This window comes from Streptosporangium sp. NPDC006930 (assembly GCF_040635605.1).
In the GTDB taxonomy this organism is placed as follows: Bacteria; Actinomycetota; Actinomycetes; order Streptosporangiales; family Streptosporangiaceae; genus Streptosporangium.
This window is the reverse complement of sequence record NZ_JBEYID010000011.1, coordinates 57,672-115,342: the sequence shown is the minus strand read 5'-3', so window position 1 is coordinate 115,342 and position 57,671 is coordinate 57,672. Positions and strand designations below refer to the sequence as shown.

48 protein-coding genes and 1 pseudogene (2 of these 49 cut by a window edge) are annotated in these 57,671 nt (G+C 70.7%); 29 read left to right on the top strand and 20 right to left on the bottom strand.

What is annotated here, in order from left to right:
* On the bottom strand, positions 1 to 961 hold the 5' portion of the coding sequence (locus ABZ664_RS20695) for a hypothetical protein (RefSeq protein WP_362511946.1). It extends 83 nt beyond the left edge of the window; the window shows 961 of its 1,044 coding nt (coding positions 1–961); its start codon is at positions 959 to 961; its stop codon lies off the left edge, out of view.
* Positions 962 to 1,102: 141 nt separating this feature from the next.
* Here ABZ664_RS20695 and ABZ664_RS20690 point away from each other — a divergent pair, with 141 nt between their 5' ends.
* Positions 1,103 to 1,726, top strand: a complete 624-nt coding sequence (locus ABZ664_RS20690; protein ID WP_362511943.1) for a TetR/AcrR family transcriptional regulator — start codon at positions 1,103 to 1,105, stop codon at positions 1,724 to 1,726.
* Positions 1,727 to 1,798: 72 nt separating this feature from the next.
* Here ABZ664_RS20690 and ABZ664_RS20685 read toward each other — a convergent pair whose 3' ends face one another.
* From ABZ664_RS20685 to ABZ664_RS20670, 4 genes are all read right to left on the bottom strand, one after another.
* A complete protein-coding gene (locus ABZ664_RS20685) occupies positions 1,799 to 2,710 on the bottom strand; it encodes an oxidoreductase (protein ID WP_362511940.1) in 912 nt (303 codons plus the stop codon).
* A 145-nt stretch (positions 2,711 to 2,855) separates the two neighbouring features.
* Positions 2,856 to 4,295 carry a carboxylesterase family protein gene (locus ABZ664_RS20680; RefSeq protein WP_362511937.1) on the bottom strand — a complete coding sequence of 480 codons (1,440 nt, stop codon included), beginning with the start codon at positions 4,293 to 4,295 and terminating at the stop codon, positions 2,856 to 2,858.
* A gap of 65 nt (positions 4,296 to 4,360) precedes the next feature.
* The gene (locus ABZ664_RS20675) at positions 4,361 to 4,846 is read right to left on the bottom strand and encodes a MarR family winged helix-turn-helix transcriptional regulator (protein WP_362511934.1); all 486 of its coding nucleotides are present in this window, start codon (positions 4,844 to 4,846) and stop codon (positions 4,361 to 4,363) included.
* Between the two features lie 51 nt (positions 4,847 to 4,897).
* Complete coding sequence (locus ABZ664_RS20670) at positions 4,898 to 5,266, bottom strand: MerR family transcriptional regulator (protein ID WP_362512323.1); 369 nt, start codon at positions 5,264 to 5,266, stop codon at positions 4,898 to 4,900.
* Positions 5,267 to 5,392: 126 nt separating this feature from the next.
* Between ABZ664_RS20670 and ABZ664_RS20665 the strand changes: the two genes are divergently transcribed.
* From ABZ664_RS20665 to ABZ664_RS20640, 6 genes are all read left to right on the top strand, one after another.
* Complete coding sequence (locus ABZ664_RS20665) at positions 5,393 to 6,466, top strand: alkene reductase (protein WP_362511930.1); 1,074 nt, start codon at positions 5,393 to 5,395, stop codon at positions 6,464 to 6,466.
* Positions 6,467 to 6,840: 374 nt separating this feature from the next.
* A complete protein-coding gene (locus ABZ664_RS20660) occupies positions 6,841 to 7,371 on the top strand; it encodes an EF-hand domain-containing protein (RefSeq protein WP_362511927.1) in 531 nt (176 codons plus the stop codon).
* 337 nt (positions 7,372 to 7,708) lie between these two features.
* The gene (gene iscB / locus ABZ664_RS20655) at positions 7,709 to 9,112 is read left to right on the top strand and encodes an RNA-guided endonuclease IscB (protein ID WP_362511924.1); all 1,404 of its coding nucleotides are present in this window, start codon (positions 7,709 to 7,711) and stop codon (positions 9,110 to 9,112) included.
* A 27-nt stretch (positions 9,113 to 9,139) separates the two neighbouring features.
* On the top strand, positions 9,140 to 10,210 hold the full coding sequence (locus ABZ664_RS20650; protein WP_362511921.1) for an isocitrate/isopropylmalate family dehydrogenase: 1,071 nt from the start codon (positions 9,140 to 9,142) through the stop codon (positions 10,208 to 10,210).
* On the top strand, positions 10,207 to 10,830 hold the full coding sequence (locus ABZ664_RS20645; RefSeq protein WP_362511918.1) for a cysteine hydrolase: 624 nt from the start codon (positions 10,207 to 10,209) through the stop codon (positions 10,828 to 10,830). The genes ABZ664_RS20650 and ABZ664_RS20645 overlap by 4 nt, the downstream gene beginning before the upstream one ends.
* Entirely contained in the window at positions 10,800 to 11,675 is an 876-nt protein-coding gene (locus tag ABZ664_RS20640; RefSeq protein ID WP_362511915.1) for a class I SAM-dependent methyltransferase, read from the top strand. Before ABZ664_RS20645 ends, ABZ664_RS20640 begins: the two co-directional genes overlap by 31 nt.
* On the opposite strand, the gene ABZ664_RS20635 is transcribed toward ABZ664_RS20640, so the two are convergent.
* A complete protein-coding gene (locus ABZ664_RS20635; protein WP_362511912.1) occupies positions 11,610 to 14,036 on the bottom strand; it encodes an AAA family ATPase in 2,427 nt (808 codons plus the stop codon). The two genes, ABZ664_RS20640 and ABZ664_RS20635, sit on opposite strands and share 66 nt — an antisense overlap.
* Positions 14,037 to 14,968: 932 nt before the next feature.
* On the opposite strand from ABZ664_RS20635, the gene ABZ664_RS20630 reads away from it, so the two are divergent.
* From ABZ664_RS20630 to ABZ664_RS20610, 5 genes are all read left to right on the top strand, one after another.
* Positions 14,969 to 15,811 carry a sugar ABC transporter permease gene (locus ABZ664_RS20630; RefSeq protein WP_362511909.1) on the top strand — a complete coding sequence of 281 codons (843 nt, stop codon included), beginning with the start codon at positions 14,969 to 14,971 and terminating at the stop codon, positions 15,809 to 15,811.
* Entirely contained in the window at positions 15,808 to 16,668 is an 861-nt protein-coding gene (locus ABZ664_RS20625) for a carbohydrate ABC transporter permease (protein ID WP_362511907.1), read from the top strand. The genes ABZ664_RS20630 and ABZ664_RS20625 overlap by 4 nt, the downstream gene beginning before the upstream one ends.
* A 55-nt stretch (positions 16,669 to 16,723) precedes the next feature.
* Positions 16,724 to 18,118, top strand: coding sequence for an extracellular solute-binding protein (locus ABZ664_RS20620; protein ID WP_362511904.1), 1,395 nt, complete (start codon positions 16,724 to 16,726; stop codon positions 18,116 to 18,118).
* Between the two features lie 49 nt (positions 18,119 to 18,167).
* The gene (locus ABZ664_RS20615) at positions 18,168 to 19,364 is read left to right on the top strand and encodes a glycoside hydrolase family 43 protein (protein WP_362511901.1); all 1,197 of its coding nucleotides are present in this window, start codon (positions 18,168 to 18,170) and stop codon (positions 19,362 to 19,364) included.
* A gap of 125 nt (positions 19,365 to 19,489) precedes the next feature.
* Entirely contained in the window at positions 19,490 to 21,517 is a 2,028-nt protein-coding gene (locus tag ABZ664_RS20610; protein ID WP_362511898.1) for a beta-galactosidase, read from the top strand.
* A gap of 43 nt (positions 21,518 to 21,560) precedes the next feature.
* Here the strand turns inward: ABZ664_RS20610 and ABZ664_RS20605 are convergent, their stop codons facing one another.
* Genes ABZ664_RS20605 through rhaI form a run of 3 tightly spaced genes read right to left on the bottom strand, consistent with a single transcriptional unit; the run spans position 21,561 to position 26,267 of the window.
* Positions 21,561 to 23,027 carry a rhamnulokinase family protein gene (locus tag ABZ664_RS20605; RefSeq protein ID WP_362512320.1) on the bottom strand — a complete coding sequence of 489 codons (1,467 nt, stop codon included), beginning with the start codon at positions 23,025 to 23,027 and terminating at the stop codon, positions 21,561 to 21,563.
* Between the two features lie 8 nt (positions 23,028 to 23,035).
* The gene (locus tag ABZ664_RS20600; RefSeq protein ID WP_362511895.1) at positions 23,036 to 25,084 is read right to left on the bottom strand and encodes a bifunctional aldolase/short-chain dehydrogenase; all 2,049 of its coding nucleotides are present in this window, start codon (positions 25,082 to 25,084) and stop codon (positions 23,036 to 23,038) included.
* Position 25,085: 1 nt separating this feature from the next.
* Complete coding sequence (rhaI, locus tag ABZ664_RS20595) at positions 25,086 to 26,267, bottom strand: L-rhamnose isomerase (RefSeq protein ID WP_362511892.1); 1,182 nt, start codon at positions 26,265 to 26,267, stop codon at positions 25,086 to 25,088.
* Between the two features lie 448 nt (positions 26,268 to 26,715).
* Between rhaI and ABZ664_RS20590 the strand changes: the two genes are divergently transcribed.
* The 4 genes from ABZ664_RS20590 (at position 26,716) to ABZ664_RS20575 (ending at position 30,796) form a co-directional block, all read left to right on the top strand.
* Positions 26,716 to 27,747 (top strand): LacI family DNA-binding transcriptional regulator, encoded by a 1,032-nt coding sequence (locus ABZ664_RS20590; RefSeq protein ID WP_362511889.1) that lies wholly within the window; start codon positions 26,716 to 26,718, stop codon positions 27,745 to 27,747.
* A 517-nt stretch (positions 27,748 to 28,264) separates the two neighbouring features.
* Positions 28,265 to 28,834: a GNAT family N-acetyltransferase gene (locus ABZ664_RS20585; protein ID WP_362511886.1), complete on the top strand. Its 570-nt coding sequence runs from the start codon at positions 28,265 to 28,267 to the stop codon at positions 28,832 to 28,834.
* 378 nt (positions 28,835 to 29,212) lie between these two features.
* The gene (locus tag ABZ664_RS20580; RefSeq protein WP_362511883.1) at positions 29,213 to 29,761 is read left to right on the top strand and encodes a hypothetical protein; all 549 of its coding nucleotides are present in this window, start codon (positions 29,213 to 29,215) and stop codon (positions 29,759 to 29,761) included.
* 114 nt (positions 29,762 to 29,875) lie between these two features.
* Positions 29,876 to 30,796, top strand: a complete 921-nt coding sequence (locus tag ABZ664_RS20575) for an endonuclease/exonuclease/phosphatase family protein (protein ID WP_362511880.1) — start codon at positions 29,876 to 29,878, stop codon at positions 30,794 to 30,796.
* Positions 30,797 to 30,961: 165 nt separating this feature from the next.
* Here the strand turns inward: ABZ664_RS20575 and ABZ664_RS20570 are convergent, their stop codons facing one another.
* Positions 30,962 to 31,144 (bottom strand): hypothetical protein, encoded by a 183-nt coding sequence (locus ABZ664_RS20570; RefSeq protein WP_362511877.1) that lies wholly within the window; start codon positions 31,142 to 31,144, stop codon positions 30,962 to 30,964.
* Positions 31,145 to 31,186: 42 nt separating this feature from the next.
* A complete protein-coding gene (locus tag ABZ664_RS20565; RefSeq protein ID WP_362511874.1) occupies positions 31,187 to 31,819 on the bottom strand; it encodes a hypothetical protein in 633 nt (210 codons plus the stop codon).
* Between ABZ664_RS20565 and ABZ664_RS20560 the strand changes: the two genes are divergently transcribed.
* On the top strand, positions 31,794 to 32,399 hold the full coding sequence (locus ABZ664_RS20560; RefSeq protein WP_362511871.1) for a helix-turn-helix domain-containing protein: 606 nt from the start codon (positions 31,794 to 31,796) through the stop codon (positions 32,397 to 32,399). The two genes, ABZ664_RS20565 and ABZ664_RS20560, sit on opposite strands and share 26 nt — an antisense overlap.
* Positions 32,400 to 32,406: 7 nt before the next feature.
* On the opposite strand, the gene ABZ664_RS20555 is transcribed toward ABZ664_RS20560, so the two are convergent.
* From ABZ664_RS20555 to ABZ664_RS20545, 3 genes are all read right to left on the bottom strand, one after another.
* Positions 32,407 to 33,084, bottom strand: coding sequence for a response regulator transcription factor (locus ABZ664_RS20555; RefSeq protein ID WP_350944124.1), 678 nt, complete (start codon positions 33,082 to 33,084; stop codon positions 32,407 to 32,409).
* Positions 33,085 to 33,501: 417 nt separating this feature from the next.
* Positions 33,502 to 33,885 carry a hypothetical protein gene (locus ABZ664_RS20550; protein ID WP_362511867.1) on the bottom strand — a complete coding sequence of 128 codons (384 nt, stop codon included), beginning with the start codon at positions 33,883 to 33,885 and terminating at the stop codon, positions 33,502 to 33,504.
* 174 nt (positions 33,886 to 34,059) lie between these two features.
* Complete coding sequence (locus ABZ664_RS20545) at positions 34,060 to 34,914, bottom strand: helix-turn-helix transcriptional regulator (RefSeq protein ID WP_362511864.1); 855 nt, start codon at positions 34,912 to 34,914, stop codon at positions 34,060 to 34,062.
* Between the two features lie 549 nt (positions 34,915 to 35,463).
* On the opposite strand from ABZ664_RS20545, the gene ABZ664_RS20540 reads away from it, so the two are divergent.
* The 5 genes from ABZ664_RS20540 (at position 35,464) to ABZ664_RS20520 (ending at position 43,713) form a co-directional block, all read left to right on the top strand.
* Entirely contained in the window at positions 35,464 to 35,805 is a 342-nt protein-coding gene (locus ABZ664_RS20540; RefSeq protein ID WP_362511861.1) for a metalloregulator ArsR/SmtB family transcription factor, read from the top strand.
* 68 nt (positions 35,806 to 35,873) lie between these two features.
* Positions 35,874 to 37,499 carry a SulP family inorganic anion transporter gene (locus ABZ664_RS20535; protein WP_362512318.1) on the top strand — a complete coding sequence of 542 codons (1,626 nt, stop codon included), beginning with the start codon at positions 35,874 to 35,876 and terminating at the stop codon, positions 37,497 to 37,499.
* Positions 37,500 to 37,648: 149 nt separating this feature from the next.
* Complete coding sequence (locus ABZ664_RS20530; RefSeq protein WP_362511858.1) at positions 37,649 to 38,866, top strand: hypothetical protein; 1,218 nt, start codon at positions 37,649 to 37,651, stop codon at positions 38,864 to 38,866.
* Complete coding sequence (locus tag ABZ664_RS20525) at positions 38,856 to 40,196, top strand: hypothetical protein (protein WP_362511855.1); 1,341 nt, start codon at positions 38,856 to 38,858, stop codon at positions 40,194 to 40,196. Before ABZ664_RS20530 ends, ABZ664_RS20525 begins: the two co-directional genes overlap by 11 nt.
* 154 nt (positions 40,197 to 40,350) lie before the next feature.
* Positions 40,351 to 43,713 carry a chromosome partitioning protein ParA gene (locus ABZ664_RS20520; protein ID WP_362511852.1) on the top strand — a complete coding sequence of 1,121 codons (3,363 nt, stop codon included), beginning with the start codon at positions 40,351 to 40,353 and terminating at the stop codon, positions 43,711 to 43,713.
* A gap of 122 nt (positions 43,714 to 43,835) precedes the next feature.
* Here the strand turns inward: ABZ664_RS20520 and ABZ664_RS20515 are convergent, their stop codons facing one another.
* Positions 43,836 to 44,762 carry an NmrA family NAD(P)-binding protein gene (locus ABZ664_RS20515; RefSeq protein ID WP_362511849.1) on the bottom strand — a complete coding sequence of 309 codons (927 nt, stop codon included), beginning with the start codon at positions 44,760 to 44,762 and terminating at the stop codon, positions 43,836 to 43,838.
* 104 nt (positions 44,763 to 44,866) lie between these two features.
* On the opposite strand from ABZ664_RS20515, the gene ABZ664_RS20510 reads away from it, so the two are divergent.
* The 5 genes from ABZ664_RS20510 (at position 44,867) to ABZ664_RS20490 (ending at position 48,502) form a co-directional block, all read left to right on the top strand.
* Complete coding sequence (locus ABZ664_RS20510; RefSeq protein ID WP_362511846.1) at positions 44,867 to 45,436, top strand: TetR/AcrR family transcriptional regulator; 570 nt, start codon at positions 44,867 to 44,869, stop codon at positions 45,434 to 45,436.
* Between the two features lie 271 nt (positions 45,437 to 45,707).
* A complete protein-coding gene (locus ABZ664_RS20505; protein ID WP_362511843.1) occupies positions 45,708 to 46,499 on the top strand; it encodes a carboxypeptidase regulatory-like domain-containing protein in 792 nt (263 codons plus the stop codon).
* Entirely contained in the window at positions 46,496 to 46,663 is a 168-nt protein-coding gene (locus ABZ664_RS20500; RefSeq protein WP_362511840.1) for a hypothetical protein, read from the top strand. Before ABZ664_RS20505 ends, ABZ664_RS20500 begins: the two co-directional genes overlap by 4 nt.
* Positions 46,664 to 46,790: 127 nt before the next feature.
* Complete coding sequence (locus ABZ664_RS20495; RefSeq protein ID WP_362511837.1) at positions 46,791 to 47,954, top strand: cytochrome P450; 1,164 nt, start codon at positions 46,791 to 46,793, stop codon at positions 47,952 to 47,954.
* A gap of 203 nt (positions 47,955 to 48,157) precedes the next feature.
* Positions 48,158 to 48,502 (top strand): VOC family protein, encoded by a 345-nt coding sequence (locus tag ABZ664_RS20490; protein WP_362511834.1) that lies wholly within the window; start codon positions 48,158 to 48,160, stop codon positions 48,500 to 48,502.
* Positions 48,503 to 48,655: 153 nt separating this feature from the next.
* Here the strand turns inward: ABZ664_RS20490 and ABZ664_RS20485 are convergent, their stop codons facing one another.
* The 3 genes from ABZ664_RS20485 to ABZ664_RS20475 form a co-directional block, all read right to left on the bottom strand.
* Positions 48,656 to 50,161, bottom strand: a complete 1,506-nt coding sequence (locus ABZ664_RS20485) for a serine/threonine-protein kinase (RefSeq protein WP_362511831.1) — start codon at positions 50,159 to 50,161, stop codon at positions 48,656 to 48,658.
* A gap of 104 nt (positions 50,162 to 50,265) precedes the next feature.
* The gene (locus tag ABZ664_RS20480; RefSeq protein WP_362511828.1) at positions 50,266 to 50,913 is read right to left on the bottom strand and encodes a response regulator transcription factor; all 648 of its coding nucleotides are present in this window, start codon (positions 50,911 to 50,913) and stop codon (positions 50,266 to 50,268) included.
* A 115-nt stretch (positions 50,914 to 51,028) separates the two neighbouring features.
* Complete coding sequence (locus ABZ664_RS20475) at positions 51,029 to 51,793, bottom strand: histidine kinase dimerization/phosphoacceptor domain-containing protein (protein ID WP_362511825.1); 765 nt, start codon at positions 51,791 to 51,793, stop codon at positions 51,029 to 51,031.
* Positions 51,794 to 51,904: 111 nt separating this feature from the next.
* Here ABZ664_RS20475 and ABZ664_RS20470 point away from each other — a divergent pair, with 111 nt between their 5' ends.
* Complete coding sequence (locus tag ABZ664_RS20470; protein ID WP_362511823.1) at positions 51,905 to 52,966, top strand: DUF418 domain-containing protein; 1,062 nt, start codon at positions 51,905 to 51,907, stop codon at positions 52,964 to 52,966.
* A 93-nt stretch (positions 52,967 to 53,059) separates the two neighbouring features.
* On the opposite strand, the pseudogene ABZ664_RS20465 reads toward ABZ664_RS20470, so the two are convergent.
* Positions 53,060 to 53,839, bottom strand: a pseudogene (locus tag ABZ664_RS20465) (EamA family transporter); the annotation flags it as partial.
* A gap of 75 nt (positions 53,840 to 53,914) precedes the next feature.
* On the opposite strand from ABZ664_RS20465, the gene ABZ664_RS20460 reads away from it, so the two are divergent.
* Positions 53,915 to 54,430, top strand: a complete 516-nt coding sequence (locus ABZ664_RS20460) for a MarR family transcriptional regulator (protein ID WP_362511820.1) — start codon at positions 53,915 to 53,917, stop codon at positions 54,428 to 54,430.
* 146 nt (positions 54,431 to 54,576) lie between these two features.
* Here the strand turns inward: ABZ664_RS20460 and ABZ664_RS20455 are convergent, their stop codons facing one another.
* Positions 54,577 to 57,671: the 3' portion of an AAA family ATPase gene (locus tag ABZ664_RS20455; protein WP_362511817.1), read on the bottom strand. 1,132 nt of this gene lie beyond the right edge of the window; only the last 3,095 of its 4,227 coding nucleotides appear in the window; the start codon falls outside the window, past its right edge; its stop codon occupies positions 54,577 to 54,579.

Below are 57,671 nucleotides of genomic sequence, written 5' to 3'. Positions count from 1 at the left end.
CTTCGAGCACCTTGACCAGGCCGTAGCTCGCCATGTCGAAGTCCTCGCGAGGGTCGTCGCGGTGCGGCAGGTTGTAGGACGCGAAGGTGCACCAGAACGCGGTGTCGACACCCTCGGCGGCGAAGACCTCCAGTGACTCCCTCAGGTATGTGACCTGCTCGGCCTCATCACGGATGTAGTCGCCCTTCAGGCCGATCGCCTTCGCGCCGTCCCATTCGACCATGAACATGCCACGCGCGCCCAGGTCGGCCGCGCCCCGGTGGGTCGTGCACCCGAACTCGGTGATCGCGACGGGCTTCCCCCGCGCGACGAGGGAACGGATCGCCTCGGCATACTGATCGGCCACCTCGATCGACGTGTAGGCGTCGACCGAGACGATGTCGAAGGGCGTCCAGTCGATCTGCTCGGACGGCAGCGCGGCGTAGGTGACCTTTCCTGCGAACCGGTCGCGGACCACGCTCACCGTCTTGGCGAGGAAGTCGTTGAGGAGGGCGGGGACCGGCGCCATCACCTCGCGCAGGCGATGCGGCTCGGCCAGCAGGGTGAGCCGGTCGGCGAGGGTGTCGCCGGGCAGGAACCCCTTGGTGAACAGGGTGAGTTCGGCGCCGGTGACGAGGACGACCTCGGCTCCCCGCCCGCGTAGCCGCTCGGCGCGTTCGGCGCAGTCGGCGAGGAAGGTGAGCAGTTCGTCGGTGGTCAGGTCGCAGGTGAACGGCGAGAACCAAACCTCCAGTCCGGCGTCGGCGGCGTGGACGGCGGCGATCTCCAGCCGGTCCGGGTCACCGCCGGTGATCCGGACCGCGTTGCAGTGCAGGTCCTCGCGGATGACCCACATCTCCCGCTTCACGACGTCGGGGTCGAACGGTTCGCGGGTGCTCGGTCCCGCGTCGGCGAGACCGGTGTCGATGAAGCCGGTGTCGTAGGTGATGCCCTTGCCTCGCATGACTCGTACCCTTCTCAATGCCGATTGGATACCGCCGCACGTCAGAGCACGGACTCTCCAACGGGGAGGTATTTACGGTACTCATCGTACCTTAATCGAATGTCAGCGCCGTGTTTCACGAAAAAACAAGGTACGCAGAGTACCTACCAAGGAGGGAAGATGGCCGAGGACCCCGCGGAGCGACAGGTCGCCGCCCCGACCAGGCGGCGCGGCACCGCACTGGAGCAGGCGATACTCCGTGCCGCGGTCGACGAACTCCTCGAATCCGGATATTCGGGTCTAAATATGGATAAAGTCGCCGCCCGGGCCGGTACCAACAAGAACGCGATCTACCGCCGCTGGCCGAACCGGGCCGCGCTCAGCATCGCCGCCTACCGGCAGCTGAGCGCGGCCTCCGCGCCACTGCCCGACACCGGCGAACTGCGCGGCGACGTGCTTGAGCTGCTGCGTGGCGCGAACCGCCACTGGTCCTCGCCCACCGGCGACATCCTGCGCAGCCTGCTGTCGGGCGTCGCCGACGATCCGGAGCTACTCGCGCAACTCCACGAACAGTCCGGCGACGCCGGGTCCGGCATGTGGCTGACGATTCTCGGGCGTGCGGTGGCCCGCGGCGAGGCTCCGCCCGAGGTCCTCCACCCCCGGGTGGCCACCGTCGCCGTCGTCCTGCTGCGCAACGAGTTCGTCACGCGCGGAGTCCCCACCGTGCCCGACAGCGTCCTCGTCGAGATCGTCGACGAGGTGTACCTGCCCCTGATACGCGGACATCGCCGGCCCCCGGACTGACCCTTCGTCACCTCACCCCCCGTCGCGGGGCCGTACCGGATCCAGGCCGTCGCGGACCCCGGCGAGGGTGCTTCAACGTCCACTCCTCTGGACAGAGTCGAGACGGGTCATCTCCTCCGCCGAGAGCCGCAGGGCGCCGGCGGCCACGTTCTCGGCCAGGTGGTCGGGGTTGCCGGTGCCGGGGATGGCCAGCACGTGCGGCCCGCGCTGCAACGTCCAGGCCAGCCGGACCTGCGCGGCCGTCACGCCGTGCGCGCGTGCGACGGCGAGCACCTCCTCGCTCTCGGCGACACTCGCCCCGGCCTCGCGCCCGGTCCCGGCGATCGCGAAGAAGGGGACGAACGCGATGCCCTGTTCCCCGCAGGAGCGCAGGAACTCGTGGTCCTCGGGCCGTGCGCCGATGCCGTAGGCGTTCTGCACGCAGACCACCGGCGCGATGGCCTGGGCCTCGGCGAGGTGCGCGGGCGTGACGTTGGAGACGCCCAGATGCCGGATCATCCCGGCGTCGCGCAGGTCGGCCAGCGCACCGAAATGCCCGGCGATCGAGCTGGACGCCATGTTCTGCGGGATGCGCAGGTTCACCACGTCGAGGTGGTCCCGGCCGAGCTGGCGCAGGTTCTCCTCGACCTGGCCGCGCAGCTGCTCCGGCCTGGCCCACAGCCACTCACCCGACGGATCCCGGCCAAATCCGACCTTGGTGACGATGACCAGGTCATCGGGGTAGGGCGCGAGCGCGCTGTTGATCAGCTCGTTCGCCGAGCGCAGCGCGGAGAAGTAGAAGGCCGCGGTGTCGATGTGGTTCACCCCGAGCTCGACCGCGCGGCGCAGCACGCCGATCGCCCGGCCCCGGTCACTCGGGACGCCGTTCCCGAACGCCGCGCCGCTCTGCGTCAGGCGCATCGTGCCGAACCCGATCCGGTTGACCGGCAGGTCGCCGAGCTCGAAAACGCCCGCGGCCGAAGCGGTGATCGTCTTTGTGGTCATCGAATCTCCTCGCGTGTGAAGACCCCGCCTTCGAGTGTGAAGGAGGTGGGGTCGAAGTCCGCCGGTTCCATGGCGACGGTACGGAACTTCAATGATCTACCCCAGGCTCGATGAGCCGGCTGGCGAGAAGGTCCTCTTCGCCCCCTCACCTCGACGGTGCGGGAGACGACTGTGTCCGGCTCCAGATGCGGTGGGAGTCCGGCACGGGATAAGAGGTGGTGGTGGGGGTGATGTCCCAGACGCGGGTGGAGCCGAGCCGGGTGTCGAAGGCCGACCAGCCGGGGTTGCCGGTGGCGGCGAAGGAGGTCCACGCGGTGCGGACCTGATGGGACAGGGCGGCGAAGTCGGCGGGAGGCGGGGAGCCGAGGAAACGGGCGGCGTAGCGGGTGTGCGGCAGGCCGAAAACGAACGGAACGTCGATGCCGTGAGCGGCGCCGAGCGGCCCGCGCCAGGCGAAGTCGTACAGCCAGGTGCGCCCACCCGTCCTGGCGTGCGCTTCGGCGGTGAAGGTGGTCGGCATGCGCACCAGGGCGTCGGACATCAGCGTGGTGAACAGTTCGGTGACGGTGCTGTCGGGGTAGGCAGCCCGGTAGGCCGTATCGGCGTCGGGGGCGAGGCCGAAGCGGGTGGCAACGACCGCCAGATCGATCCGCTCCGGATCCGCCTGAGGTGGGAAGCCGCGGTATTCCTCGTGAGTGAAACCGCAGAGCAGGTCGATGTGGCGAGCACACCCGTCGGCGAGAGCCTGCCAGGGAGGTGCGGTGACCAGGTCGCCGTCGATGACGGGAGCGAACGCGCCACCGGGACGCCCACCGGTCAGCCGGGCGTCCGGCACCTCCAGGAGCGCTTGAGCGGGCAGCGCGGCCAGACCGTCCCAGGTAGGGGCGGTGCCGACGGCTGCCGCAAGCCGTTCGGTGACCCGCTGGGCCTCGGGGACTTCGAGATGGCCCGCGGGGAGGCTCTGGACGACGCACCGCCGAAACAGGCTGGCGGCCGACGGTGCCGCGGCGAGCAGGGCTGCGGACGCACCGCCGGCGGACTGGCCGAAAACGGTGACGTTTCCGGGGTCACCGCCGAAAGCGGCGATGTTGTCCTGCACCCAGGCGAGCGCGGCGAGCTGATCCAGCAGGCCGCGGTTGTCCGGTATACCGGGCAGGTGACCGAAGCCCTCGAAGCCGGTGCGATAGTCGAAGGTCACGACGACCACTCCGGAGCCGGCCAGGACCGAGCCGTCGTAGTGCGGCATCGACGCGGCGCCGTGAGTCCACCGGCCACCGTAGATCCACACCATCACCGGCAGGCGCGTACCCCCGGGGGCGGGGGTCCAGACGTTCACTTTCAGGCAGTCCAGGCCGTCGCCGGGCTGCCACACCGCCGGAACCCCTGGCGCCGGCGGTCGTTGCGGCGGCGCGCCACCGAAAGCGTCGGCCTCCCGCACCCCGTTCCAGGACGCCGCCGGTCGCGGCGGCAGGAAACGCCGCGCGCCATCGGGTGCGGCGGCGTACGGGATGCCCTTGAACGAGACGACGCCCTCGCGGGTACGGCCGCGGACCAGACCCTGTTGGGTCCGCACCGTGTCGTGCATGTGTTCCTCCTGACGAAATCCCAGGCGTCGATCGGCTCTGAGGGGTCGGTATCGAGATGCTTTTGTCAGCGCGGGGACTGCCAGGCATCGGCGGGGCCGTCCTTGGCGAGCTTGGCGAGCAGGCCGTGCAGAGTCTGTTGCTCCTCGAAGGTGAGCGGGCCGAAGAACTCCGCCGAGGCCTGCTCGCTGAGCCGCTCGACCTCCCTGACCTTGTCCAGGCCCGCGGAGAGGATGTGTACCTCCGTCGCGCGGCGATCGCCGATGTGCGGCCGCCGCTCCGCCAGATGCATCGCCTCCAGCTCGTTCACCAGGGTGACCATGACGGGCTTGAACACCTTCAGCCGATCGCTCAGCCGAGCCTGGATCATCGGACCGTGCTGAATCTGGATGAGGACCCCCAGATGCTGTGGTTTCAGCCCGACCTGCGCCACGACCTGCTCATAAGCCTCGCGGGCATGGGCTGCGACCCAGTTCAGCAGGAAGCCGGTCCACTTGGTCATAGCTTCGGGCGGCCCGTCCGCGGCTTCACCCATGGATTCGTTAACGTTCATAACGTTAACGACTTTAACGGTTTTGCCGAGGGGAGGAAAACCACACCGAGGTCAGCGAGTCGTCAGTCGATCGCGGTGCGCTCGATTGGCGTCGATGAGCCGGTCGAGGGCGTCGCGGGCACTGAGGATCTCCTTGATGTGCTGGTCGATCCGGCCTCGCTCGTGCACCAGCCGCTCGAACGCCTCCTCGGAGTTCTGCTCGCTGGGCGAGTCGACGCACGGCAGCAACTCGACGATCGTACGGCTGGAGAGCCCGGCGGCGTACAGGCGCTGGATGAACACCACCCGCTCGACCTCGTTGTCGGTGTAGTGGCGCTGGCCGCTGGAACTGCGCGTGCTGGTGAGCAGGCCCTGCTCCTCGTAGTAGCGCAGAGAACGGACGCTCACCCCGGCCTTCGACGCCAACTCGCCGATCCGCATCGCGCCTCCCATCGAAAATCCTCGGCCGAACACTTGCCTCTGACGTCAGTGTCAGGTTCTAGCGTAATGGTCGCGTCCAGCCGACGGACGCGACCATTCGCAGGAACCTCGGAAAGGCGTACGCAGATGACGACCCTGTTCGACCGCTACCGGTTCGGTGCGCTGACCCTGCCCAACCGCGTGGTGATGGCCCCGATGACGCGGGTCCGCGCGGGTGCGGGCGGCCTGGCGACACCCTCGATGGCGACCTACTACGCCCAGCGCGCCACCGCCGGGCTCATCGTGACCGAAGGAGTGCAGCCGAGCCTGGTCGGGCAGTCCAATCCGGGCACCCCAGGGCTGTACACCGACGCGCAGGTCGCGGCCTGGCTACCGGTCACCGACGCGGTCCACACCAACGGCGGGCGCATCTTCGCCCAGATCATGCACGGCGGCCGGGTCTCCCACCCCGACACCACGGGGACGCGGCCGGTGGGACCCTCGGCCGTTCCCGCCACCGGGGGGGTGTTCACCCCGACAGGCCCCAAACCGGCGCCCGTGCCGCGGGCGCTGGAGACCGCCGAGGTGTCCGAGCACGCCCGGTCCTACGCCGAAGCCGCCCTCCGGGCCGTCGACGCCGGCTTCGACGGCGTGGAACTGCACGGCGCGAACGGCTACCTCATCGCCCAGTTCCTCTCCAGCAACGCCAACCTGCGCACCGACGCCTACGGCGGACCGATCGCCAACCGGATCCGATTCGCCGTGGAGGCGGTGTCCGCGACCGTCGACGCGGTCGGAGCGCACCGGACGGGCATCCGGCTCTCCCCCGGCGCGGGTTTCTGGGGCGTGCAGGACACCGACGTCCCCGCCCTGTACGGCGCGCTGCTCGCCGAACTCGCCGCCCTGGATCTGGCGTACGTCCACCTCGAGGCCAGCACCGACGAGGACGTGCTCGTCGGGCTGCGCAAGGCCTGGCCCGCCACGCTCATCGTCAACCCGGTCTTCCCGCTGGGCCCCCGGCAGACGGACAGGGCCGCCGCCGACCACTGGCTCGGCCTCGGCGCCGACCTGATCAGCTTCGGCCGCGCCTTCATCGGCAACCCCGACCTGGTGGAACGGTTGCGCCAGGGGCTCCCGATCGCGCCGCACGACGAGTCCACCTGGTACCAGGGCGGCGATGCCGGCTACCTCACCTACCCCGCCTACCGGCACACGGCCTGAACCGAGCCGCCTCAGTCCTGCGCGAACAGCCACGCCCGCAGCGCACGCGGCACGGCCTGCGTTCGGCCACCTCGTCCAGCAGCGGCACATCGGCGGGAGACCAGTCGCCGCCGGACAGCACTTCTTGCCCGCGCCCGCACCGCCACCACGCGAGGCCGAACAGCGGGCGGCCAACCAGAACGACCCAAAAAAATGACTGAAACAATTAGGCTATTTAATGCCTTGGCGGCATTCGTTCCATTATTAACATTTGACTTCTTTTGGTCGCAAATCACGACATAAAAGCGCGAGTCACGGCCCCACATAATCGTGTACAGTCGGGGCCACGATTTCATCCTCCGTTTCGAGTGGCGACCAAAGAAAGGTCATGGAATATGCAGAAAGCAGCCATTGATCGAGTAGGTCTCATCTTCGCCCTGCTCGACGCCGACGGCACCGGCTTCCTGGAGGCCGACGACTTCGAGCTCATGGCGAACCGGGTCATCGCGGCGGCCTCCGACTCCGACGACGCGGCCAAAGCCGCCATGCTGGCCGCCTTCCGGGGCTACTGGGCGGCCCTGTCCTCCGAACTGGACGCCAACGACGACGGCCGCATCAGCTTCGAGGAGTACGCCGCGTGCGTCCTCTCCCCGGAGCGTTTCGACGCGGCGATCAGCGACTTCGCCGAGGCGCTGGCCGAGCTGGGCGATCCGGACGGCGACGGGCTCATCGAACGGCACGTCTTCATGGCGCTCATGACGGCCATCGGCTTCGAGCGCGCGAACATCGACGCGCTCTTCGACGCGTTCGGGCCCTCGGAGACCGACCAGATCACGGTCTCGGTCTGGGCCGCCGGCATCAAGGATTACTACCGCCCGGAGAAGGCCGGAATTCCGGGCGACCATCTGGTCGGAGGACTGATCTGATCGAGACAACGGCAGCCTGACACCTCTGGCCTTCGGTCAACGACCCCCTCCTGAAGGAGGGGGCTTGAGGTGCCGCCTGGTGCCTTGAGCCCGTATTGACCAGCCCCAGCCATCACGAACAGGAGGTGCATCCTCGATGGCTACGTTCACCGCAAGACAGCAGACCCACCAGCCCGTGCTTCCTCAGCGGGCTGCTCTGGAATCCGTGGGAGCAGACAACCCGGGTCAGGACGAAACGGCTCACGGACGCGGCTTCGCCGCACCTGGCGGTGGACATGGGCGAGGGGAGACCGTACGGCACGCACCGGCCGTTCGGCGTCACCCCCAGGACACCGCGGTGTCCGAGGGAGCGAACCGTGAGGTTCACCCGGCCGTGTTCGTCCTGGACGCTCACGGCCACCCGCTCGACCCGTGCCACCCCGCCCGTGCCCGCCGCCTGCTGGCGGCCGGTCGGGCGGTGGTGGTGCGCCGCACACCGTTCGTTATCCGCCTCAAAGACCGGCTCGTCGCCGACTCCACCGTAAAAGGCGTGCACGTCGGTATCGACCCCGGCTCCCAGCACACCGGCATCAGTGTGTTCGCCGACCATGACGGGAGCCGCACCGGCCTGTTCGGCATTCAGCTCGACCATCGGGGCGGGCGGATCCGCGACAGGCTCAGCACGCGGGCCGCGTTGCGCCGTGGCCGCAGGTCGCGGAACCTGCGCTACCGCGTCCCCCGCTTCAACAACCGCACGAAACCTCAAGGGTGGCTGGCGCCGTCGCTGCGCCACCGCGTGGACACGACGATGTCGCAGGTGGCGCGGCTGGCCCGGTGGGCGCCCATCACCGCCGTCCACGTGGAGAAGGTCTCCTTCGACACCCACGCCCTGTCGGCCGGGAGGCCGCTCGAAGGAGCCGAATACCAGCGGGGCACCCTCGCCGGGTACGAGGTCCGCGAATACCTGCTCGCCAAGTGGGGGCGCACCTGCGCCTACTGCGGCGCGAGCGGTGTGCCGCTGAACCTCGACCACATCCATCCCCGCAGCCGGGGCGGCTCCGACCGCGTCAGCAACCTCACCCTGGCCTGCATCCCGTGTAACCAGGCCAAGAACGCCACCCCGATCGAAGAGTTCCTCCAGGCCAAGCCCGCACTCCTGGCGAAGATCCTCAAGCAGGCGAAAGCGCCGCTGCGCGACGCCGCCGCCGTCAACGCCACCCGCTGGGCGCTGTGGCGGGCACTGCAGGCGACCGGCCTGCCGGTCGCGACGGCCTCGGGCGGGCGCACCAGGTGGAACCGGTCGCGTACCGGCGCCGCCAAGTCGCACACGTTGGACGCCCTGCACGTCGGCCACCTGGAGACCGTGACCGCCTGGCCGTCCACGATCCTGGTGGTCACGGCGACCGGGCGCGGCACCTACGCCCGCACCACCCCCGACCGCTACGGCTTCCCCCGCCTGGTGCGGCCACGAATCAAACGCCACCACGGCTTCCAAACCGGCGACCTGGTCCGCGCGGCCGTCCCGACGGGCAAGAAGGCCGGAGCTCACACCGGGCGAGTCCTGGTCCGCTCTTCCGGCTCGTTCGACATCACCACCCGGCACGGCCGCATCACCGGGATCAACCACCGCCATGTCCGCCATCTTCAACGCGCGGACGGCTACGGCTACACGACCAAGAAAGAAGCCGATCTCAATGACCGACCGATCAGGACACGCTCGGGCCTCGGCGGCACTCCCGCCCCCGATTCCTCCCCAGCCTGAAGGCCGGAGCATCCCCGGGAGGTTCTGGTGAAACTCGTTGTCGGACTTTCCGTCGGCCGGGGAACGGGCCCCGAGCTCGCGACCGTCTTCGAGCGGGTGCTGGCCGGAATCGCCGATGCGTATTCGGTTGGAATCGGTGTCACCCGGTCACAAAGGCTCTACCACTCCTACTCATCACTGAGGGCCGGTGCCGACATCGAGCGGGTCCGTGAACTCACCGGGGAGGACGCCGATCACTACACGGACTTCTGCCGCACGCTGGCCGCTCTCGGCGTTCCCGCCGTCTTCCGCACGGCTGTCAACGCCCAGTCGCTCTACCTGGTCCGCCGACGCCTGCAGGCGGTGAAGGTCGACGTCATGACTACCCCGGACGCGTCACTGCTGCTGGTCCGGGACGAGGCCCAGGGCTTCTACACCGGGGAGAACACCCACGTCCCGGGCGCGCTGATCCGCACCATGGCGTTCAGCCGGGAGATCACCGAGAAGGTCATCGCCTTCGCCGTGCGGCGTGCGCGGCAGGAGTGGCCGGACGGCGGAATCGGCCAGATCGTCATGGCGTACAAGTTCCACCTGCTCGACGGGGCCCTCGACGAGTGGGTCGCCGAGAGCGCCGCGCGGCACGGCGTCGAGATCCGTCTGTTCCAGCCGGACACGGTGAACCGCAACCTGATCGAGCACGGCCCGCACCCCCGCACGCTGATCATCGCGAGCAACGAATGGGCCGACATCATGCACGTGGTCCTGCTGGACCGCTTCGGCTCCGAACGCCAGGAGAACCGCTGCACCGAGAACGTCTATCTACATCCCGACGCGGCCGGACTGGTCGAGTACCAGACCGTGCACGGCTCCGCCGACGACCTGGCCGGAACGGACACGGTCAACCCGGTGGCGACCGTACGCGCCGCGGCGGCGATCGCCGAGCGGCACGCGGGCTGCGCCGGGGCGGTTCAGCTGGTAGAACGCGGTCTCGAATCACTCGGCCGCCGAGGCATCGGCACCCCCGACCTCGGCGGACGGCACTCGACCACCGCCATGGTGGACGCACTGCTCGACGCGTTGGAGCCCGCGGGGCGGCCGACCGTGGCGGTGGACTCATGACCACCGCGCTGGTCGTCGTAGACCTGCAGAACGACTTCTGCGTCGGGCCGACCGCTCACGCCCGATACTCCGGCGACCCCGCGACCCTGGAGGCCGTCGCGACGAACACCGCGCTGGCCGTCGACCGGGCCCGTGCCCGCGACATGGAGGTGATCTTCGTCCGGTTCGTCGGCGATGCCGAACATCAGGGTCCGAGCTGGCGGCGCCGGGATCGCACGCAGAACAAGCCGCTCAAGTGTCTGGAAGGTTCGTGGGGCGCGGAGTTCCACCGGGTGTCACCCCTGCCGGGAGAGCGTGTCTTCACCAAGCGAGCGTGCTTCGACGCCTTTCTCAGCACCGGGTTCGAGCAGCACCTCGTCCACCGGGGCTTCGAACGGCTTGTGTTCGCGGGCCTGTACACCGACGTCTGCGTGGACTCCACCGCCCGGACCGCGTTCCAGAAGGGCTTCCACATCACGGTGCTGACCAACTGCACCACCGGCCGGCACCTACCGGACGCGGACGTCCTGCGCTTCATGGCCCGTCTCTATGGCGCTCACCTCAGTACCCACGACCATCCGTGGGTGCCCCCAACCGGAGGGGAGGACGCGTGCCGGGTGTCGAAGACGGCGTCGGCCTGACCGCCCTCATGGTCGCCGCCGCGCGGGCGATCGAGACCCACCGGCCCGATGCTCTGGCCGCCGACACCTACGCCGAGCACTTCGTACGCGCCGCCGAGGCGTCCGCGGCCTGGCCGGTCCGCCCGGCACAGGTTCCGGACGGGGACGCCAACCCCCTGTGGGGCAGGCTGGGGCGCTACTTCGGCCTGCGCACCCGAGTCCTCGACGACTTCCTCATCCGCTCGGTCCGCGAGGGCGCCCGGCAGGTCGTGCTGCTCGGCGCGGGCCTCGACACGCGGGCCTTCCGGTTCGGCTGGCCACCGGGCCGAGTCGTCTACGAGATCGACCGCGACGGCGTCCTGGCGTTCAAACACCACGTGCTCGACGACCTCGCCGCCGTCCCGGCGACCACCCGCCGACCGATCGCGGCCGACCTGCGCGAGGACTGGGCCCGGTCGCTGCTGAACACCGGCTTCGACCCGGCCGTGCCGACCGCGTGGCTGGCCGAGGGCCTGCTGCTCTATCTCCCATCGGCCGCCGAGCGGCGTCTCATCGACACCGTGGACCGCCTGAGCGCCGGGGGAAGCACGCTGGGCTTCGAGGTCAAGCTCTGGACGGAGTCTCCGCAGGTCCGTGCCGGCCCCGTCTACGTCGCGACCAGGCAACAGATCGGCGTGGACCTGCTCGCCCTGTTCGACGGGGAGCCGCGCCCCGACTCCGTCGGCCGCCTGCGGGAGCTGGGCTGGTCCACCGCGATCCACACGCCCTTCGACTTCACCCGCCACCACGGTCGCGGCCCGCTACCCGAACCGAACGACGCCCTGGCGAGCAACCGCTGGGTGTTCGCCGACAAACCCGGCGCGTAGGTCTGACGCGAACAGCCACGCCCGCAGCGCACGCGGCACGGGCCGCGACGGCGTGTGCAACACGCCCAGCCGTTGGGTGGCGCGGGTCAGGGCGACGTAGAGGTTGTTGAGCCCGCGCGGCGACTCGGCCACGATCAGGCCGGGCTCGACCACCAGCACCTCGTCGAACTCCAGGCCCTTGGCCTGCCTCACGTTCAACACGACGACGGGCCGGGGCGCATCGGGGTTCTCGCCGACCGACGCCTCCGGCACGCTCGCCGCGATCGCGAGGCCGAGCGGCTCCAGCAGCGAGTCCGGCGTGATGACCGCGAGCCGCCGGTCGGTCAGCCCGGCGGCCTCGGCCGCGACGACCTCGACCAGCCGGTCGGTGAGTTCCTCCGGCGACACGCGAAGTGCCCACGGCTCCACCCCGCTCTCCCTTACCGAGACGGGTGCCTCAAGGTCGGCGTCGATCTCCGTCAGCACCTCGGCGGCGACGGCCATGATCTCCGCCGGCACCCGGTAGTTCCTGGTGAGGTTCGCAAGCCGCCAGCGCCCCTTGACGTAGGGGTCGAGCACCCGCCCCCACGACAGGGTGCTGCCCGGCTCGCCACTCTGCGCCGTGTCCCCGACGACGGTCATCGACCTGGCGGGGCATCTGCGCATCAGCAGCCGCCAGGCCATCTCCGACAACTCCTGCGCCTCGTCGACGATCACGTGCCCGAACGTCCAGGTCCGGTCGGCCGCCGCGCGCTCGGCCGAGGTGCGGTGGTCCTCCTCCTCGTGCCGCCCGGCGAGCGTGTCCGCGTCGATCAGGTCGTTGACCGTGAGTATCTCGGCCTCCTGGTCGTCCTCCAGGTCGGTGGCCCGCGACCCCATCGCGACGTCCAGCACTCCCTGGGCGTAGCGGACCCGCTCACGCCGTTCGCGCTCCTGCCGGATCCGCTCCGCCCTGGTGTCCTCCCCGAGCAGTTCGGCCGCCTCGTCCAGCAGCGGCACATCGGCGGGCGACCAGCCTCCGCCGGGCTCCCGCAGCAACACCGCCCGATCCTCGGGGGTGAACCCCGGCGTCGCCGAGGCGATGCGCTCCGGCGAGCCGAACAGATCCGTGAGCAGTCGCTGTGGCGTCAGGTCGGGCCAGAGCTCGTCGAGTGCCGCGAGGACCGCCCCGTCGGTGAGCATCTCCCTGCGGATGCCCTCCACCTGGTCGTCGTCCAGCAGGAGCTCACCGTCGAACGGATCGGTGCCGACGCGTTCGACGTACTGCTCGGCGAGGGCTTCGCTGATCTCCCGGACCACGATCGGCCTGGCCGGGTTGTGCTGGAGCAGGGAGGACCGCGCCAGGTCGCGTACCCGCTCGCAGGTCCACCGGTCCAGGCGCAGCGTCTGTCCCTCGTACTCCACCTCAAGGTGGTCCTCAGGCACCCACTCGCGGTCGCGTACCGCGGCGGCGACCACCTCGGCCATCGCCGACCGGCCCTTCACCTCGACGGTCTCCGGCCTTTCCTCCCGTTCCGCGGTCACCCCGGGATACAGCTCGCCGATCGTCGACAGCAGCACGCTCGTCTCCCCCAGCGCGGGAAGCACGTTTCCGACGTAGCGCAGGAACGTGGCGTTCGGTCCGATGACCAGCACCACCCGCCGCGCCAGCTGTCGCCGCCGGGTGTAGAGCAGATAGGCCGCGCGGTGCAGCGCCACCGCGGTCTTTCCCGTCCCCGGTCCTCCCTGCACGACGAGCACTCCGGTGTGCTCGGAGCGGATGACGCGGTCCTGCTCGGCCTGGATCGTCTGGACGATGTCGGTCATCCGGCCGGTCCTGCCGGCGTTCAGTGCCGCCAGCAGGGTGGCCTCGCCCGCCAACCCCTCGTGCCCGGCCTCCGCTGCGGATTCGAGGTCGAGCACCTCGTCGTGGACCTCGACCACCGTGCGGTCGCGGTCCTTGATGTGCCGGCGCCGCCGGACGCCCTCCGAGGTGACCGCGGTGGCGAGGTAGAACGGGCGGGCGGCCGGTGCCCGCCAGTCGATGAGCAGCGGGGCTGTGTCGTCGGCGTCCTCAGCGTCTTCGGCGTCCTCGGTGCCTTTGGCAACGGATGCGGTGGTGACGTCGTCGGCGAGCAGGCCCATCCTGCCGATGTAACGGCGCTCGCCGTCGAGCATGTCGAGCCGCCCGAAGCACAGGCCGTGTTCGGCCGCGTTGAGCTGGGCGAGGCGTTCGGCGTGGGCGGCGTGGGCGGCCTCCCTCTCGACGCGCGCCTGGGCGTTGCCGCCGGTCGTCGCGAGCACCCGGGTCAGCCGCTCGGTGACGTGTTCGCGGAGCTCGTCGAGCCGCCCGTACAGCATCGACACGTACTCCTGCTCCTCGCGCAACGCCTCGATTGACAACAGCACTCCTCATGATATAATTAACCAGTAGACGTGTTTGTTTTTACTTTTCGAGCGGCCAGTAGTGTAGCTTTCGCCGACGCGCCCGTCTACCTTCCTCGCCCCATGCCGGGCAGTGCCCCTTTTTGCGGGCCGATGCCCCAGGGCTGAAAGAGTTCTCCCCTCATGGGACCGAGGATGATCAGCGGTTTGCGGAAGTCGTCGCGCGCCATCGAGTCGGGCAGCCCGGGGAAATTTCACCTCTGGGCTACCCGACTCGATCTCACTACCGCTTCAAGATCGGCTCATGGTCGGTTTTGCCGGCATCTCGGCTGGACGTCGGCACCGTCGCCGGCCGCCGCAGCCGCCCCAGCACCGCGGCCACCGCCGGCAGATCCGGGACCGCACCGATGATCGCCCCCCTCCCGGACAGACCGGCGAACAGGGCGACAGTCAGGTAAGACGCACGCGGTCCGGGGGTGCTTCGGGGCTCCCCTCACCAGGCGGCGGCATGCAAGTGATCCCCTAGCGCAATTGAAACGTTACATTAAGGGGTTTCGGCTTGAACCTTCCAGGGCCGAAACCACTCCGGGTCGTGCCGAATATCCGGCAAACGCCCCTGCTCCAGCCCGCTGGCCTCGAGGTTGAAGATCGACACTCGGACGTCGCGCACGCTCGGTACCGGCGGGAAAACCTCGCGTTAACAACGCGTCCCCATTTCCGCCGGACCGAAAGTCCGTTTTGCGATGTCTTGACATGCGGTTGTAGCACAGAAGATACTCGCACCCTAAGTGAAACGATTCATGGACACGGGAAGAGCGGATGGCGCAGTGGACATGACCGAGGTAGGGAGACCGACCCGAGCTCCGCTACCGGCGGGGCGGGAAGGTGGCGAGGCAGGCACGGACACGCCCCGCACGCCCGCAAGGGGCGGGCACCGGCCGCTCGGCGCGGTGGCCCTGCTGCTCCTGCCCTTCCTCCTGCTGTTCCTGCTCGTCTATATCGCGCCCATCGCCTACGCGGTCTACCAGTCCTTCTTCAAGGTGCAACGGGAGGGCACGTTCGGCCGGCCGAACATCGTCTTCGGCGGCTTCGAGCAGTATGTCAGGGTCTTCGAGAACGAGGCCTTCCGCGACAGCATCGGGCGGGTCCTGCTCTTCGGGGCCGTCCAGGTGCCGGTCATGCTGGGTCTGGCCCTGCTCTTCGCCCTGCTGCTGGACTCCGGCGTGCTGCCCCTGAAGCGCTTCTTCCGGCTCGCCTACTTCGCGCCGTACGCGGTGCCCGGCGTGATCGCGGCGATCATCTGGGGTTTCCTCTACTCGCCGTCCCTGTCACCCTTCGACTGGATCACCGAGCGGATCGCGTTCATGTCGGGACCGATGATCCTCTGGTCCCTGGCCAACGTGACCACCTGGATGTTCACCGGCTACAACATGCTGATCATCTACGCCGCCCTGAAGGCGATCCCGCAGGAGATCTACGAAGCCGCGCGTCTGGACGGCGCGAGCCGGATCCGCATCGCCCTGTCCATCAAGGTGCCCATGGTCCGCCCTGCCATCGTGCTGACGGGTGTCTTCTCGATCATTGGAACGCTTCAACTGTTCACCGAACCGCAAGTCTTCCGGTCGCTGACCACGGCGGTCACCGGAAGCTACACCCCGAACCTGGTCGTCTACAGCACCTCCGTGGTGCCCAACTTCCACCTCGCCGCCGCCTTCTCGGTGGTCCTGGCCCTCACCACGTTCGCCCTCTCGTTCGGCTTCCTCCGGATCACCCAGAGGGGATCGTCGTCATGACCTCGCCCCCCCGATCTCCCGCCCGGACGCACGAGAAGCTGCTGCCGCTGCTGATCATGGTGGCGTTCACCGCGTACATGCTGGTGCCGCTCTGGTGGCTGCTGGTCGCGGCGAGCAAGAGCAGGGCCGACCTCAACTCCACCAACCCGCTCTGGTTCGCCGACTTCCGGCTCCTGGACAACCTGGGCGTCCTGTTCACCTTCAAGGACGGGCTCTTCCTGCGCTGGATCCTGAACAGCCTGCTCTACGCCGGGGTCGGGGCGCTCGGCGCGACCGCCATCGCGGGGATGGCCGGGTACGCCCTGGCCAAGTTCAGCTTCCCGGGCCGGGAGCTCATCTTCAACATGGTGCTCGGCGGGGTGCTGCTCCCGGTGACCACCCTCGCGCTGCCGCTGTTCCTCCTGATCAGCGAGGTCGGCATGGCCGACACCTACTACGCGGTGCTGGTGCCCAGCCTGGTCAGCCCGTTCGGGGTCTACCTCAGCCGGGTCTACGCGGCCAACAGCGTGCCCGAGGAACTTCTGGAGGCGGCCCGGGTGGACGGGCACGGCGAGCTGCGCATCTTCTTCCGGGTCGCGGCGCCGCTCATGACGCCCGGCCTGGTCACCGTGTTCCTGTTCCAGTTCGTACAGATCTGGAACAACTTCTTCCTGCCCCTGATCATGCTGCGCGACGAGTCGTACTTCCCCGTGACGCTCGGCCTGTTCGCGTGGAACAGCCAGGCGACCCAGCAGGCCCCCGAGCTCCGGACGCTGGTCATCGTCGGTGCCGCGGTCTCGGTCGTGCCGCTCATCATCGCCTTCCTCTCTCTCCAGCGCTTCTGGCGGTCGGGCCTGACCGCGGGCGGCCTGAAGTGAGCGGCCGCGGGCCTCGTGTGAAGCCTCGCAAGGAAAGAAAGAAAGAGGATCTCCCGTGAAACCCTGGATCAGACGAGGCGTCGTCGGCGCCGTGACAGCCATACTCGCCCTCGCCTCGGCCGCCTGCGGCAGCGGCGGAAGCACCGGAAGCACCGGAAGCACCGGAAGCACCGGAAGCACCGGAAGCACCGGTGAGGCGTCGCAGGCGGCGGCGCCGCCGTCCAAGTGCGCGCCCACCGAGGGCCCGGTCACGCTGGAGTACTACTCCTGGGTGCCGGGGATCGACAAGGTCATCGACATCTGGAACGCCAAGAACCCCGACATCCAGGTGAAGTTCGTGACCGGCCCCGCCGGTCCGGACGGCGCGTACCAGAACTTCTTCAACGGCATCAAGGCCGGCAACGCGCCGGACCTCGCCCAGATCGAGTACGACTCCCTGTCCAGCTTCCGCCTCCAGGACGGCCTGCTGAACCTGGCCGACTGCGCGGGCGTGCCGGAGGTCAAGGACAAGTTCGTCCCGTGGACCTGGCAGCAGGTGACCTTCGGGGAGTCCGACGGCATCTACGCGATCCCGCAGGACATCGGCCCGATCGGCATGTACTACCGGGCCGACCTGTTCGAGAAGGCCGGGATCAAGCCGCCCACCACCTGGGAGGAGTACTACGAGGCGGCCAAGGTGATCAGCAAGGAGGGCGGCCACATCCACCACTTCGCCTCCGGCGACGTGAACTGGTTCCTGGGCCAGATCTGGCAGGCCGGGGGCCGCTGGTTCTCGGTGTCGGGCGACCAGTGGACCGTCAGCCTGACCGGTGCGGAGTCACAGCAGGTGGCCACGTACTGGCAGCGGATGCTGGACGAGAAACTGGCCCGGCCGATGGCCACCTGGTCCGACGAGTGGTGGAAGGCGCTGGAGACCGGGGACATCTGGACCTGGGTCAGCCCGTACTGGGCCAACGCCCTCATCGCGCAGAACGCCCCCAAGAGCGCCGGCAAGTGGGCGGTGGCGACGATGCCGCAGTGGACGGCCGGCCAGAAGGCGGCGGGTAACTGGGGCGGCTCCACCACGGCGGTGCTCAGCTCGGCCAAGCACCCGTTCGAGGCGGCCAAGTTCGCGACCTGGCTCAACAGCGACCTGGAGGCCCTGCAGGCCCTCAACGAGAACGGCGGTCTCTACCCGGCCACCGCCGAGGGCCAGCAGATGCCGGCCCTGTCCAAGCCGCTGGACTTCTACGGCGGCCAGGACATCTCCGGCATCTTCTCCGAGGCGGCCGCGAACGTGGACCCCGACTTCCCGTGGGGCCCGACCATGACCCAGACCTACAGCGACGTGCGGGACGGCTTCGCCGCCGCCATCGAAGGCAAGGGCAACCTCGCCGACGCGCTCGGCTCCGCACAGCGGTCCACCATCGACGCCCTCAAGTCCCAGTCGATCCCCGTCGCGGGGGGCTGACGTGAACACCCCCCACCCGCAAGAAGTCAGTAGAAGGAGATCCGAGTCAGTGATCAGACGCATCATCCACGGTAAGTTCCCCCGCGTGCTGGCCAGCGCCCTGGTCGTCATCGGGCTCGCGGTGGCGGCGCCCGGCGCCGCCTCGGCGGTCAGCCCCACCAAGACCGACCTCGTCGCCGGCGCCCCCGGCGCGAAGGTCGCCAAGAGCCTGCCCTGCACGCCCAGCCAGGAGCTGAAGAACATCCGGGTCCACGACCCGTTCATCATGCCCGACCCGGTCAGCGGCATCTACTACCTCTACCAGGGCACCACGGTCCGCCGGAGCATCGACCTGGTGAACTGGTGTCCGGCGGTCACCGTGTTCACCAACCCGACGGGCTCGTGGGCCAACACCTCCGAGGGCGCCTGGGCGCCCGAGGCCTGGTACTACAACGGCAAGTACTACTGGTTCGCCACCCTGCACAACCGCAACCGGGTGCTGGCCACCGCCTCGACCCAGGGTCAGGCCTGTGGCGACTGCGGCCAGATCTGGCAGAACCAGCAGTGGCGGGGCACGGTCATCGCGTCCGCCGACTCCCCGATGGGACCGTTCCAGCTGCTCAACCTGGACTCGCCGGTCGCCCCGTCGAACTTCATGACGCTGGACGGGACCCTGTACGTCGACCCGCAGGGCCAGCCGTGGATGGTCTACGCCCACGAGTGGATCCAGAAGATCGACGGCACCATCGAGGCCATCCGCCTGGAGCGGGACGCGAACGGCAACCTCACCGGCCGCGGCGAGGGTGACCCGATCTACCTGTTCAAGGGCTCGGACGCCCCGTGGTACTACCAGGAGGGCACGGTCAACGCCGTCCAGCTGCCCCCGTACGTGACCGACGGCCCGTCGTTCTTCCGCACCAACAACGGCGAACTGCTGATGTTCTGGACGAGCTACCGCAAGCACAACAACGAGTACGTGGTGACGCTCGCCCGTTCCAAGTCCGGTGACCTCAAGGGCCCCTGGGCACAGGAGGACGTCGTGATCACCGAGAACAAGGGGCACTCCATGCTGTTCCGCACCTTCGCCGACCACCCGGGCGCGCAGGGCGCGATCATGATGGCCCTGCACAACAACATGAACCGCGGCGCCAGCATCCGCACCGAGATCTACGAGATGAAGGCGACCGGCCGCACCCTCGACGTGGCGCGGCAGCGGACCGACATCGACGGCAACCCCGCGTCGTCCTGGGTCTGGCCCCCTTCCTAGCCTGTCCCGACCGGTGACGGCAGAATCTGCCGGACACCGGGACCCATGAGACTCCCGGACCCGGCCGTCCACAGGCGGCCGGGTTCGAGCCGTCTTCCGACACGACGCACCATGAAGGGCCCACAGTGACTGGATGGTTCCGCTGGCCGACGGATTCCGACCGGCCCCGGCTGGCGTACGGCGCCGACTACAACCCGGAGCAGTGGCCGCGCGAGGTCTGGCTGGACGATGTCGCGGCGATGCGCGAGGCAGGAGTCACCATCGTCTCCCTCGCGATCTTCTCCTGGTCCCGTCTCCAGCCCGCCGCGGACGAATGGGACTTCGGCTGGCTGGACGAGGTCATGGACCTGATGGCCGAGAACGGCATCGCGGTCGACCTCGCCACCGCCACCGCCTCGCCGCCCCCCTGGCTCACCGCCGCGCACCCGGAGATCCTGCCGGTCGACCGGCTCGGCCGGACCGTGTGGCCGGGCGCCAGGCAGCACTGGCGGCCGACCTCCCCGGTCTTCCGCGAGCACGCGCTGCGCCTGGTCCGCGTCATGGCGGACCGGTACGCGCGGCATCCCGCCCTGGTGGCCTGGCACGTGTCGAACGAGCTCGGCTGCCACAACGCCTACGACTACTCCGCGGACGCCGCGCACGCCTTCCGCGCCTGGCTCCAGCGCCGTTACGCCACCCTGGACCGCCTCAACCAGGCGTGGGGAACCGCGTTCTGGTCCCAGCGGTACGGCGACTGGGACCAGATCCTGCCGCCGCGGCTGGCCGCCGCCCACCTCAACCCGACGCAGCAACTGGACTTCAAACGGTTCTCCTCCGACGCGCTCAGGGACTATCTGCGGGCCGAGCGGGACGTGCTGCGCGAGGTCACGCCGGACGTGCCGGTGACCACCAACTTCATGGTCACCGGCCAGGTGAGCGCGCTGGACTACGCCGGCTGGGCGGCCGAGGTGGACTTCGTCGCCAACGACCACTACCGCAGGCCCGGCCCGCAGGACTTCGACGAGCTGTCCTTCTCCGCCAACCTGATCGGCAACATCGCGGGCGGGCGGCCCTGGTTCCTGATGGAGCACTCCACCAGCGCCGTCAACTGGCAGCACGTGAACGTGACCAAGCGCCCCGGCGAGCTGGCCCGCGACGCCCTCACGCACGTGGCGCACGGGGCCGACGCGGTGTGCTTCTTCCAGTGGCGGCAGTCCGGCGCCGGGGCGGAGAAGTACCATTCGGCGATGCTGCCCCAGGCGGGGCGCGACAGCGAGCTGTTCCGGGCGGTCACCGCGCTCGGCCGCACGCTGGAGACGCTCGCCCCCGTGGCCGGGTCCGACCGGCTGCCCGCCCGGGTGGCCGTCCTCTACGACTGGGAGTCCTGGTGGGTGAGCGAGCTCGACTCCCATCCGAGTTCCCTGCTGGACTACCGGCAGGAGGCGCTGGACTGGTACTCCGCCTTCCTGGCGGCCGGCACCCGGGTGGACGTGCTCCCCGTTCACCGCGACTTCGGCGGGTACGACCTGGTGATCGCGCCGGTCCTGCACGTCGTCCCCGCCGGGCTGGCCGAGCGGCTGACGGCGTACGTGGCCGGTGGGGGTCACCTGGTCACCACGTACTTCTCCGGCATCGTCGACGAGCACGACCACTTCTGGCCGGGCCCCTTCCCCGGCGCGCTGCGCGACCTGCTCGGCATCCGGGTGGAGGAGTTCGCGCCGCTGCTGGAGGAGGAGGCCGTGGCGCTGGACGGCGGTCTCACCGGAACCCTCTGGACCGACCACATCGAGGTGTCCGACCCGGCCGTGGCGGTGCTGGCCCGCTATCTCGACGGCGAGCAGGCGGGGCGGCCCGCGATCACCCGGCGGACCTCCGGGGGCGGTTCCGCGACCTACGTCTCGACCCGGCTCGGCGTGGGCGGGCTCCGGCGGCTCCTGGACCCGATCCTCGCGCATGCCGGGGTACGCGGCGAGGTGGCCGACCTCGACGGCCGGGTCGAGCTGGCGGTGCGCGGTGACGGCGACCACCGGTTCTGGTTCCTGGTCAACCGGACCGACCAGGACGTGACGGCGGCCGGCCTCGACGGAGAGGTGCTCGTCGGGGGGACGACGCCGGGCGGGGCCCCGATCGTGCCCGGCCGCGGGGTTCTGGTGCTGCGCCGACCGGCGAGCTAGCCGCGGCCCGGGCTCGGCCGCCGGTCGGGCGCGGGCCGGCCGGTCAGCCGGCCAGCCCGCGCTCGGCCGCCGCCCAGGCCGCCTCGTGGCCGCGCGGCTCGTACCGGACGATGTCGGCCTTGCGGGCGACCAGCGACCGCAGCTCGGCCAGGCCGCCGTCGATCGCGCCGACGGCCCGCGCCTGTACCAGGACGTTGCCCAGCGCCGTCGCCTCCACCGGTCCCGCCAGTACGGGCAGCCCGCAGGCGTCGGCGGTCAGCTGGCAGAGCAGGGCGTTGCGGGCGCCGCCCCCGACCACGTGGATCACGTCGACCTCCTGCCCGGACAGCTCGCAGGCCTGGCGGGCGGTACGCCGGTAGGCCAGCGCCAGGCTGTCGAGGACGCAACGGACGAATTCGGCCGGAGTGCCGGGAACCGGCTGGCCGGTGCGGCGGCAGATCTCGGCGATCCGGGCCGGCATGTCGCCGGGCGGGAGGAACGCGGGGTCGTCGCAGTCGACCACCGAGACGAAGGGCGGCACGTCCGCCGCGGCGGCCAGGAGCGCCGTCAGGTCCTGCCCCGAACCGGCCGCCGCCCAGGTCCGCATCGACTCCTGGAGCAGCCACAGGCCCATGACGTTGCGCAGGTAGCGGATCGTGCCGTCCACGCCGGACTCGTTGCTGAAGTTGGCCAGGCGGCTGGCCTCGGTGAGCACCGGCCGCCGCAGTTCCACGCCCACCAGCGACCAGGTGCCGCAGGAGATGTACAGGAACCGCTCGTCCCGGGCCGGCACCCCGGCGACGGCCGAGGCGGTGTCGTGCGAGCCGACCACGGTGACCGGGATCGGCCGCCCGGGCCCGGCGCCGCCCAGCACCTCCGGCGGCAGCGTCCCTGCGGGCTCGCCCGGCTCCCGCAGGCGGGGGAGCAGGCGGCCCGGCAGCCCCAGCCGTTCCACGAGGTCGCGCGCCCAGCCACGTTGGCGCACGTCCAGGAGCTGGGTGGTGGAGGCGTTGGTGACCTCGGCCCCGATCTCGCCGGTGAGCCAGTAGGCCAGCAGGTCGGGAATGAGCAGCATGGTCCGCGCGGCGTCGAGCAGGCCCAGCCGCTGGGCCGCCACCAGCTGGTAGACGGTGTTGAACGGCAACATCTGCAACCCGGTCACCTGGTACAGGTGGTCCGGGCCGAGTCGCTCGGTCACCTCCGCCATGACGCCGTCGGTGCGCCGGTCCCGGTAGTGCACCGGGCTGCCGAGCAGGCGGCCGTCCCGGCCGAGCAGGCCGAAGTCGCAGCCCCACGAGTCGATGCCCACGCCGACCAGGCCGGGATGGGCGTCCAGGGCGGCGCGCAGGCCCGCGAGCACCTCGCCGTACAGACCCAGGATGTTCCAGTGCAGGGTGCCCCGCACGTCCACCGGTTCGTTCGCGAACCGGTGGACGGCGGTGAGGCCGAGGTCGTTCCTGCCCACCCTGCCCACCATCACCCGGCCGCTGGAGGCGCCCAGGTCCACGGCGGCGACCACGGCCGGCTGCACGACGGCCACTACCGGAGGAACGCGGCGGCGACGCCGGCGTCGACCGGGATGTGCAGCCCGGTGGTGTGGGAGAGTTCCCCGGCGGTCAGGACGAAGACGGCGCCTGCCACGTGCTCCGGCAGGACCTCCCGCTTGAGCAGGGTGCGCTGGGCGTAGTAGGCGCCCAGTTCCGACTCGGGCACGCCGTACACGGCCGCCCGCCTGGCGCCCCAGCCGCCCGCGAAGATTCCCGAGCCGCGCACCACCCCGTCGGGGTTGACGCCGTTGACCCGGATGCCGTGCGCGCCCAGTTCGGCGGCGAGCAGCCGTACCTGGTGGGCCTGGTCCGCCTTGGCGGCGCCGTAGGCCACGTTGTTCGGACCGGCGAAGACGGCGTTCTTGCTGGAGATGTAGACGATGTCCCCGCCCATGTCCTGCGCGACCATGACCCGCGCCGCCTCCCGGGAGACCAGGAAGGAGCCCTTGGCCATCACGTCGTGCTGCAGGTCCCACTCGTGCTCGGTGGTGTCGAGCAGCGGCTTGGAGATGGACAGACCGGCGTTGTTGACCACCAGGTCCACCCCGCCGAAAGCCAGCACCGCCTCGCGCAGCGCCGCCGTCACCGCCTCGGCGTCGGTGACATCGGCCGCCACGGCGACCGCGACGTCGGTCCCGCCGATCTCCCGCGCCGCCGCCTGGGCGGCGGCGCCGTCGCGGTCGGCGACCACCACGCAGGCACCCTCGGCGGCCAGGCGGCGGGCGGTCGCCCGGCCGATGCCGGACCCGCCGCCGGTCACGAACGCCACCCGCGCGGCCAGCGGCCGGGGCGGGGGCATCCGGCGCAGCTTGGCCTCTTCCAGGGCCCAGTACTCGATCCGGAACTTCTCCCGCTCGTCGATCGGCGCGTACGTGGAGACGGCCTCGGCGCCGCGCATGACGTTGATCGCGTTGACGTAGAACTCGCCCGCCACCCGGGCGGTCTGCTTGTCTGCGCCGAAGCTGAACATGCCGACACCGGGGACCAGCACGATCGCCGGGTCGGCGCCGCGCATCGGCGGCGATTCCGGGTCGGCGTACCGCTGGTAGTAGTCCTGGTAGTCGCGGCGGTAGGCGGCGTGCAGCTCCCGGAGCCGGGCCACCGCCTCCGCCGGCGGGGCGTCCGGGGGCAGGTCGAGCACCAGCGGCCGGACCTTGGTCCGCAGGAAGTGGTCGGGACAGGACGTGCCGAGCGCGGCGAGCCGGGGGTGTGCCTCGCGGGCGAGGAAGTCCAGGACCACATCGGCGTCGGTGAAGTGGCCGACCTGGGGCCGGTCGGTGGAGGCCAGGCCGCGGATCACCGGCGCGAGCGCCGCCGCCCGCGCCCGCCGCTCCCCGTCGGGCAGCGCGGCGAAGCCGGGCAGCGCCGGCCCGAACGGCTCCGGCCGCCCTCGTTCGGCGAGGAAGTCGCCCGCCCGCTGGATGATCTCCAGCGAGTGCGCCGCGCACTCCTCGGCGGTGGCCCCCCACGCGGTGATGCCGTGCCCGCCGAGGATGACACCGATGGCCTGCGGGTGGGCGCGGGCCGTGGCGGCGATGTCCAGGCCGAGCTGGAACCCGGGCCGCCGCCACGGCACCCAGACCACCCGGTCGCCGAAGATCTCCTTGGTGAGCGCCGGGCCGTCGGCGGCGGTCGCGATCGCGATGCCCGAGTCGGGGTGCAGGTGGTCGACGTGCGCCGCGTCGAGCAGGCCGTGCATCGCGGTGTCGATCGACGGGGCGGCCCCGCCGTGACCGTGCCGGCAGTAGTCGAGCGCGGCGACGCACTCGTCCTCGCGCTCGACGCCGGGATAGTTGCCGGCCAGCGCGCGCAGCCGGTCCAGCCGGAGCACCGCGAGCCCCGCCGGGGTCAGTGTGCCGAGGTCGCCGCCGGAACCCTTCACCCACAGCAGTTCGACCGGATCGCCCGTCACGGGGTCGTCCGCCGAGCCCTTGGCCGAGGTGTTGCCCCCGGCGTAGTTGGTATTGCGCGGATCGGCGCCGAGCCGGTTCGACCGGGCGATGAGGTCCGCTACCGGTGTCGTCTCAGGCGATGTCGACATGTCAGGCCCCCCAGCCCGCTTGTTCGCCGCCGACCCGCTCGGCCCGCACCTTCTCCAGGTAGCCCGACCGCCGGTAGGCGGCGACCGGGTCGGGGTCCAGGCCCATCTCGGCGCGCAGGTCGCGCAGGAGCGGCCGGACGTCGGTGTGGTAGGCGTCCATCAGCACCGCGTTGGCGTCCAGTACGTCACCGGCCCGCTGCGCCGTGGTCAGCGCGTCGACGTCGACCAGGAGCGCCTTCGCGGTCGCCTCCTGCACGTTCAGCACGGACCGGATGACCGCCTCCACCTTCGGCTCGATGTTGTGGCACTGGTCCAGCATGTACGCGATGCCGTACGACGGGCGGAGCGCGTCCGCCTGCACGATCTCGTGCATGATGCGGAACAGCTCGAACGGGTTGGCGGCGCCCGCCATCAGGTCGTCGTCGGCGTAGAACCGCGAGTTGAAGTCGAACCCGCCCAGCCGCCCGGCCCGGAGCAGGAACGCCACGATGAACTCGACGTTCACGCCCGGCGCGTGGTGGCCGGTGTCGATCACCACCTGGGCCCGGTCGCCCAGCTCCAGGCAGTGCGCGTAGGCGGTGCCCCAGTCGGGGACGTCGGTCAGGTAGAAGGCCGGTTCGAAGAGCTTGTACTCCAGCAGCAGGCGCTGGTCGGCGGCCAGCCGGTCGTAGGCCGCCCGCAGCGCCGCCGCGAGCCTGTCCTGCCGGTCCCGGGCGCTGTCCTGCCCCGGGTAGTTGGTGCCGTCGGAGAACCACAACTTGAGATCCCGCGATCCGGTCGCGTCCATCACGTCGACGCACTCGATGAGGTGGCCGATCGCCTTGCGCCGTATGGCCGGGTCCGGGTTGGTGACCGATCCCAGGCGGTAGTCGTCGTCCTGGAAGACGTTGGCGTTGATCGTGCCGATTCCGACGCCGAGGTCCTTGGCGTACCCGGCCAGGGCCGGGTAGTCGGCGACCTTGTCCCAGGGGATGTGCAGGGCGACGCTCGGAGCCACCCCGGTGAAACGATGCACCGTCGCCGCGTCGGCGATCTTCTCGTACGGATCCCGGGGAACGCCCTGCTGCGTGAACACCTTGAAACGGGTCCCGGAGTTGCCGAAAGCCCAGGAGGGCGTCTCGATACGCTGCGCGCGCAGCGCGGCCAGGACCCGCGCACGCGTGGCGGGGGCGATCTCGGTCATGGTCGGCCTTCCAGTTGGTCGTCGAGGTGGTCATGCCGGCCGGCCGCGTTGAGCGGGGCCCGGGTCCCGGGCCGGATGGCTGCGTGTCGGCGTCGGTCCGCGTCCGGGCGGTTCTCGCCCTGAGGGCGCGGTGGGTCCAGCCCACGCCACCTCTCACACCTGGGTTCATGAAACGTTTCACACAGCATGCTGGGAGAATATGCCGCGCGTTCCGCGGGGTCAAGGACACGCCGCCCTCGCTACCCTTCTCACGAGGGGGAATGGGCGATTAGTCGGCACTCGGACCCGCCATGCCGCATACTCGTACTGTCACTCACCGGAGGCCGTACGGCACCCGCGGCGCCGGTAGGTGCGCGGCCACTGCACTGGTACGTTTCATTTACTGGACCGGCCGGGCAGAGCCATCACTGTCGGCGCGCCAGATTGACGCTTACCGGTTGAGGGGAAAATGGCATCCGCCAACATCAAGGAAGTGGCGAAGTACGCGAGCGTGTCACTCGGGACGGTCAGCAACGTGCTCAACCGGCCCGACATGGTCTCACCCGCTACCCGTCAGCGAGTGCTCGACGCGATCGAGAAGCTGGGCTACGTGCGCAACGACTCCGCCCGTCAGCTGCGGGTCGGGCGTAGCCGTACCATCGCGATCGTCGTCCTCGACGTCTCCAACCCCTTCTTCACCGATGTGATCCGAGGCGCGGAGGAGGTGGTGGAGAACGCGGGCGGGATGCTCATCGTCTGCAACAGCGGGGAGGACGCCGAGCGCGAGGGCCGCCACCTCGACATGCTCAAGGAGCAGCGGGTGCAGGGACTGCTCATCACACCGGTCCCCGACGGCCGACACCCCCGCCTGGACGCCTTCGTGGACCACCGCATCCCCGTGGTGCTGGTCGACCGCGGGTCCGGCCATCCGAGCCGCTGCTCGGTCTCCGTCGACGACATCACGGGGGGCCGGGTGGCCGCCGACCACCTGGCCGACCGCGGCCACCGGCGGATCGTGTACGTCGGCGGCCCGCTCTCGATCCGGCAGGTGGCCGACCGGCGGGCCGGCGCCGCCGCCGCCCTCGCGGAACGGGGCCAGGACGTGAAGCTGGAGACCTACGAGACCCTCAGCCTGTCGGTCGCCGCAGGACGCCAGGCCGCCAACGATCTCGCCGCGCGGCCGGTGGGCGAGCGGCCGACCGCCATCTTCTGCGCCAACGACCTGGTCGCGCTCGGCGTGCTGCAGGGCCTGACCGCGCACGGCATCCGGGTGCCCGAGGACATCGCGCTGGTGGGCTACGACGACATAGAGTTCGCCGCCGCGGCCGCCGTGCCGCTGAGTTCGGTACGCCAGCCGCGCGCCCAGCTCGGCCGCACGGCCGCCGAACTGCTCCTGGAGGAGGCGGAGTCGCTCGACGGGGGGCGGCACAGCCACCGGCACGTCGTCTTCCAGCCGGAATTGGTGATCCGGGCGTCCAGCGACCACGACCGTTCCGTATGAACCACTGAGGCGGAAATATCGCTAGCCGGGCGATGGCACGACCCCGGCACGGATCTTCCAGTCCCCTGGACATGCGAAAAGCTTCGGTGACTTACAGGGCTCGAAGCCATTGATCGAGGGCTGCGAAGTCTTCGCCGGTGAGCCCCCGGTATGACTCCACACGGTGGAGGAGAGCCCGGCCGCCATGGTGCCTGGAGACCCACTCCCTGTCGGCGTCGGTGATCTCGTCGTCGACCCAGGCGAAGGGACGTCCGTTCGCCCAGTCCACCAGGGTCCGGGTCTTCCAGCAGAGCCCGAACCACTGGTCTTCACGTTCATGCCGACCGCTTGACTCCGCCAGTTCACGACGGGCAGCCGTGGCAGCCCGACTCGGGGCGCTATCTCGGCATTCGCCGCGTCTTCCCAGGTCGTCGCCCAGACGAGTTCACAGGGCAGCGCCGCCACCCGCCAAACGTCCGGAAATCCGCGCCGCCTCTCGTCGACCCGCCGCATGATCTCCGGTGGTTAGGATCGCGGCATGCCCGCCTTCCTTGAGACCGAGCGGCTCGTGCTGCGGCCGTTCACCGAGGCCGACACCGAGCACCTTCTCGCGCTGGACAACGATCCCGACGTCATGCGCTTCATCAACGGCGGCCGGCCGACGAGTCTAGAGACGATCCAGACGCGAAGCCTGCCACGGCTCCTGCATGTTCACCCGTGCTTCGGGACCCGTGGCTACTGGGCCGCGGAGGAGAAGATTGGCGGCGTCTTTCTGGGCTGGTTCGAGTTCAGGCCCCTGGTCGACCACAGCCCCGCCGTGGTCGAACTCGGCTACCGTCTGCACAAGGCCGCCTGGGGCGACGGCTATGCCACGGAAGGGTCGCGAGCCCTGATCCACAGGGGGTTCACCGGCCTCGGGGTGGAACGGGTGACCGCGAACACCATGGCGGTCAATACGGGATCCCGGCGAGTGATGGAGAAGGCGGGCCTGTCGTTCGTCCGAAGCTTCACCGGAAACTGGCCGGAGGCCATCGAAGGTTCCGAACACGGTGAGGTCGAGTACGAACTCACCCGGGCCGAGTGGGAGCGACGAGGCCAGGACAAGTAATCATGTGAGCCGTCTTGCCGGTCGCATGATGGATGAACAGGTCGTACCTCGAGGTTTTTCCTCTCGGGTCTGTTCGCGGCAGCTGCTCCTCAGCTGACGGGCGGCTTCCGCCATAGGACCTCCGGAACCGGGGTCGGCGCCATGGCCATCGCCTCGACCTCGGTGCGCGTCTGATCAGCGTCGATCTTCAGGAACGTCGATCTTCAGGAACACGGCACTGACCCGCGGAGCGGAACCTCGCAAGCGGGCGCCTTGTGATCGCGGTCCGCAAGTCTCCGTAGGCGGCGCTCAAGCCTCCGGTAAGCGGGGCGCCGTATCACTGGAGGCACGACGCCCGCAGCGAGCAGAACGGCGGGTCTCACCTTCCAGGAGTCCACCATGAACCGTCGCGCGATCCTCTCGGTGACCACCGCCCTCGCCTCGGCCGCGGCCCTGTCCGTCGCCCTCCCCGCCCACGCCGAGACCACCCGGGCGAGCGGCTGCGGCATCCAGCCGTACGGTCTCATCGGTGCCCGCTGGGCACAGCTCGGCGGCGAGAACGGCAAGCTCGGCTGCCCGACCACGTCAGAACGCGACATCTACCAGAACAACGTCGGCTGGGCAGGCCGCCGCCAGACGTTCGCCCGCGGTCAGATGGCCTGGTCCCCCAAGAACGGCCCCAACCTGGTGGTGGCCGCCTGGTCGAACAACGGCTACGCCTACTTCGACTGGCGCACGACCGATCGTGCCTTCGACAAGTTCCTTGTGCGCTGGACCAGTGCCGCCGACCCGAACGGCGCCCAGGAGGACTTCATCGGCGGCACCCGGGGACGCTCCTACACGCGTATCCGTACCAACAGCGGCTACCGCTGGAACGTCAAGGGCTGCGACACCGGTGTGTTCGGCTCCAGCTGCCAGAAGACCTGGACCATCTCCGTCACCGGCTGACCTCTGAGGGGGATCCTTCGCATCCGCCTGCCGTCGGGGCGGTTTGGTCTCCCACCTCCGTACGGGTGCTGGAATTCCCCAGGTATCCGTCCAAAAGTGCTTCAATGGACAGTCATGATCACAAGGAAGTCGATGGCGACGGCCACCGCTCTGGTGGTCGCGACGATCCCTCTCCACGCGGGGCGGGCGGAAGCTCGCGCGCCGTCCTCCGTCATCTCGGTGATGAGCTGGAACGTCTGCGCGGGTACCAATGCCGGTTGTCCCCTCTACGGCAGGAGCATGAGGGAGGTGGCCGCGCAGGTCGGCCGGTACGCGACCACCCAGCCGATCAAGCCGGATGTGATCTTCCTTCAGGAGTTCTGCTCGGGTGGGACGGCGGTGCTGGAGAGCCTGCTTGAGCAACAGACCGGGCGCGCCTGGACCGTACGGTCGTCGATTCTCACCTTGAGGGACGGCTCATCGAAGGGCTGCGTGCCTGACCGGCAAGGGCTTTCTCGGGGCGATATATCCGTCACCGTCGCGGTCGCCGATCACGCGGCCATCTTCCAGGAGCACGGGCTGACCTCCCCGCCGTGGTACGCCAAGCGCATGGCGCTCTGCGCCATGGTCCCGGCCAGGAGAGTCAACCTCTGCGGCACCCACCTCAGCTCCAGCCTGTCCTACGACGACGCGAAGCCCGAAGCTCCCTTCCGGACCAGGCAGGTCAAGGAGTTGCTGGCGGTGGTGTCCAAGCCCGGTTACCGTACCGTCTTCGGCGGGGATCTCAACCTGGCCCCGCCGGACAGCGGTCAGAGCACCGCTGCGAAGAGACGCGTCCTGGTTCCCGTCTACGCGGCCTACGCCGAGTGCGACCAGCGCGGTCGCCGCGACGGACGGTGGACCGAGAAGCACGTGCGCGAGGACGGCGGCGTCGTGAAGCGCAAGCTCGACTACCTTTTCGCCCCCAAGGGAAGCGTGACCCGGTGTCATGTGGCGCAGGATGCCGCCGTCTCCGACCACAAGCCCATCTATGTCAAGGTGCACCTCGGCCGCTGAGGCCGAAGCCCGGGAGCCGGATCATGACGGGCAGGACCCGTGCGTGTGCGCGGCCGTACGTACGCGGGTGCCGGGTTTCTCTCGTGACCGACTCGTCCGCACGCCAGACGTCCGTACCCGCTCCGTCTCTCGACCACGTCGTCGGTGATCGCGCCTAGTGCCGCGTCAGGCCACATTTGTCCTCTTGACGATCCTGCGTAGCCGCTCGTCGTTGGTGTGGCGGTTGCGCCAGGCGATGTAGCGGCGGATCATGCTGCCCTGCTCGCGGTGGCTGTCGTTGTCGGTGCCGTTGAGGGTGAACTCGCGCGAGCGGACCTGACCGGCGCCCCGTCGGCCGCCCAGAAGCACGCCGTGTGACGCACCTCCTTGAGACCGGCGGGGCTCCGGTGCTCAGTCCGCGTACTCGAGGCCCGTCTGACGCTCGGCGGTGACCTCCAGGCCGACCACGCCCTCACGCGTAGATATGACCTTGAACACGATCCAGTCGCCGCCCACCTGATCCGCGGCCAGTGGTTCGACCGTGTACCCGCCCTCATGGACCACGACGCGGCGGAACTCCGCACTCAGGCCGTGCTTGCCGACCTCGGCCAGCACATCGTCGACGGTCCGGCCGCTCACCTTGACGCCGGCCAGCGGCTCTCCGGGACGGGTGGCCGACTGCCGGCTGTTCTCGTAGGGCTCCCCCGGCTTGGCCGGCCTGCCCAGCTCGAAGTGCACCACGTCGGGCGTACCCTTGATCGCCGCCGGGACGGTCACCACCATGAAGCAGCCGCTGTCGGCCAGATCGCAGTCCGCCGGCTCCTTGCGGGCTCCGATGGGCACGTTCACCGGGGCGTTGCCGCCACCCAGGCTCACGATCTCGCCGGCCGCGCTGGGCGAGACCGGGATCACCCTGAGCTCGACGTCGAGGCCGAGGGAACGGAATGCCTCGGAGAACTTCCGCTGGTCCGCGTAGGGGTCCTTGATCCGGGCGACGTAGGTGTCGGCCTCCTCGTGGATGGTGCTGTGGTCGGCGCAAGGCATGACCGTCCAGAAGATCGCGGAGCTGGCCTTCACCAGCAAAGACCGGGTTCGCGATGTGATCCACAACTTCAACGCCGACGGGTTCGACTCGTTGTATCCCAAATACAAGGGCGGGCGACAGCCGAAGTTCACCCTGCCCCAGCGGGTGGAGATCAAGAAGATCGCCAAGTCCGAGCCTGCCGAGCACGGCCTGCCGTTTTCCCGGTGGAGCCTGGTCAAGCTGGCCGACTTCCTGGTGGCAGAGGAGGTGGTCGAGGACATCAGCCATGAGGGCCTGCGCGAGCTTCTACGTGCGGAAATGGTGTCATTTCAAGCCATGAAGACGTGGAAGGGCTCTCGCGATCCGGATTACGCGGTCAAGAAGGCCCGCATCGAGCATCTGTACGCGATCGCTGACGGTCAGGTCATCCCCGACGACGGCGAACCCTCGGTCATCTTCTGTGTGGACGAGTTCGGGCCGCTCAACCTGCAACCGCGCTCGGGCAAGCAGTGGACCGACGTCGGCGGAATCGCCTGGCGCAACCGCCACACCAACGACGAGCGGCTACGCAGGATCGTCAAGAAGGCAAACGTGGCCTGACGCGGCACTAGTTCATCCGGCTGGACGAACCTCCCGTGTCCCGGCAGCGGAGCAGGCCGAGTTCGGTCAGGTCGTCGAACCACAGCCAGCCCGCCTCCCTGGCGATCCTCACCGCCTCGACGCGCGTACGGGCGTCGACCTTGTTGAGGATCCGTGCCAGGTAGTTGCGAACCGTCCCGCCGGACAGGCAGAGACGGTCGGCGATCTCCCCGACCGGCGCCCCCTCGGCCGCGGCCTGCAGGACCTCCAGTTCGCGTGCGGTGAGCGGGTTTCTCTTCGCGTTGAGTGCGGCGACGGCCAGCTCGGGGTCGACGACCCGCTCACCGGCGGCCACGCGGCGTACGCAGTCGGCGAGCTGGTCCGCCGGGGCGTCCTTGACGACGAAGCCGCGCGCCCCGGCGTCCAGTGCCCGGCACAGCGCGGCCGGGGTCGCGAGCCCGGTCAGGATCACCGTCCCGCATTCGGGAAGCCTGCGGTGCAACTCCGCCGTCGCGGTGAGACCGTCGGTGCCCGGCAGTCCGATGTCGACGAGCGCGATGTCCGGGCGGTGGAGCAGGCAGGAGCGGACCACCTCGTCACCGTGACCGACTTCGGCGACGACTTTGATGTCACTCTCCGTGGAGAGCAGGGCGACCATGGCTCCGCGGACGAGATGCATGTCCTCGGCGATCAGGACGCTGATCATGAATCGTCTCCCCTTGCTGCATCACGCGCTCTCACCCGGCCCGGGGACACTACCCAAGGAAGTCGGGTGACTACCGCAAGTCCGAGTTAAACACGAAACACTGGGCGTTGAACCGTGATTCGCGCAGGTAGGAGACTTCAGCGCGCGGAAAATAGGGGTCGGCGGTCATCGGGTGCGCTCTCAAAAAGTACACGCTACCCGTACGAAACGGCCTAAACGGCCGTGAAGATCAGGGACGGAAAGTGGTACACCTCCTTCCCCGGAGCGGTCGGTTTCGTGTTCGCCGGACACCGGACGCCCACTCCGGGGAAGGGCTTTCGGCTGCGGTCCGTTACCGGAACACCGCCGTGCCGGACACGGTCGGACCGAGACGCCCCCGATGGACGCGGTCAGACCGGTGCACCCCACCGGACGCGCTCAGACCGGCGCCGCGGCCTCGTGATGTTCCAGCAGGACGTCGGTCAGCAGGTAACCGCCGTGGATCAGGTGGGCCAGCGGGCGGGTGCGCAGTTCCCGGTAGTGATCGGCGATCCGGACCGCCGCCGCGGCCGGAGTGGCGGCACTCGTCCACAGTGGCCTGTCCCGTTCCTCGGAGACGGGGACGATCCACCAGAAACGGCACGCGTCGTCCAGGCGGGCGACCAGGCCGTAGTAGACGGAGATGACGATCTTTCCGGACGGCAGGCGATGGACGTCCGCCGGAATGTTGTGGGATCGGGCCAGCAGGGCCGCCAGCTCACGAGCCCGGAGTTCGACTGAGGGGCACTCAATGTCTTCTGGGGTTCTGTGATCAACGGTCACGCTGGCGAGGGTAAAGATCCAGAGGCTCCCGCCTCAACGATGTTGCGCGATGTTGCGAGTCCGCTCCTCGCGAAGGATCGCCTCTCACGGGACCTCACTTCTCAAAAGGGTGTATCACAGGGCATCGTTCTCGCGAGACCTCACTTCTCACGAGACTCCGCTCCTCATCGCGCTTCACCTCTCGCGGAACGCACTCGCCGCGGTTCGCAGCAGTTCGCGGGCCTCTTTCCCGTACACCGCGGCGCCGCTCAGCGCCTGGAACGCCTTCTCGTACACGACCACGTCGCCCGGCGCCTTGTGCTGGATCTGGCCTGGCACGGTGTCGACGCGGACGCGGTTGGCGTCGTATATCCAGAAGTTCTCCGGTGGCATAAGGGGCGGCCTGATCGTCGCGGGGACGATGCCGAAGGACACGTTCGCGGTGCCGGAGGTCAGCTCCGCCAGCCGGTCGAGTTGGGCGACCATCTGCTCGGGGCCGACCAGTGGCATGCGGAGCGCCTGTTCCCCGACGACGAACGCGAACCGCTTGCTCCCGTTGCGCATGACCTCCTGCTGTTTCAGCCTCGCCGCGACCGCGGCGTCGATGTCGTCGGGGATGCCTCGGAAGTCGATGACGGCGCGCAGGTGACCGCGGGCGTAGTCGCCGGTCTGGAGCAGGCCGGGGACGGCCGAGTGCTGCCAGACGCGGAACTGGTGGGTCTTGTCGTACAACGGCTGGAACGAGCGCTGGACATGGCCGAGGCCGCTCTCCTCCAGGCGGCGCCACTCGGTGTACATCGCGTCGATGTTCTGGGCGGCCGCGATGAGGTCGACCACCTGCTCGTCCGCGTCGCAGGCCTCACACCAGGTGCGGATGTCCGCCTGGTTGGGCATCTGGACCGCGTTCTCGATCTTGGAGATCTTGGTGTGGTCCAGGCCGGTCTTCGCCGCCAGCGCTCGCCCCGTCAGCCCGGCGTCGGCGCGGAGCGCCCTGAGCCTGGCGGCGAGAATGCCTTTGGCCTCGTCGATGCGTGCTGTGGAGGTCGCCATCTCCATCACCTCGTCACCGCGAAGGGTTGGTGCTCCGACAGTACGGCGGATGTTGCGATCTGTCTCAAATGTTGCAAATAGTTGCGAAGAATCGTGGGCACGCTCCCATCACCTCCCCGGCTCGCCGCCCCCTCCTGCCCCACCTGTTTCGCCCGGCGACATCGCCGACGGAACGAGCCTCGACCGGGCGGGCCGGTGACGGGCGCAGACCGGCCTGGGCGGTGAGCCAGGTGAGGCGGCGGGACCGTAACCGCGTGCCTGGGGTACCCTGTATCCGTTTCCATGAATTGCGAACTTACGCAATTGGTTACATGATGGTGCCATCAGGTGAGATCGAGATCAGGAGTGTGCCGTGAACGGGTCCTTCGCCGCCACGCTCAGGAAGAGAGCACGCCGGGCGGCCGCGGTGTCGGAGGCGGCCCGCCGCGGCGATGACGTCGACGAGCCGAGGCCGGCCGCAGCGAAGTGGGAGCATGTGCCGCGAATGACCCGTGCACACGGTGTGCCGATCGGGCCGGACGAGACCGGGCCGGACGGGGCCGTTCTGTGATGTCGGTTCCGCTGTACGAGGCCAAGGCGGAGCTGTTCCGGCTGCTGGGCCACCCTGTCCGTATCCGGGTGCTGGAGCTGCTCCAGGAAGGGCCGATGCCGGTACGGGACCTGCTGGCGGCCATCGAGGTGGAGCCGACGGGGTTGTCGCAGCATCTGGCCGTGCTACGTCGTTCAGGGATGGTCACCGCGCACCGTGACGGCTCCACCGTGGTCTACGCTCTGGCCGGCGGTGATGTGGCGGAGCTGCTTCGCGCGGCGCGCAAACTGTTGACGCAGTTGCTCACCGGGCAGCGCGAGCTGTTGAGCGAACTGATCAAGACCGAGACCGGCACCCCGTGATCCCCTTGCTCTCCTCGGGCTGGGGCCGCCTGCGCGACGTGCTGCCCGAGGGCGGAGATTGGGCCGCGATGGGCCGCCGTCCCCGCCGTGACCTGCTGGCCGGTCTCACCGTGGCGATCGTGGCGTTGCCGCTGGCTCTGGGGTTCGGCATCTCCTCGGGCATGGGCGCCGCGGCGGGTCTGGCCACCGCGGTGGTCGCCGGGATTCTGGCGGCGCTGTTCGGCGGTTCGAGCCTGCAGGTGTCCGGTCCGACCGGGGCGATGACAGTGGTGCTGGTGCCGATCATGCATGCTCACGGCGCCTCCGGTGTGCTGATGGTCGGTGTGCTGGCGGGGCTGATGCTGATCGCGCTGGCGTTGAGCCGCGCGGGCAAGTACATGGCACTGGTGCCGGCCCCCGTGGTGGAGGGCTTCACCATTGGCATCGCCTGTGTGATCGGCCTGCAGCAGGTTCCGTCCGCCTTGGGCGTGCCGATCCCGGAGGGGGACAAGGTCCTCGCCGTGGCCTGGCAGGCCGCGCGGGATTTCCTCGTCCGGCCGCTGTGGTGGGCCCCGGCCATCGCCCTGGCGGTGGCCGCGGTGATGCTGTTGGGGGCGCGATGGCGGCCCGCCGTACCCTTCTCCCTCGTCGCCGTGGCCGCCGCCACCCTGTTCACGCAGGTGGTCGATCCGCCGGTGGCGCGCATCGGAGAACTGCCCGCCGGGTTGCCCACTCCCTCGCTGGCCTTCATGGACATGGGCGCGCTGAGCTCGCTGCTCGCTCCGGCGGTCGCGGTCGCGGCCCTGGCCGCGCTGGAGTCGCTGCTGTCGGCCGCCGTGGCCGACGGCATGAGCGTCAACCACAGGCACGACCCCGACCGGGAACTTTTCGGCCAGGGTCTGGCCAACCTCGTCGTCCCGCTGTTCGGCGGCGTCCCGGCCACCGGCGCCATCGCCCGTACCGCGGTCAATGTCCGCTCCGGCGCCCAGTCACGGCTGGCCGCGCTGGCCCACGCGGGCATCCTGACCGTGATCGTGCTCCTCGCCGCCGACCTGGTCTCCCGGATCCCGCTCGCCGCGCTGGCCGGCGTGCTGCTGGCCACCTCGGTGCGGATGGTGGAGGTCGGCTCGGTCAAAGCCATGATCCGCTCTACCCGCCGCGACGCCGTCGTCCTGGTGCTGACCGCGATCGCCACCTTGGCGCTTGACCTGGTCCAAGCCGTCATTCTCGGCCTGATCGTGGCCGGTGCGCTGGCGTTGCGCTCCATCGCGCGCGACGTCCGCCTGGACATGACGCCGATTCATCCCGAGTCGCCCGGCGATCACAGCGAGCAGGAACACGCCCTGCTCTCCGAGCACATCGTCGCCTACCGCCTGGACGGTCCGCTGTTCTTCGCCGCGGCCCACCGTTTCCTGCTGGAGCTTTCCGAGGTCGCCACCGTCTCCGTCGTGATCCTGCGCATGTCCCGCGTCACCACCATCGACGCCAGTGGCGCCCTGGTCCTCGGCGACGCCATAGAACGGCTCCAACGCCGTGGCATCACCGTCTACGTCTCCGGTATCCGCCAGGGGCACCACCAGCCCCTGCACGCTCTCGGCGTCATCGCCCACCTCGACCAGGCCGGCCGCGTCTTCGCCACCACCCCCGAAGCCATCGAGGCCGCTCGTGACCGGCTCCGGCAGGCCGGGGTCCTACCCGCGACCGCCACTCCCTGACCTCGGACCTGGGTGGTCACGGCAGCGGAAGGCCAGAGCGGGCCACCGACACCGGACCGGGACGGCCCGTGTTCGGCCGCGTCTCTCCGTGGAGCACTTCTCGGCGGTCCGGGTCAGGATTGTCGGGCACAAGCCTTACGGTAGGGCGCGTGCCAGAGACGAACCACGAGATCACGCTCGACTCGGCCCTCACCGAGGAGGCCGTGCTCTCGACCTACCGCCGCATGTTCGCGGCGCTCGCCCGCGACAGCGGCGCGGTGGTGGACGACCCCGCGCTGGTCGACATCGCCGAGACGCTGTTCGCGGCGTTCGCCGAGGCGGGCGAGGAGTGGCTGACCCACGAGCAGATGCGCCACGTCTGCCGGGCCTACCCGCTCGACCGGTTCGAGAACCGGCTCAGGGTCCTGCGCGGCCTCGGTGCGATCCGGGAGGTGTTCCCCAAACCCAACCAGCTCCGCTACCGCGCGTCGTTCACCAGCGTGGTGGGGCTGATGTTCATCCGCCGGATGATGGACGACGGCGGCCAGTCGGAGATGCACCGCCTGCTCGCTCTCGAAGACCTCAACGTGGCCGACCCCCGCACGACGATGGAGGAGGCTCGCGCCAGCGCGCAGAACCTGTCGCGCGCCTTCCGGCTGTGGGCGCTGGAGCTGATCACGCTGACCGGCGGCACCATCGAGGAGCTGCGCGAGCAGGCGCCCAAGCTGTGGGGCACCGAGGAGATCGCCAGGCGGGCGCAGAGCCTGCACGGCACCATCCTCACCCGCTGGCCCGACCTCGACCGCACCTGCACCGAACTGCGCGCCGCGATCTACTCCTACAGTGACGCCTCGCGCCGCGCCGCCGGGCGCCTGGCCGACTCGGCGGGCACGACGAGAAACCTGACGCTGCTTCCCGCGGAGACCTGGCGCACCTTCGCGCAGACCGCGAGCAAGGAGCGTCTGGCCTCCGTGCTCGACGGCTTCGTCTTCGACGCCCCCGCCCCCTGGCACGACCCGGCGGCGATCGTCAGAGCCGTGGACGAGAGCCCTCGCCCGGCACCCGCCCAGCCCACTCCCCCGCGTTCGGCCCTGCCCGACCCCGGCACCGCCGACGCCCACGACCCCGGCGTCGACGGCCTCGACCACCTGACCGCGGTGGCCGAGGCCGCGCTCGCCGGGCGCCCCACCGCCCGTCTGGAGGAGTTGCTCACCGCCGACGGCGAGTGGGTCTCCGCTCGCAGGCTGCTCGCAGACCTCGTCTCGGCCGACCTGCGTCCCGACTCCCCGTACCGCCTGCGCTGGTCCGACGGCCTCACCGCCGACCCCGGCGGTGAGCCCGCCTGGCTCTCCCACGGCCATCTCGAAAGGACCGGCGGTGCCGGCTGACCCGCGACACACGTCGCCCCCGACGTCTCCCGCGCACGACCGGGTGGTCGCCACGGGGGCGGCGCACGAGCGGGCGGCGAGACCGGCCGACGTCGAGCCGTCCCGGATGGCGCATGTCCGTGCCAGGACGGGCGGACCTCTCACGCTCGCGGCAGGCGAGGCGGCTCCCGCCGGGATGGCGCGGCTGGGGCGCGACGACGGCACAGGGCTCGCGCTGCCGGTCTGGCCCGACGGGGCGACTCCGTCGCTCCTGGAGGAATACCAGGTCGCGCCGGTCGCGGTGGAACGATCCGGGGAGACCCGGCGGGTGCTGGCCGCGGCCCTGCGATGCTGCTGGACCGATCTCGCCTCCGACCCCTGGCCGGGCACCCCGGCCAGGGTGGACGACGTGCTGTCGGCATACCGGGCACTGATCGGGCGCGGCGACGACCTCATGCGTAACTGGGCGGTCGGCGCGCTGCGCCGCCTGCACGACTCGGCCTGGCTGGAGGTCGCCGACGGGCTGGTACGGCTCGGCCCCCGGTGCGCCTCCTGGCCCGCGACGTCTCACGCCCAGTTGCGGGAGCTGATGCGCCGCCTGCCCACGGGTGAGGAGGTTCCCGGCGGTCCGGAGGTGCTCCCTGTCGTCGCGGAGGCTCTCGACGACGCGGAAACGGGAGCCGCTGTCACGATCCCCGAGGAGGTCGACGAGGATCTGCTCGGTCCGTTCGACGAGCGGCGCAGGGCCGAGGTAGTGGCGGCGTTCATGGCGGTGGAGCACGCGGCCGAACCGGTGCACGAGGCCCGTTTTCCCGCGCTGCGCGACCCGGTGCTGCGCCGTACGCTCGCCGAGATGCTGGAGCGTCGCGGCCGGGTCCTGATCCACGACCGCGACGCGTGGATCTCGGGTTACGCGCCCGAGACGCTCGCGGGCCCGTTCCCGGGAGCGGGAGCAGAAGCGAGAACAGGCTCGGGAACGGGAGCGGGCTCGGCTCTGGGTGAGTCCGAGCGGGCGGTTCTGGTCCTCGTGCTGATCCACTCGGTGGCGATCCCTCGGGCCGACGGCCTGCTACCCGCCGACAGCTGGCTCTCGCCGTTCCCCGCCCAGGTCGACGAGCTTCGGCGGCACACCAGGTTGCCGATCGGCGAGCTGGACGCCGCGCTGCGCACCCTGCGCCACGCGGGTCTGGTGACCCAGGTGAAGGCGGGCGAGGAGGCGGGGGGTTACGTGCCGGGGCCGCAGTTCCACCGGCTCACCCCGCAGGCCAGGCGTCACCTGCAGGAGGAGCTGATCCTCGCGGCGGGACCGCACACCCCGCTGGCGGCGGCCGTACGGGCCAACCGGCGGTGAGCGGACCCGATGACGGGGTGCCGGGGTCCCGCCGGCCCGACCGCCTGGCGGGCGCGAGGAGGCCCTCCCTCATGACGAGCCGAAGCCGGGACGGGGTGCCGGAGATCCGGCGCTCCGGGTGCCGGAAGCCGGATGGAAGAAAGGAACGACGGGGTTGACCGAGCAGCGGAACCAGGCCGCGAAGAGCTCGCGCGAAAGCCGAGCCGGGGGCGCGGAAACCCGCGCCGACACGGCCGGGGCCGAAAACGCCCAGGCTGCAACCTCCCAGGGCGAGGTCACCGGAGCCGCTCGCGTCAGGAAGGTCCGGACGCAGGGCACTCGGGGCGGGGAGATCGGAGGTTCCCGGGACGCGGGCGGGGGGACGCAGGCGACCTTGGTCCCCGTGGAGCCGACTCGCGCCACCGCCCCGAGCGAGAACGTGGTGGGCGACCGGGTGCTGATCGCCGTGCAGCCGGTCAACATCTCGCGGCTCTCGACCCATCCGGTGCCGACCGTTCCCGGCACGCTGATCGTGGTCGCGGGCGCGGGGCCGAAGGACTCCAACGGCGCGGGCAAGTCGTCGTTCATCGCGATGATCACCGCGCTGCTCGGGGACGAGCAGTGGCGTTTCGCCTCGGGCGCGAAGGCGGTCTCCGAGCTGCTGTTCAACGCCGAGCTGGCGGCGGGCGGGGGCGGCCGCACGTGGGCCAGCGCCGACCACGGCTACATCGTCGGCGTTTTCGCACCGGCCGACTCCGTCTCCGTGCACATCGGACGCGACGGCTCCCCGCAGACCGGTTCCGTCCGTACCGGCTCCGGCCACACCGTTGCCGAGAGCGCCGACCCCGTGGACGACACCGCTCTCGTGAACGGCGGCTCCCCGGGCATCGGGCACCCGAACGCCGGCTCCCCCGACGACGCCTCCCTGGACGACGCGGTGACCGTGTGGCTGCGGGTCAACCAGGAGGCCCCGCACCTGGAGATCCGCTGGATCCAGGGGGTGCACCTGGCGGTGGCGGCCTCGGAGGCGGAGCGGGTGACGCGGGCCGACGCACTGTGGGCGGCGCTGCCCCGCTCGGCGGGGCGCCGCGACGTGGTGGCGCGTGACCTGACCAGGTTCCTGTACGGCGACCGCGTCAGGTGCGTGTCGTTCCTGTCGACCTCGGTACGCAGCAAGGTCGCCACCAACCTGCTCTCCCAGCCGCTCAACGAGATCTCCCCCGAGCGGGTCTTCGAGGCGATCGCCGCGCTGACCGGCCTGGACGCCGAGCTCGACCAGGAGCGGGAGGCCCGCCGCGACGAGCACGCCAGGCGGGTGCGGGCGACGCGGGCCGTGGAGCTGCTGCGGGAGTTCGAGGCCGAGTCCCATACGCTCCTGGAGACCTTCGACAGGCGTGACCGTGCCCGCGTCCGGCTGGCCGACGCGCTGCGCTGCTGGCGGGGGCGGCTGGCGCGCAGGCTCACCGACGCCGGGCAGCGGGACGAGGCGCTCGCGGCCGAGCTGGACCGGGTCCACGCGGCGGGCGCGCGTGCCACCGAGGCGATCGGCGAGGTGAGGGCCGAGATCGCCACGCTCAAGGACGACACGCTGGAGCGCGGGCTGGCCGAGGCCCGCAGGGAGCTGAGCGCACTGCAGGCGCGCGCGGCGAAGCTGGACGCCGACCGGGCGGTGGCGGAGAACTCGGTCGACGAGCTGCGCGGCTGGATCCCCGGTCTTGAGGAGCAGCGCCGCCTGGCCGACGGGCGCGACGTGACGACGGCCGGTGCGGAGCTGACCGCAGCGAGGACGCGGCTGAACGAGGCGCTGAAAGCGCTGGGCGTGGCCGACCGGGAGGCCGAGGGGGCGAAGACCGCGCTGGACGACGCCGAGGGCGGCCCGGCGGCGGCCCAGCTCAACGCGCTCGCCGAGGCGGGTGTCGGCGCGACCGGCCTGCTCGACGCGATCGACGTCGCCGAGCAGGCGCGCGACGACGAGAGCGCGCCGGGTCGGGACGGCCGGGCGGCGCCCGCGCTGGGAGCCCGCGGATGGCCGCACGAGCACACGGTCGTCGTCGACGCGGCCGACCTGGAGGCGGCGGCGCGGGCGCTGGACGCGCTGCCGGGGTCCGTGCTGGTCAGCGCGGCGGGCGTCACCGTGGTGGGATCGTTCGAGGTGGCCGTCACCGGCAGGGAGGCCCGCATCAAGGCGGCCGAGCAGCGGCTGCACCGGGCGCGCGACGCGCAGGAGAGCGCGGCGGCGGTGGTACGGGCCGCCGAGGACGCCGTGGCCGAGGCAGGCAGGAGGCTTGAGGGGGCGAAGGCGTCCGTGCAGCTGGCCGACATCGAGCGGCGGCTCGCCGAGCGCCGAGGCGCGCTCACCGAGCTGTCCGAGGCGCTGGCCAAGATCGCGCCGAAGGTCGACGAGGCCGAGCGCCGGGCGAGCACCCTGGACTTCCGCGCCCGTACGAGAAGCATGGAGATCGAGCGTCTGGAGGGGCGCAGGGCCAGGTACGAGTCCGACCGCGACCAGGCCGCGGCACAGGCGGCGAGGATCGCCGCCGACCGCGACGCGCTCGGGCTGGACGCGCTGGCCGGCGACTGGGGTGGCACCCTCGACGGAGCCCGCGAGTGGCTGGGTGCCTTGGAGGAGCAGGAGCGTCCGCTCACGTCCGAGGAGTGGTGGCGGGCCGCCGAACGCCACCTGGACGAGGCGCTGCGCGACACCTTCCCCACCTTCCCGGGCGAGGACGAGGAGATGCCCGAGGAGCTGCGCTTCCTGGTCGGCGAACGGACCGCGCCCGGTGCCGGGCGCACCGCCCGCGAGCAGGCGACGTTCCCCGGCGTGTGCTCCACACTCGCCTCCTACCTGCGTGGTCAGGAGGAGTACGAGCGGCATCGGCGCCGCCAGATCGAGACGCAGATCGTCACCCGGCAGCGCGACCTGACGGCCGCTGCCAGGGGTGCCGAGGAGGCCGCCCAGTCCACCGCCGTGCACCGGGCCGCGCTGACCGCCGCGATCAAGGCGCGGCTGACCCGGGTGGCCGAGGAGTTCGACAAACTCGACACCTCCTACGGTGGTTACGGCGCGACGCTGGAGTTTCCCGTCCCGCCCGCGCCCGCCGACCCCGAGCAGCGCTGGGCGTGGCGGGTGACGCCCAAGTGGCGCAGGGGCGAGGGGCAGGGCTTTGTGCCGTACAACCGGCGGGCCAACACCGCGCTGATGGACGAGAAGGCGGTGAAGCTGGTCTGCGCGGCGGCGATCGCGTCCTCGGGGGGCGGGCACCTGTGCCTGGTCCTCGACGAGCTGGGTCGCAACCTCGGCAAGGAGCATCGCAGGGAGGCGGTGGCGCTGTTCCGCAGGATCGGCGAGACGTACGGGATCACGGTGATCGGCGCGCTGCAGGACGACATGGAGCCGTACGCCGTCGACGCCTGCGGGCAGTACGTCAAGCTGCGCCGCTCCTCCGACGCCATGCCGTACAACGAGCCGCCGGTCGTCATCGGCCACGACCTGCACGCCGAACGGGTGCGTGCCCTGGCCTCCGCGGTGAGCCGGTGAGCCGGTGAGCGTCCCGCGGTCGCGGCGCGGACGCGCGCCGCGACCGGGGACCACCCGCCGGAGACCAGGGCCTCCGAGCGGGGACGGTCAGAGCGGCCGTCTCCGGGCGGCGTCAGACGGTGTCAGGCCGCGAACTGCATGTGTTCGTACGCCCATTTCTCGAAGGTCGTGAGCGGGATGCCGAAGGCCCGCGCGTACTCCGGACGTGCGAGCTGACCGGCCGCGTTGAGGAACTCGTGGGAGGCGACGCCCGCCCACGGCATTCCTGCGGCGACCGCCTCCTCCATGGTCATGTCGGGCGCGGTCACCTCGGTGCCCAGGGTGCGGGAGAGGACCTCGGCGATGTCTGCCATCGTCAGACATTCGCCGGCCAGTTCCAGCTCGACCTCGTGGAAGCGTTCCGGCTCGGCGATGGCCGCGGCGGCGGCCGTGCCGACGTCGGCGGTCGTGACAAGGGAGAGCCGGGTGCCGGGCTTCAGCACGGTCGCGAGGCCGCCCTCGATGCCGCGCGGGAACAGGTACGCCAGGGACGGGAGGAAGTTCTCCATGAAGAAGCCCGGTTTGATGATCGTCCAGTGCGTGAAGCCCGCCTCACGCACCCGGTCCTGTGCGCCGGACTTGGCGGCGAGGCCGGGCTCAAGCGCCGCCCAGCGGCCCTCGGCCCAGCCGGGGGTCTCGACGTGCTGCCCCGCGCCGGTGACGGAGGTGTGCACGAACTGCGGCACGTCCGCGGCCAGCGCCCCTTCGACCAGGTTGACGGCCTGGGTCAGCTCGCCTTCGAAGTCGAAGGCGTCTCCCTTCAGCGCGGGCATCTGCATCGAGAAGACGGCTCGGGCTCCTCGCGCGGCTCTGACCACGGAGTCTCGGTCGTCGAGGTCGCCGGTGACCAGTTCGGCGCCGAGCGCTTCGACCGCCCGTGCCCGGTCGGTCGTGGGGTCGCGGACCAGAGCCCGGACGGGGACGCCGTTCGCGAGCAGGGCGCGGGCGGTGGCGCCCCCCTGCCGTCCGGTGGCGCCGGTGACCAGGACGGGTGCGGGATTGGTGGGCATGAAGCCTCTCCTCGGGTGTGCGTTCACTAAACGGCGGACCCCGCCGTTTATATTCGAGTAAGATACGGCGGACCCCGCCACTTAGCAAATGTTGAGGTGAGACCATGCCCGTCAAGCGGGCGGACGCCCGGCGCAACTACGCGCGCCTGCTCGCCGTGGCCGAGGAGGCGATCGCCGCGTACGGCGCCGACGCGTCCCTGGAGGAGATCGCCCGCACCGCGGGAGTCGGATCCGCCACCGTGCGCCGTCACTTCCCCAGCCGCCACGCACTGCTGCAGGCGGTCTTCCGCGAGCGGGTCGAGGCCCTGTGCGCCCGTGCCCGCGAGTTGACCGAGAGGGCCGACACCCGGGCCGCACTGCTGGAGTGGCTGCGCGCCGTCACCGCGGACGCCGCGACCATCCGGGGGCTGGCCATCGCACTGACCCGCGAGCGGGCGGCCGGCCCCGACGTGGCGCCCGAGAACTGCTGCTCGGCGCAACTCACCGAGGCGGGCGCCCCCCTGGCACGCCGCGCCGCGGACGACGGCGCCCTCGCACCGGGCGTGACCATCACCGACCTGCTCAACCTGATCACCGGCATCGCCCTGGCCACGGAGCACCACCCGGACCCCGCCACCGAGGCGGACCGGCTGTTCGCCCTCACCGTGGCGGGGGTGAGCCCTCCCCGACGGTAAGTGCCACGCTCTGGAGTGAACGCCGGCGCGTGGTCACGGGCGGAAGTCGGCGACGCGTGCGGCCTACGGGCGTTCATGTTGTTTTCTCCGGACCGCGAGGATCGCGAGGACCGCGCCGGACACGACAGGGCCTCGTGGTCCCCTCGATTCGGGCTCCGAGCGTCAGACGATCTTCGCGGCGGCGGCGCGGACGAGGCGGGCGGCGCGCGGACGATCCGCCGGACCGTCACTTCCAAGTGAATTACAAGATCGTGCGCCTAGGGTCACCGGCGTGCGAGAAGTGGTTGTCGTGGGTGTTCTCATCGCGGCCCTGAGCGGCTGCGCGTTCGAAGGCGGGGAGCGGATGACGGGTACGGCCGATGCAGGGCGAGAGACCACCGCGGAGCGGCAGGCCGGGGCGGCGCAGGTTGAGGCCGGAGTGCTCAAGGGACGGGTCGTCGACGCGGCGGGCAGGCCCGTCGCGGGCGCGGAGATCGTCGCCGACAACCGGCTGCTGTACAACAGCAACCTGGTCGTGACGACCGACGAGGACGGCCGCTATCGGGTGAGCAGCGACGTCGCCGCGGCCACCTTCCGGGTGACCGGCATCGTGACCCGCCGCTTCGAGGGCCGCGCCTACACGATGGACCTGACCCCTCACGACGACGCCTCCTTCGTCGGTGCGGACGGTGCGATCCGCGACTTCACCTGGCGGCTCACCGGTGAGCGCTCCGACGGACTGGGTTTCTACGGCAGCATGGTCCTCTTCCACCTGGAGTCCTACGACCCGCAGGACCCGCAGACCTTCCTGCAGGACGAGGACGTCACGCTCACCCTGACTCCGCAGGGACCGTTGATCGACGGCTCGGCCGGCGAGGTCATCACCCGCCGGGCCGAGCGCAGCGGCGACGGCTCGGGGGTGCTGGACGTGCCCATCGGCCGCTACCGGATCACCGCCGAGCATCTCGGACGCCCTCTGAAGATCCGGATTCGCGACACCGGCGAGTACGGCGAGGCCGTCGTCGCCGACTTCGAGCGCTTCCTGACCACCGTCCACCGCATCCAGCTCGACCTCAAGCCTTGACGAGGCGCTCAAGGCGCTGGGCGCATGGCCGACCGGGAGACCGAAGGGCGAAGGTCGCGCTGGAGGACGCCGAGGGTGGCCCGGCGGCCCGGCCCGACGCGCTCGCCGAGGCGGCCCGGCTGTCCGCCCTCACCGTGGTGGGGGCGAGCCCTCCTCAGCGGTGAGTACCACGCTCCGGCGGCGGGTGCCCTTGCCCCTCTCGACGACCACGAAGGACACCATCGGCTGGGATTGCACGCTCGTTCCATTGACGAGATCTTGTGGGGGTAGCCGATCCCCTCAGGAGACGACATGCTGCCCCTTCACATGCGCCGCCAGGAGTTTCACCCCGATCCCGAACTCGCCACCGCCCGCGAGGAACCCGGCCTGCGACGCGTTGCCACGCCCTACGGCCAGGATGCCTGGCTGGTCACCCGTTACGACGACGTGCGCACCGTACTCAGGAACGCCGAACTGTTCAGCTACGCCAGCGGCATCAACCTGCCGCCCATGAGTGAGGAGCAGACCAAACGTATCCGCGCGGGCGCGCTGCTGATGATGGATCCACCCGATCACACCCGGTTACGCCGCATGCTGACCCCCGAGTTCACGATGCGCCGCATCCGTCGTCTGGAGCCCCGGGTCCGCGAGATCGTCGCCGACCATCTGGACGCGATGGAACGTACCGGCGCGCCGGCCGATCTCGTCTCCCAGTTCGCCACCCCGATCCCCTCGCTGGTCATCTGCGAACTGCTCGGGGTGCCCTACGAGGACCGAGACGCCTTCCAGGCCAGCAGCGTCGCGGTCCTCGACTTCAACCGCTCGCCCGAGGAGCGCGGGAGGGCTCAGATGGAGTTGATCGCCTACATGACCGGGCTGGTCGGGCGGGCGCGGGCCGAGCCGGGTGAGGACCTGATCGGCATGCTGGTCCGCGAGCACGGCGATGACCTCACGACCGACGAACTGGTCGGCATCGGCGGGTTGTTGCTGGTCGCCGGGCACGAGACGACGGCCAACATGATCGGCCTGGGCACTCTGGCGTTGCTGCGACACCCCGAACAGCTCGGCCTGTTCCGCGAGGACCCCGGCAGGGCCGGCGGCCTGGTCGAGGAGCTGCTGCGGTGGCTGACGATCGTCCACCAGGGCGCCACCAAGGTGGCCATGGCCGACACCGAGATCAGCGGCGTGCCGATCGCGAAGGGCGACGTCGTGGTGGTCTCCCTCCCCGCCGCCAACCGCGACCCGGCACTGACCGAGAACCCGGAGCGACTCGACATCGAACGGCCCGACCTGGCCCACGTCGCGTTCGGTTACGGCGCGCACCACTGCATCGGGGCGCCGCTGGCCCGGATGGAGATGCGCATCGCGTTCTCCGCCCTGTTCGAACGTTTCCCCGGGCTGCGTGAGGCGGGCGAGCCGGAGTTTCGTTCTTTCAACGTCGTGTACGGCCTGTCGGCGTTCCCCGTCGCCTGGTGATCCACCGCCCCGGGGGCCCCGGTGACGGCTGACCCGCCGGGCGGCACAGAGCGCGGGCGACACGAACACCCGCCGGGCGGCACGGGACGCGGGCAGCACGGACACCCGTCGCCCGCGCTCCGTGTCATCAGGGGTTATCCGAACGTCTTTCCGGGCAGCACGCGGCCATGCGTGGACGATCGATTGCTCACAGATGGAGTGTGGTGCTCGACGCACCCGACGCACAGGCACTCGCGCGGTTCTACGCGCGCCTTCTCGACTGGAGGATCACCAAGGACGAAGTCGACTGGGTCACGGTCGCGTCAGCCGACGAGGGGGCGTATCTGGCGTTCCAGACATCCACCGACTACGTACGCCCCGTCTGGCCGTCCGCCGACGGCTCGCAGCAGATGATGATGCACCTCGACCTGGAGGTCGGCGACCTTCACGACGCGGTCGCCCACGCGCTCGGGGAGGGCGCGACACTCGCCGCCTACCAGCCGCAGGACGACGTCCGGGTCCTTCTCGATCCCGCCGGGCACCCGTTCTGTCTCTACACGGACGGGTGACGAACCGCCCGGGGAACAATGCCGGGTGAACACCGGCATGCCGGTGTTCACCCGGGAACCTCCGGCACGGAACGGACGGGCAGGCTCTCTCCGGGAAGCGAACGGGGCGGCGCCTTCGCCTCGTCCGCGAAACGGCCCGCCCGGGGTGCCCGGCTAGTTGCTCTTGCCGTTCCCCCGGTTGCCCTGGTTGCCCTGGTTGTTCCCCTGACCGTTGCCGCGCTGCGCCGGATTCCGGTACTTGTTCGGGTTCGCCTTCTTCGCGACAGGCCCGGACGTGCCGATCCTGGGAGCCCCGGTGGCAGTCCTGGGGGCGACCTCGGTCCGTCCTGCGCGGCGAGACATGACGGTGGAATGCCGTTCGTCGAGCACCTGCCGTGTCTTCGAGGGCTCCGGGGTCTCCGAGGGATCCGGAGTACGGGAGGGTTGCGGCGTCGTGACGGAGGCGGCGCTGGAGGGAGTGACCCGCTCAGGTCCGCCCGCCCCGCTCGTCCCCGAACCGCGCCATTCGGCGGTGACGGCGGCGGCGACGATAATGCCGACGGCCAGGGCCGCGACACCCGCCGACAGGCGCCGACGTTCGGTGTTCCGCTGACGCGCCGGGGTGTGCCGGGCATCCTCACGGGCGCGGTCCCCCGGGGAACGGCGACCGGCGTCCTCGCGAAGGTGCCGACCCGTGTGACGGTCGGCGTCCTCGCGAAGGTGCTGCCCCGTGGAACGGAGGTCGGCCTTGGACTGGCCGGTAGGCCCCTGGTCGAGGGTCGGCTCCGCGACGCGAGCGGCGAGGAGAGGTGCGGCGGCGCTGCCCGCCTCCCACTCCCACAGCGTGGCCACCCCCTCCAGCTGCGTCCTGGCACGGGCGAGGTCGGTGCGCCGGGCGGGATCCTTTTCGAGCAGGCCGGTGATGACGGGTGCCAGGGGGCCGGCGTTCCGGAACGGTTCGGGGTCGGCCGTCAGTACGGCGGCGAGGGTGGCGAGTGCGGTGCCTCGTCCGAACGCGGAACGCCCCTCCACGGCGGCGTACAGGGTGGCCCCGAAGGACCACAGGTCGCTTTCCGCGTTCGATTCGAGGCCGGCGGCACGCTCGGGGGCGATGTAGGCGGGCGTCCCCACCACCATTCCCACACTGGTGAGCGACACATCCTCGTCGACGGCGATGGCGAGCCCGAAGTCGGTCAGGATCGCGTGCCCGTCATCGGTGAACAGGATGTTGGCGGGTTTGACGTCGCGGTGTGTGATGCCGACCTCGTGGGCGGCCTCCAGCGCCGACAGCACCTCCAGCCCGATGCGCGCGGCGGTGGGGGCGAGCAGTGGTCCCTCCTCCGCGAGGATCTCGGCGAGGTTGCGTGAGCGCACGAGTTGCATCACGATCCACAAGCAGTCGTCGTCGGCCCGCACCACGTCGTACACCGCGGCGATGTTGGGGTGGTTCAGCCGCGCGGCGAGGCGAGCCTCCCGCATGGTGCGCTCCAGCAGGACCTCGCGCTCCGGCCCGGTCAGGTGGTCCGGGATCGTGACCTCCTTGACCGCGACCTCACGATCGAGGAGCTCGTCGTGGGCCTGCCACACCGTGGCCATACCGCCTTTGCCCAGGCCTGCCACGAGGCGGTACCGCCCGGCCAGTAACCACCCCTCGTGCCGTGAGGAAGATGAAGAAGCCATGGGGCATGCCTACCCGATGATTGATCCCGCATGTCGCGGTTATCACCGCATCCGATGCCGACCGGTTACCGGATCGTCCTTCAAGGCGCCCCCGGCATTCCGTGTCATCTCGCGTTCATCAGGCGGCTCTCCCAGGCCCAGGCCACGATCTCGACCCGGTTGCGCACACCGAGCTTGACCATGATGCCCGAGACGTACCCCTTGACCGTGCTCAGCGAGATGAACAGCCCGTCGGCGATCTCCTGGTTGGTGCGTCCCCTGCCGATCGCCCGGACGATCTCGGTCTCCCGTGCGGTCAGGGGCTGCGCGGGCACGCGGATCTCGGTCCGGGCTCCGCGGTCGGCGAGGTGGTGCAGCAGTCGCAGTGTGATGGACGGTGAGATGAGCGCGTCGCCGGTGTACGCGGCCCGTACGGCCTCGACCAGCAGGCGGGGGCCCGCGTCCTTCAGCACGAATCCGGCCGCGCCGCAGCGCAGCGCGCCGTGGACGTACTCGTCCAGGTCGAACGTGGTGACCATCACCACCTTGGTCGGGGCCTCCGCCAGGGCGCGGGCGACCTCGATCCCGTCGAGGCGGGGCATCTGGATGTCCACCAGGCACACGTCCGGACGCGTCCTGCGGGCCTGCTCGATCGTTTCGACACCGTCGCCGGCCTCGGCGACCACGGTGATGTCCGGCTGGTCTTCGAGAATGGTCCGCAGGCTGGCCCGGATCATCGCCTGGTCGTCGGCGAGCAGCACCCGGATGGTCATCCGTGCCCCCTGCCGGGCTCGGGCGGTGTCGTCTGACGCCGAGGTGCCCTGACGGACACGAACGGCACCGTACGACATCGACGGCACCGACGCCCCCCGGCAGGCAGGGGCGGTGTCATCGGTGCTCGCCGAGCCGTTCGCGGCCCTCGGCGGCGGCGGGAGCGTCGGTAAGAGCGGCGTCGCGCAGGAGACCGACCGCGCGACGGGTGGCGGCCAGGGCCTCCGAGCCCGCCGTTTCGATGTCGGCGAGGGAACCGGTCGCCTTCTCCGGGTGCCTGGCGGTGACGAGCTGGGCGGCCTGGGCCTGGAGCACGATGCTGGTGACATGGTGGGCGACGACGTCGTGCAGCTCTCTGGCCAGCTCAAGGCGTTCGGCACGCCGTATCCGCCCGGCGACGGTACGCCGCCGGGCGGCGAGCGACCGGAGACCGGTCCCGGCCGCCACGGCGACGAGCCAGAGCAGACCGCTCAGCACCGGCACGGCCGAGCCGGGGTTGGCGAGGAGGCCGCTCGCCACCACGGCCAGGCCCCCGGCGCCCACCGCGCAGGCCGCGCGGACGGGCAGCGTCCTGACCGCGGAGCCGACGAGCACCGCGAGCCCCAGGGAGGCGGCGGGGCTGGGTTCCGCGGGCAGGTGGACGAGACGGGTGGCGAGGACGGCGAGCGCGGCCACGGCCAGGCCTGCGACGGCGGTCCACAGCGGGTCGCGGCGGCGCATCAGGGCGAGCGCGCACACCGAGGCCGCGACCACCGCGCCGAACGGCGAGTGCTCGGCGCCCCAGCTGTCGGCGACCTGGTACGCCTGGAAGGCCACGGCGACCGCGAACACGACGCCGAGCCCGGCGTCGGCCGCCGTCTTGGACAGATCGGGAACACGCACGGCGTTCAGGCTAGGTGAGGCACCCCATCGGCGAGTACCGGCCGAAAGTACGGTCCTTTCCCTGCTTTCCGCCGATATGGAAGCGAGCCCGGGTCCGCAGGATGAGGTCCCATGCCACACGAAACGCTTCCCCCGACGCCGGAGGCCACCGGGTCGGGACACCCCATGACGACCTCCACCGGCCGGTCGCGGGTCGTCGCGCTCGACGTGCTGCGCGGGTTCGCCCTGTGCGGAATCCTGCTCGCCAACGTCAGGCCGATCGCCCACATGATCCAGACCACAGATGTCATGCGGCCTGTGGTGACGGCGGGTCAGGACGACTCCTGGCTGGGGCTGGGCCTCTTCGTCGACCAACGCTTCTTTCCGATCTTCTCCGTGCTGTTCGGCGTCGGCTTCTCGCTGCTGCTGGACTCCGCGGGGCGCCATGCCCCGCGCCCTCGGGTGCTCCTGCTGCGTCGGCTCCTGGTCCTGCTCGCCGTGGGCCTGGCTCACATGTTCCTGCTGTGGCGGGGCGACATCCTCACCGTCTACGCCGTCGTCGGCCTGGTGGTGCTGCTGCCCTCGACCTGGCTGCCGCGCCGGGCCGTCGCCGGGCTCGCCGCCGTCCTCGTCGCGACGCCGCTGATCCTGGGCGGTAACGGGGTGCCGCTGGTGCCGGGACTGTTCCTGCTGGGCTCGGCGCTGACCCGGTACGGCGTGATCGACCGGATGGAGCGCTCGGTGCGTGTCCCGGCCGCGCTCGCCGTGCTCTTCACGGCGGGGGCGGTGCCCGCCGTGTGGCTGCAGGTCGGGACACGGGCCGATGAGGCGTACTTCAACACCTGGTTCGGCCTCGCAGGGTTGCTGATGGCGGGTGTCTACGTGTGTGTCCTGCTGCTCGCGCTCAAGACACCGCTCGGGGCGGCGTTGCGGAAGGTCTTCTCGCCGCTGGGCCGGATGGCGCTGACCAACTACCTGTCGGCCACGCTCCTCGTTTTGGGGGCCGCCCACCTCGTCGGCGGCTCACCGGAGGACTGGTCATCGGCGACGGTGCTCCTGATCTCGGGAGCCGTTCTCGTCCCCCAGTGGCTGGTGTCCACGCTCTGGCTGCGCCGCTACCGCCAGGGCCCGCTGGAATGGCTCTGGCGCTGGGCCACCTGGGCCCGACGTCCGCCCCTGCGCCGCACCCCCTGACCGGCCCGCCCGCGCCGGGCGCGTCCGGTGTTTCCTGCCGGCCGGGACGAACGCGACGAGGCGTGCCGCGACGGGCTGTCCGAGGAGGATCCCGAGGAGGGCCAGCACCAGCCCGCAGAGCTGTTGCGCGGTGAGCACCTCTCGGGCGATCATCGTGCCGAGCAGCACCCCGGTCACCGGGTTCAGCAACCCGACGAGTCCCACCGTTCCCGCCGACAGGTGCCGCAGTCCGGCGAACCAGGCGACGAAGGCGAGAGCCGTCGCGATGACGCTGAGATAGACGAACCCGAGGATCTCGGGTCCGTCCAGGCTCGGCGGAGCGCCCTCCACCGCGACGGCGAAGGGCAGCAGGACGAGACCTCCGGCGACGAGCTGCCACGAGGTCGAGGAAAGCACGTCGACCTCGGTGCTCCACCTCTTGGCCAGCACGTATCCGAACGACGACATCACCAGGGCCGCGACGGACGCGAGCACACCGAGGGGGGCGACGGCGGCCGCACCGGTGAGCAGCATGAGGCAGACCCCCGCGATACCGACGCCGGCCCCGGCCAGGTGCGGGATCCGCGGGCGCTCCGAGAGCAGTGACCAGGCCAGGAGCATCATCACGATGGGCGACGTCGCCATGATCGTCGAGGCGACGCTCGTCGGAAGCAGCTGGGCCGCCAGGTAGACGAGCGCGAAGAACGCGCTCATGTTGAGAGTCCCGAGGACCAGGGACTTCCACCACCACGTCCCCCGGGGAAGCCTCCTGCCGATGAGGAGGAGCAGCAGTCCCGCGGGCAGCGCCCTGATGACCGCCCCGTACAGCGGGTAGCCGGGCGGGAGGAACTGGTGGGTGACGAAGTAGGTCGTCCCCCACGCGATCGGCGCCATCGCCGTGACCGACGCCCAGCGGAAATTAGCTTCCATGGAAGACAATATAGCTTCCCTGGAAGCTACACTCCAGACATGAGCGAACCCCTGGACCACGTGGCCCGCATCCAGCAGGAATGGGCTCGCGAACGGCCGGACCTGGATGTGAGCCCGCAGGGTGTGATCGGGCGCCTGCACCGCCTCGCCGGACACCTCACCGAACAACTCTGCGTCGTCTACCGGCGCTACGGGCTCGGCGAGGGAGAGTTCGACGTCCTCGCCACCCTGCGACGCGGCGGCCCGCCTTTCGAGCGCGCCCCCGGAGAGCTCGCCGCCTTCACCATGGTCACCACCGGCGCGATGACCAAACGCATCGACCGGCTCGAACGTGACGGGCTGGTCACCCGCCGCCCGAGCGAGAGCGACGGCCGCGGGCGGGTGGTCGCGCTCACCCGCGCGGGCAGGGAACTGATCGACCGGGCGTTCGCCGAGCACATGCGCAACGAACGCCGCCTCCTCGACGAGCTGACCCCCGAGGAGGCCGCACACCTCGAATCACTCCTCACCACCTGGCTGACCCGCTTCGAAGCCCCTCTCCGGACGGACATCTGAACCGATCGCGGGCGGACGAGAACGGGCCCCTGCTCGAAGAGCGAGGGCCCGGTCGTCGTCCGAGGTCGTTCGGACGGTGGACACGTCCGAGGTCGTTCGGACGGACGACCTCACCGGCCTCCCCCGGGCCGTGTCGTCGTCGGGCGTCACTGACGGACCGTCGAGCCCCGGCGTTCCTTGCGGATGTGCAGCTGCGCGGGCACCCGGGTGCGCAACTCGGCGACATGGCTGACGATGCCGACCGCACGACCACCGTCGCGCAGGCCGTCGAGGATGTCGAGCACCCCGTCGAGGGTGTCCTCGTCCAGGGTGCCGAAGCCCTCGTCGACGAAGAGCGTGCCGATCTCCACTCCCCCGGCCTCCGCGCTCACCACGTCGGCGAGGCCGAGGGCGAGGGCGAGCGAGGTGATGAAGCTCTCGCCGCCGGAGAGGGTCGCCGGGTCGCGGCCCACGCCGGTCCAGCTGTCCAGGATGTGCAGGCCGAGCCCGCCGCCGGACCTGCTCCGGTCTCCGGCGGAACGGTCACGGTTGTGCTCCAGGAGATAACGCCCGCCCGACATGTGGTCGAGCCGTTCGTTCGCCGACGCGACCACCTGGCCGAGGCGCTCGCCGAGCACGTACGACGACAGCCGCATCTTCCACCGGTTGTCGGCGGAGTTACCGCCGGTCAGGGTGGCGAGCCGTTCTGTCAGGCGGTGCCGCTCGTCGGCGGGCTCCCAGCGTCGCAGGCATTCGGCCAGCTCGGTGCGGAGCGCGGCCAGCCGGGCGAGGCGGGCCTCGCCCCGGTCCCGTTCGGACAGCAGGCGGGCGTGGGCGGCGTCGGCCGCGTCCCGCGCGTCGCGCAGCCCGGCGAGGTCGGGTTCCGGCTCGGCCGCCGCGGCGACCAGCTCGGGGTCGGCGAGCATCGCGGCGACCGCGGCGCCCTCCTGGGCGAGCTCGCGGAGCCGGGCGGTCTTCTCCCCCCGCTCGCCGGAAGAGCGGAGGGCCGCGCGGGCGTCGTCGAGCCCGAGGAAACCCACCTCGACGACGGCGCCCAGCGCCTGGTTACGGGCCGTCACAAGCTCCTCGGCGGCGATCCGCTCGTCCCTGACCGCCTCGACGGCCTCCCGCAGCAACTCGGCCTCGTCGGCGAGCCGGTCCAGCCTGGCGACCAGCGTCGGATCCTCGCCTCGCGCCTCGTCGAGGCGCCCGGCCAGCCGCTCGGCCTCGGCGGCGAGCCTTTCCGCGTTCGTACGACGGGAGGCCAGCCCGACGGCGAGCTCGCGTGAACGCTCCCCGAGCCGTTCGGACTCGGCGGCGACCCGCTCGGCCTCGGCCGCCAGCACCGTCTCGGCCCGCGCCGACTCGCGCAGCGCGGCCAGTGCCCGCTCCGCCCCGGCGAGCTCGTCCGCGGCGTCCCGTACGGCCAGGCCGGTCCTGTCGCTCGCCTCGCGGTGGGCGGCGGCGAGCTCGATCACGCGGGTCGCGGCGGCGAGCGCGGCGGACAGGTGCACGACCTCCCGTGCCAGGCGGTCGCGGCGGGCCCGCACCGTGGGGTCGGCGCCCCGGGCGTCGTCCAGGCGGGCGGTGAGACGCTCGCGCTCGGTCTGCCGGCTCATGCGGTGGGCGTGACCCTCGGCGAGCCGCCTGGCGATCTCCGCCGCCCGGGTCCTCGCGTCCTCCAGCTCGGCGGTGATCCGCTCCACCTCGGCGGCGAAAGTCTCTTCGCCGCTCGCCGCCGAGGTCAGCGCCTCAAGCTTCCTGCCGGTCTCGGCGAGGATCTCCCCAGCTTCCTCCCCGGTCGTCTCACCCGCGACGGCCAGGGCCTCGTCGAGACGCAAGACCAGCGTCGTGACGGTGTTTCCCGCGGCCTGGCGGCGTTCCATGGCCGCCTCGTAGGCGCTCTGGGCCACGCGCTCGTCGTCGGCGGTGGGTGCCTCGTCGGCCGGGGCTGCGGGAGCGGGGTGTTCGGGTGAGCCGCAGACCGCGCAGGGGTCGCCTGGGGTGAGCTTCGCGGCGAGTTCCGCGGCCATGCCGTCGATCCTGGACTGCCGGATGTCCAGGTGCCGGTCGCGGAGCGTCTGGGCGAAGTCGGCGGCGTCCGTCTGCGCGGCGCGGGCGGACTCCAGTTCGGCGCGGAGAATCTCGCGGCGCCGTGCCGCGGTGAGCACCGCGGTGGCGGTGTCGACGCTCGCCCGCGCCGCCGGGACCCCCGCCGCGGCGGCCCTGGCCTCGCCGAGCCTGGCCGACGCCTCCGCCGACGCGGCGGGCAGCCTCTCCAGGATCTCGCGGACCTCGGCCTCCTCCCGGACCACCTCAGGGAGCTCCGCGTCGAACGCGGCGATCAGCCCGTCGAGCTCGGCCAGCCGGGCCTCCTCGGCCCGCAGTCCCTCCAGTGCGGCCAACTCCCGCCCGCACTCCCTCTCCTGGACGGTGAGAACCTCACGAACCTTCCCGGGGTCGAGGTGTTCACGTATCTCCTTGAGGTCGGGAGCCTTACGGACCTCGTCGGGGTCGAGAGGCCCACCGGGCTCCAGGGCTTCACGGACGTCCTCGAGGCCGAGGGCCTCGCCAACCTCGTCGAGGCCCAAGGGTCCGCGAACCTCGGGAGAGAGGGCGGCCAAGCCGGCGGCGAGGTCGGTGCGGGCCGCGGACAGGTCGGCGGCGAGGTGGTCACGCTGCTCGGCCGCCCGGAGACGGGTTGCGGCGGTCTCCACCGCCGACTCGGCCGCGGGGACGCGGGCCGCGTCCAGGCGTGCGGCGGTGAGGCGTTCGTCCAGTTCACGGCGGAGGCCGGGGAGGACCTCCAGGCGGGCGTCGGCCTCCGCCTGCGCGGCGGCCAGCTCGGCGATCTCGCGAGCGGCCCTCTCACGCTCCTGAACGATTCCCGCCAGGCGTGACTCCTCCGCTCGTAGCTCGCCCAGGCGGGTGATCTCGCTCTGGCGGTCGCGTTCCAGCGCGACCAGGTGGCCGAGCACCGCATGGCGGCGGTCCGCACCGGCATCCGTATGGTCACGGACATCACCGTGAGCGCCTATACCCGCGTGATCACGAGTCTCGCCGTAAACATCGGCGCCCATGTCGGCACGGGTGTCGCCATGAGCGCCACCGCCCGCGTGGGCGCGGGTCTCGTCGCCATGGCCCGCACCCGCCGCACCGTCGCCGTCATGAGCGGTGCCGGTGCGGTCGCGGACGACGCCCCACCGGTCGACGGGAGCACCGAGGAGGGGAAGGGCCCGGGCGACGGCGTCGGCGGCCAGCC

Coding starts and splice junctions, on each gene's coding strand:
- ABZ664_RS20690 (WP_362511943.1), top strand. CDS start 1,103: ATGGCCGAGGACCCCGCGGAGCGACAGGTCGCCGCCCCGACCAGGCGG.
- ABZ664_RS20685 (WP_362511940.1), bottom strand. CDS start 2,710: ATGACCACAAAGACGATCACCGCTTCGGCCGCGGGCGTTTTCGAGCTC.
- ABZ664_RS20680 (WP_362511937.1), bottom strand. CDS start 4,295: ATGCACGACACGGTGCGGACCCAACAGGGTCTGGTCCGCGGCCGTACC.
- ABZ664_RS20675 (WP_362511934.1), bottom strand. CDS start 4,846: ATGAACGTTAACGAATCCATGGGTGAAGCCGCGGACGGGCCGCCCGAA.
- ABZ664_RS20670 (WP_362512323.1), bottom strand. CDS start 5,266: ATGCGGATCGGCGAGTTGGCGTCGAAGGCCGGGGTGAGCGTCCGTTCT.
- ABZ664_RS20665 (WP_362511930.1), top strand. CDS start 5,393: ATGACGACCCTGTTCGACCGCTACCGGTTCGGTGCGCTGACCCTGCCC.
- ABZ664_RS20660 (WP_362511927.1), top strand. CDS start 6,841: ATGCAGAAAGCAGCCATTGATCGAGTAGGTCTCATCTTCGCCCTGCTC.
- ABZ664_RS20645 (WP_362511918.1), top strand. CDS start 10,207: ATGACCACCGCGCTGGTCGTCGTAGACCTGCAGAACGACTTCTGCGTC.
- ABZ664_RS20625 (WP_362511907.1), top strand. CDS start 15,808: ATGACCTCGCCCCCCCGATCTCCCGCCCGGACGCACGAGAAGCTGCTG.
- ABZ664_RS20600 (WP_362511895.1), bottom strand. CDS start 25,084: ATGTCGACATCGCCTGAGACGACACCGGTAGCGGACCTCATCGCCCGG.
- rhaI (WP_362511892.1), bottom strand. CDS start 26,267: ATGACCGAGATCGCCCCCGCCACGCGTGCGCGGGTCCTGGCCGCGCTG.
- ABZ664_RS20590 (WP_362511889.1), top strand. CDS start 26,716: ATGGCATCCGCCAACATCAAGGAAGTGGCGAAGTACGCGAGCGTGTCA.
- ABZ664_RS20585 (WP_362511886.1), top strand. CDS start 28,265: ATGCCCGCCTTCCTTGAGACCGAGCGGCTCGTGCTGCGGCCGTTCACC.
- ABZ664_RS20580 (WP_362511883.1), top strand. CDS start 29,213: ATGAACCGTCGCGCGATCCTCTCGGTGACCACCGCCCTCGCCTCGGCC.
- ABZ664_RS20575 (WP_362511880.1), top strand. CDS start 29,876: ATGATCACAAGGAAGTCGATGGCGACGGCCACCGCTCTGGTGGTCGCG.
- ABZ664_RS20560 (WP_362511871.1), top strand. CDS start 31,794: ATGGTGCTGTGGTCGGCGCAAGGCATGACCGTCCAGAAGATCGCGGAG.
- ABZ664_RS20565 (WP_362511874.1), bottom strand. CDS start 31,819: ATGCCTTGCGCCGACCACAGCACCATCCACGAGGAGGCCGACACCTAC.
- ABZ664_RS20555 (WP_350944124.1), bottom strand. CDS start 33,084: ATGATCAGCGTCCTGATCGCCGAGGACATGCATCTCGTCCGCGGAGCC.
- ABZ664_RS20545 (WP_362511864.1), bottom strand. CDS start 34,914: ATGGCGACCTCCACAGCACGCATCGACGAGGCCAAAGGCATTCTCGCC.
- ABZ664_RS20540 (WP_362511861.1), top strand. CDS start 35,464: ATGTCGGTTCCGCTGTACGAGGCCAAGGCGGAGCTGTTCCGGCTGCTG.
- ABZ664_RS20535 (WP_362512318.1), top strand. CDS start 35,874: ATGGGCCGCCGTCCCCGCCGTGACCTGCTGGCCGGTCTCACCGTGGCG.
- ABZ664_RS20515 (WP_362511849.1), bottom strand. CDS start 44,762: ATGCCCACCAATCCCGCACCCGTCCTGGTCACCGGCGCCACCGGACGG.
- ABZ664_RS20510 (WP_362511846.1), top strand. CDS start 44,867: ATGCCCGTCAAGCGGGCGGACGCCCGGCGCAACTACGCGCGCCTGCTC.
- ABZ664_RS20495 (WP_362511837.1), top strand. CDS start 46,791: ATGCTGCCCCTTCACATGCGCCGCCAGGAGTTTCACCCCGATCCCGAA.
- ABZ664_RS20485 (WP_362511831.1), bottom strand. CDS start 50,161: ATGGCTTCTTCATCTTCCTCACGGCACGAGGGGTGGTTACTGGCCGGG.
- ABZ664_RS20480 (WP_362511828.1), bottom strand. CDS start 50,913: ATGACCATCCGGGTGCTGCTCGCCGACGACCAGGCGATGATCCGGGCC.
- ABZ664_RS20470 (WP_362511823.1), top strand. CDS start 51,905: ATGCCACACGAAACGCTTCCCCCGACGCCGGAGGCCACCGGGTCGGGA.
- ABZ664_RS20460 (WP_362511820.1), top strand. CDS start 53,915: ATGAGCGAACCCCTGGACCACGTGGCCCGCATCCAGCAGGAATGGGCT.